General features: G+C 62.0%; 51 protein-coding genes (1 of these 51 only partly in view). 28 read left to right on the top strand and 23 right to left on the bottom strand.

The annotated features are described in order from the left end of the window. Positions 1-79 precede the first annotated feature (79 nt). Positions 80-727 (bottom strand): T9SS type A sorting domain-containing protein, encoded by a 648-nt coding sequence (locus tag O9Z63_RS20770; protein ID WP_270129374.1) that lies wholly within the window; start codon positions 725-727, stop codon positions 80-82. A gap of 105 nt (positions 728-832) precedes the next feature. Between O9Z63_RS20770 and O9Z63_RS20775 the strand changes: the two genes are divergently transcribed. Then, positions 833-1,480, top strand: coding sequence for an SMI1/KNR4 family protein (locus O9Z63_RS20775; RefSeq protein WP_270129376.1), 648 nt, complete (start codon positions 833-835; stop codon positions 1,478-1,480). Positions 1,481-1,601: 121 nt separating this feature from the next. On the opposite strand, the gene O9Z63_RS20780 is transcribed toward O9Z63_RS20775, so the two are convergent. Next, positions 1,602-1,877: a hypothetical protein gene (locus O9Z63_RS20780; protein WP_270129378.1), complete on the bottom strand. Its 276-nt coding sequence runs from the start codon at positions 1,875-1,877 to the stop codon at positions 1,602-1,604. A gap of 211 nt (positions 1,878-2,088) precedes the next feature. On the opposite strand from O9Z63_RS20780, the gene O9Z63_RS20785 reads away from it, so the two are divergent. Continuing rightward, on the top strand, positions 2,089-2,394 hold the full coding sequence (locus tag O9Z63_RS20785; RefSeq protein WP_270129380.1) for a hypothetical protein: 306 nt from the start codon (positions 2,089-2,091) through the stop codon (positions 2,392-2,394). A 56-nt stretch (positions 2,395-2,450) separates the two neighbouring features. Here the strand turns inward: O9Z63_RS20785 and O9Z63_RS20790 are convergent, their stop codons facing one another. Continuing rightward, entirely contained in the window at positions 2,451-3,047 is a 597-nt protein-coding gene (locus O9Z63_RS20790) for an SMI1/KNR4 family protein (protein WP_270129381.1), read from the bottom strand. 802 nt (positions 3,048-3,849) lie between these two features. Between O9Z63_RS20790 and O9Z63_RS20795 the strand changes: the two genes are divergently transcribed. Together O9Z63_RS20795 and O9Z63_RS20800 are read left to right on the top strand one after the other, a co-directional pair. Next, positions 3,850-4,320: a hypothetical protein gene (locus tag O9Z63_RS20795; RefSeq protein WP_270129383.1), complete on the top strand. Its 471-nt coding sequence runs from the start codon at positions 3,850-3,852 to the stop codon at positions 4,318-4,320. 99 nt (positions 4,321-4,419) lie between these two features. Then, positions 4,420-4,710, top strand: a complete 291-nt coding sequence (locus O9Z63_RS20800) for a colicin immunity domain-containing protein (RefSeq protein ID WP_270129385.1) — start codon at positions 4,420-4,422, stop codon at positions 4,708-4,710. A 45-nt stretch (positions 4,711-4,755) separates the two neighbouring features. Here O9Z63_RS20800 and O9Z63_RS20805 read toward each other — a convergent pair whose 3' ends face one another. The 3 genes from O9Z63_RS20805 to O9Z63_RS20815 all read right to left on the bottom strand — a co-directional run bounded on the left by O9Z63_RS20805 (position 4,756) and on the right by O9Z63_RS20815 (position 6,560). Then, complete coding sequence (locus tag O9Z63_RS20805) at positions 4,756-5,367, bottom strand: hypothetical protein (RefSeq protein ID WP_270129386.1); 612 nt, start codon at positions 5,365-5,367, stop codon at positions 4,756-4,758. Positions 5,368-5,501: 134 nt separating this feature from the next. Then, positions 5,502-5,948 (bottom strand): hypothetical protein, encoded by a 447-nt coding sequence (locus tag O9Z63_RS20810; RefSeq protein ID WP_270129388.1) that lies wholly within the window; start codon positions 5,946-5,948, stop codon positions 5,502-5,504. A gap of 123 nt (positions 5,949-6,071) precedes the next feature. After that, complete coding sequence (locus tag O9Z63_RS20815; RefSeq protein WP_270129390.1) at positions 6,072-6,560, bottom strand: hypothetical protein; 489 nt, start codon at positions 6,558-6,560, stop codon at positions 6,072-6,074. Positions 6,561-6,711: 151 nt separating this feature from the next. Between O9Z63_RS20815 and O9Z63_RS20820 the strand changes: the two genes are divergently transcribed. Continuing rightward, positions 6,712-6,939, top strand: coding sequence for a hypothetical protein (locus O9Z63_RS20820; RefSeq protein WP_270129392.1), 228 nt, complete (start codon positions 6,712-6,714; stop codon positions 6,937-6,939). 102 nt (positions 6,940-7,041) lie between these two features. Here the strand turns inward: O9Z63_RS20820 and O9Z63_RS20825 are convergent, their stop codons facing one another. From O9Z63_RS20825 to O9Z63_RS20835, 3 genes are all read right to left on the bottom strand, one after another. Next, positions 7,042-7,671 (bottom strand): hypothetical protein, encoded by a 630-nt coding sequence (locus O9Z63_RS20825; RefSeq protein ID WP_270129393.1) that lies wholly within the window; start codon positions 7,669-7,671, stop codon positions 7,042-7,044. A gap of 159 nt (positions 7,672-7,830) precedes the next feature. Continuing rightward, on the bottom strand, positions 7,831-8,451 hold the full coding sequence (locus O9Z63_RS20830) for a hypothetical protein (protein ID WP_270129395.1): 621 nt from the start codon (positions 8,449-8,451) through the stop codon (positions 7,831-7,833). A 1-nt stretch (position 8,452) separates the two neighbouring features. Next, a complete protein-coding gene (locus tag O9Z63_RS20835) occupies positions 8,453-8,932 on the bottom strand; it encodes an RNA polymerase sigma factor (RefSeq protein ID WP_270129396.1) in 480 nt (159 codons plus the stop codon). Positions 8,933-9,574: 642 nt separating this feature from the next. Here O9Z63_RS20835 and O9Z63_RS20840 point away from each other — a divergent pair. From O9Z63_RS20840 to O9Z63_RS20855, 4 genes are all read left to right on the top strand, one after another. Beyond that, a complete protein-coding gene (locus O9Z63_RS20840; protein ID WP_270129397.1) occupies positions 9,575-10,153 on the top strand; it encodes a class I SAM-dependent methyltransferase in 579 nt (192 codons plus the stop codon). Between the two features lie 87 nt (positions 10,154-10,240). After that, entirely contained in the window at positions 10,241-12,016 is a 1,776-nt protein-coding gene (locus tag O9Z63_RS20845) for a hypothetical protein (protein WP_270129398.1), read from the top strand. A 168-nt stretch (positions 12,017-12,184) separates the two neighbouring features. Next, positions 12,185-12,865: a response regulator transcription factor gene (locus O9Z63_RS20850; RefSeq protein WP_270129399.1), complete on the top strand. Its 681-nt coding sequence runs from the start codon at positions 12,185-12,187 to the stop codon at positions 12,863-12,865. Positions 12,866-12,876: 11 nt separating this feature from the next. Further along, positions 12,877-14,304: a sensor histidine kinase gene (locus O9Z63_RS20855; protein WP_270129400.1), complete on the top strand. Its 1,428-nt coding sequence runs from the start codon at positions 12,877-12,879 to the stop codon at positions 14,302-14,304. Positions 14,305-14,366: 62 nt separating this feature from the next. Here the strand turns inward: O9Z63_RS20855 and O9Z63_RS20860 are convergent, their stop codons facing one another. Next, positions 14,367-16,121 carry a serine hydrolase domain-containing protein gene (locus O9Z63_RS20860; protein WP_270129403.1) on the bottom strand — a complete coding sequence of 585 codons (1,755 nt, stop codon included), beginning with the start codon at positions 16,119-16,121 and terminating at the stop codon, positions 14,367-14,369. Between the two features lie 768 nt (positions 16,122-16,889). Between O9Z63_RS20860 and O9Z63_RS20865 the strand changes: the two genes are divergently transcribed. The 3 genes from O9Z63_RS20865 to O9Z63_RS20875 all read left to right on the top strand — a co-directional run bounded on the left by O9Z63_RS20865 (position 16,890) and on the right by O9Z63_RS20875 (position 20,950). After that, a complete protein-coding gene (locus tag O9Z63_RS20865) occupies positions 16,890-17,999 on the top strand; it encodes a Fic family protein (protein ID WP_270129404.1) in 1,110 nt (369 codons plus the stop codon). A 1,017-nt stretch (positions 18,000-19,016) separates the two neighbouring features. Further along, positions 19,017-19,763 (top strand): hypothetical protein, encoded by a 747-nt coding sequence (locus O9Z63_RS20870; RefSeq protein WP_270129405.1) that lies wholly within the window; start codon positions 19,017-19,019, stop codon positions 19,761-19,763. A gap of 437 nt (positions 19,764-20,200) precedes the next feature. Further along, positions 20,201-20,950, top strand: coding sequence for a porin family protein (locus tag O9Z63_RS20875; RefSeq protein ID WP_270129406.1), 750 nt, complete (start codon positions 20,201-20,203; stop codon positions 20,948-20,950). Between the two features lie 121 nt (positions 20,951-21,071). On the opposite strand, the gene O9Z63_RS20880 is transcribed toward O9Z63_RS20875, so the two are convergent. Next, positions 21,072-21,722, bottom strand: a complete 651-nt coding sequence (locus O9Z63_RS20880) for a hypothetical protein (RefSeq protein WP_270129407.1) — start codon at positions 21,720-21,722, stop codon at positions 21,072-21,074. A 57-nt stretch (positions 21,723-21,779) separates the two neighbouring features. Here O9Z63_RS20880 and O9Z63_RS20885 point away from each other — a divergent pair, with 57 nt between their 5' ends. Then, positions 21,780-22,352: a hypothetical protein gene (locus O9Z63_RS20885; RefSeq protein ID WP_270129409.1), complete on the top strand. Its 573-nt coding sequence runs from the start codon at positions 21,780-21,782 to the stop codon at positions 22,350-22,352. 214 nt (positions 22,353-22,566) lie between these two features. Next, the gene (locus tag O9Z63_RS20890; RefSeq protein ID WP_270129410.1) at positions 22,567-22,881 is read left to right on the top strand and encodes a hypothetical protein; all 315 of its coding nucleotides are present in this window, start codon (positions 22,567-22,569) and stop codon (positions 22,879-22,881) included. 44 nt (positions 22,882-22,925) lie between these two features. On the opposite strand, the gene O9Z63_RS20895 is transcribed toward O9Z63_RS20890, so the two are convergent. The 5 genes from O9Z63_RS20895 to O9Z63_RS20915 all read right to left on the bottom strand — a co-directional run bounded on the left by O9Z63_RS20895 (position 22,926) and on the right by O9Z63_RS20915 (position 32,586). Next, the gene (locus tag O9Z63_RS20895; RefSeq protein ID WP_270129411.1) at positions 22,926-23,438 is read right to left on the bottom strand and encodes a hypothetical protein; all 513 of its coding nucleotides are present in this window, start codon (positions 23,436-23,438) and stop codon (positions 22,926-22,928) included. A 91-nt stretch (positions 23,439-23,529) separates the two neighbouring features. Beyond that, the gene (locus O9Z63_RS20900; RefSeq protein WP_270129412.1) at positions 23,530-24,150 is read right to left on the bottom strand and encodes a hypothetical protein; all 621 of its coding nucleotides are present in this window, start codon (positions 24,148-24,150) and stop codon (positions 23,530-23,532) included. 730 nt (positions 24,151-24,880) lie between these two features. Continuing rightward, positions 24,881-29,530: a LamG-like jellyroll fold domain-containing protein gene (locus O9Z63_RS20905; RefSeq protein ID WP_270129413.1), complete on the bottom strand. Its 4,650-nt coding sequence runs from the start codon at positions 29,528-29,530 to the stop codon at positions 24,881-24,883. A gap of 376 nt (positions 29,531-29,906) precedes the next feature. Then, a complete protein-coding gene (locus O9Z63_RS20910) occupies positions 29,907-30,572 on the bottom strand; it encodes a response regulator (protein ID WP_270129414.1) in 666 nt (221 codons plus the stop codon). Positions 30,573-30,642: 70 nt separating this feature from the next. Next, positions 30,643-32,586 carry a tetratricopeptide repeat protein gene (locus tag O9Z63_RS20915; protein WP_270129415.1) on the bottom strand — a complete coding sequence of 648 codons (1,944 nt, stop codon included), beginning with the start codon at positions 32,584-32,586 and terminating at the stop codon, positions 30,643-30,645. Positions 32,587-33,199: 613 nt separating this feature from the next. Between O9Z63_RS20915 and O9Z63_RS20920 the strand changes: the two genes are divergently transcribed. Together O9Z63_RS20920 and O9Z63_RS20925 are read left to right on the top strand one after the other, a co-directional pair. Next, complete coding sequence (locus O9Z63_RS20920) at positions 33,200-34,201, top strand: S41 family peptidase (protein WP_270129416.1); 1,002 nt, start codon at positions 33,200-33,202, stop codon at positions 34,199-34,201. 297 nt (positions 34,202-34,498) lie between these two features. Continuing rightward, positions 34,499-35,485, top strand: coding sequence for a DUF5694 domain-containing protein (locus tag O9Z63_RS20925; RefSeq protein WP_270129417.1), 987 nt, complete (start codon positions 34,499-34,501; stop codon positions 35,483-35,485). A gap of 316 nt (positions 35,486-35,801) precedes the next feature. Here the strand turns inward: O9Z63_RS20925 and O9Z63_RS20930 are convergent, their stop codons facing one another. Then, positions 35,802-36,002, bottom strand: coding sequence for a hypothetical protein (locus tag O9Z63_RS20930; protein ID WP_270129418.1), 201 nt, complete (start codon positions 36,000-36,002; stop codon positions 35,802-35,804). 403 nt (positions 36,003-36,405) lie between these two features. On the opposite strand from O9Z63_RS20930, the gene O9Z63_RS20935 reads away from it, so the two are divergent. Further along, positions 36,406-36,621: a hypothetical protein gene (locus O9Z63_RS20935; RefSeq protein WP_270129420.1), complete on the top strand. Its 216-nt coding sequence runs from the start codon at positions 36,406-36,408 to the stop codon at positions 36,619-36,621. A 217-nt stretch (positions 36,622-36,838) separates the two neighbouring features. On the opposite strand, the gene O9Z63_RS21230 is transcribed toward O9Z63_RS20935, so the two are convergent. The 5 genes from O9Z63_RS21230 to O9Z63_RS20955 all read right to left on the bottom strand — a co-directional run bounded on the left by O9Z63_RS21230 (position 36,839) and on the right by O9Z63_RS20955 (position 40,737). Continuing rightward, the gene (locus O9Z63_RS21230) at positions 36,839-37,243 is read right to left on the bottom strand and encodes a T9SS type A sorting domain-containing protein (protein WP_408614009.1); all 405 of its coding nucleotides are present in this window, start codon (positions 37,241-37,243) and stop codon (positions 36,839-36,841) included. Next, on the bottom strand, positions 37,153-37,851 hold the full coding sequence (locus O9Z63_RS20940; protein ID WP_270129421.1) for an IPT/TIG domain-containing protein: 699 nt from the start codon (positions 37,849-37,851) through the stop codon (positions 37,153-37,155). Before O9Z63_RS20940 ends, O9Z63_RS21230 begins: the two co-directional genes overlap by 91 nt. 15 nt (positions 37,852-37,866) lie before the next feature. Continuing rightward, positions 37,867-38,151, bottom strand: a complete 285-nt coding sequence (locus tag O9Z63_RS20945) for an IPT/TIG domain-containing protein (protein ID WP_270129422.1) — start codon at positions 38,149-38,151, stop codon at positions 37,867-37,869. A 194-nt stretch (positions 38,152-38,345) separates the two neighbouring features. Next, positions 38,346-39,134, bottom strand: a complete 789-nt coding sequence (locus tag O9Z63_RS20950; protein ID WP_270129423.1) for a response regulator transcription factor — start codon at positions 39,132-39,134, stop codon at positions 38,346-38,348. Next, positions 39,118-40,737, bottom strand: coding sequence for a sensor histidine kinase (locus O9Z63_RS20955; RefSeq protein ID WP_270129424.1), 1,620 nt, complete (start codon positions 40,735-40,737; stop codon positions 39,118-39,120). The genes O9Z63_RS20950 and O9Z63_RS20955 overlap by 17 nt, the downstream gene beginning before the upstream one ends. 433 nt (positions 40,738-41,170) lie before the next feature. On the opposite strand from O9Z63_RS20955, the gene O9Z63_RS20960 reads away from it, so the two are divergent. From O9Z63_RS20960 to O9Z63_RS20975, 4 genes are all read left to right on the top strand, one after another. Then, complete coding sequence (locus O9Z63_RS20960) at positions 41,171-44,854, top strand: hypothetical protein (RefSeq protein ID WP_270129425.1); 3,684 nt, start codon at positions 41,171-41,173, stop codon at positions 44,852-44,854. 301 nt (positions 44,855-45,155) lie between these two features. Beyond that, positions 45,156-45,698 (top strand): phage tail protein, encoded by a 543-nt coding sequence (locus O9Z63_RS20965; RefSeq protein WP_270129426.1) that lies wholly within the window; start codon positions 45,156-45,158, stop codon positions 45,696-45,698. A 330-nt stretch (positions 45,699-46,028) separates the two neighbouring features. Next, positions 46,029-51,158, top strand: a complete 5,130-nt coding sequence (locus tag O9Z63_RS20970; RefSeq protein ID WP_270129427.1) for an Ig-like domain-containing protein — start codon at positions 46,029-46,031, stop codon at positions 51,156-51,158. Positions 51,159-51,275: 117 nt separating this feature from the next. Beyond that, positions 51,276-51,476 carry a PID-CTERM protein-sorting domain-containing protein gene (locus tag O9Z63_RS20975; protein WP_270129428.1) on the top strand — a complete coding sequence of 67 codons (201 nt, stop codon included), beginning with the start codon at positions 51,276-51,278 and terminating at the stop codon, positions 51,474-51,476. 89 nt (positions 51,477-51,565) lie between these two features. On the opposite strand, the gene O9Z63_RS20980 is transcribed toward O9Z63_RS20975, so the two are convergent. Further along, positions 51,566-52,237 carry a TetR/AcrR family transcriptional regulator gene (locus O9Z63_RS20980; protein WP_270129429.1) on the bottom strand — a complete coding sequence of 224 codons (672 nt, stop codon included), beginning with the start codon at positions 52,235-52,237 and terminating at the stop codon, positions 51,566-51,568. Positions 52,238-52,619: 382 nt separating this feature from the next. Between O9Z63_RS20980 and O9Z63_RS20985 the strand changes: the two genes are divergently transcribed. From O9Z63_RS20985 to O9Z63_RS21015, 7 genes are all read left to right on the top strand, one after another. Beyond that, the gene (locus tag O9Z63_RS20985; protein ID WP_270129430.1) at positions 52,620-53,675 is read left to right on the top strand and encodes a prohibitin family protein; all 1,056 of its coding nucleotides are present in this window, start codon (positions 52,620-52,622) and stop codon (positions 53,673-53,675) included. A 3-nt stretch (positions 53,676-53,678) separates the two neighbouring features. Continuing rightward, positions 53,679-54,497, top strand: a complete 819-nt coding sequence (locus O9Z63_RS20990; RefSeq protein ID WP_270129431.1) for a hypothetical protein — start codon at positions 53,679-53,681, stop codon at positions 54,495-54,497. 51 nt (positions 54,498-54,548) lie between these two features. Beyond that, positions 54,549-55,058, top strand: a complete 510-nt coding sequence (locus O9Z63_RS20995) for a hypothetical protein (protein ID WP_270129432.1) — start codon at positions 54,549-54,551, stop codon at positions 55,056-55,058. Between the two features lie 54 nt (positions 55,059-55,112). Beyond that, positions 55,113-55,661: a hypothetical protein gene (locus tag O9Z63_RS21000; protein WP_270129433.1), complete on the top strand. Its 549-nt coding sequence runs from the start codon at positions 55,113-55,115 to the stop codon at positions 55,659-55,661. A gap of 75 nt (positions 55,662-55,736) precedes the next feature. After that, positions 55,737-56,051 (top strand): hypothetical protein, encoded by a 315-nt coding sequence (locus tag O9Z63_RS21005; RefSeq protein WP_270129435.1) that lies wholly within the window; start codon positions 55,737-55,739, stop codon positions 56,049-56,051. 272 nt (positions 56,052-56,323) lie between these two features. Further along, entirely contained in the window at positions 56,324-56,491 is a 168-nt protein-coding gene (locus O9Z63_RS21010; RefSeq protein WP_270129436.1) for a hypothetical protein, read from the top strand. A 133-nt stretch (positions 56,492-56,624) separates the two neighbouring features. Next, positions 56,625-57,671, top strand: partial view of a cation:proton antiporter gene (locus O9Z63_RS21015; RefSeq protein ID WP_270129437.1) — the 5' portion only. The gene runs 225 nt beyond the window's last position; the window shows 1,047 of its 1,272 coding nt (coding positions 1-1,047); its start codon is at positions 56,625-56,627; its stop codon lies off the right edge, out of view.

The raw sequence follows: 57,671 nt of genomic DNA on the forward strand, positions 1-57,671 counted from the left end.
AAAATTAAGACTGGCAAAGCCTACCACGTGTCAGCATGATAGGCTTTGCCATTCTCGTATAACTCTTCGGAGTTAGTGTCTAGCGTGTAACTTGTAAAGTGCGTGTTTCTTTTTGACGACCGTTGCCAGTATGCAAGTGATAGAGGCCTGGAGGCAATTCTCGCAGTGGTAAGCGTACCTTTCCTCGGGCAGCCCGTTTCTCATATATAAGTCTACCCTGGCCGTTATAGAGCACGACATCAAATGCTTCACTTGGTGCCGCTAGATTTTCAACGGTCGTCTCATCTTGAGCGGGATTGGGGTAGACGGCAAAGCGGGTACCGGTTGAGCAGCCGGGCACGTCGATGGTCTGCGAACTGGTGGTTGAGCCACACGCGTTTTGCGTGACCACAGTTACATAGCCTGCGCCTGTCTGAGCCCCAACTTTCACATTAATGGTACCTGTAGAGGCATTGAATCCTCCAAACAGACGCAACGAACCACCGGCACTAACAGAGTAGGTAAACGCTGGATTGAGATTGGTGATTTGAAAGGAACCAGCGAATGTATTGCATCCGTCCAGACCGGAAGGAGCCTGCAGTTCCGCTGCCGGCGGTGCTCCTACGTAGATGGTGCGCGTGACTACAAAATTCCCGCAATTACCGGAAACAGTAGCCCGCAGTGTAACGCTGCCACTGGTATTGGCAGTCGCTTGAAATGTAGGAGAAGAGCCGAAGGAGGTAGTCAACACTCCGAAAGGCTGTGCTACCCACTGCACTGTTGCTCCCACGGGCAGGCCAGTAATGGTATATTCAGCCTATTATTGGCTGCTGGTCTCTTCCGGCACTGTGTTATGGAATACCCCGCCGACCCGCGCGAATTCATGGTGTGGTTCAAAGACCGCAGCGAGCGCCACTTTGCCAACATGTGCTTGGACCTTGATGCCTACGGGACGCAGCACCAACCGGGCACCAAGTGGCGGCCGGGCCTGACCGAATCGGAACTGGCGGCCTTTGAAGCGGCCCTTGGGTTTGCGTTTCCGGAAGAATTACGCGCCTTTTACCGGCTCATGAACGGGACGGACCGCCCGGGGGTGAACGTGTACGGGCAAAGCGGCCTGCCCTATACCTATGCTCCCCTGTACCCTTCCTACCCCGAGCACCTGCCCGACATCCAGCGGCGCATCGCCCAGGTATTGGCTGCCAAGGGACTGACCACCGACCGGATGCGGGAAGCGGCCATTCCGTTCGTTTTTCCCCTTGTCAACTTCTATTTCCTTGTGCTCGACGGGCACACGAACCCGGTGTATCTCCTGTCGCCGCTTCCTCCAGGTCGCGGACGTCCGCATGCCGACATCTACGGCGAACTTTGGACGGACACGCTACAGGGGTGGTTGCTGAAAGACGCCTTCGACCAATGCAACCATGTTAACGACGCAGTGGAGTTTCCAGACCGGCCGCGCCGGCCCAACTACTGGACCAGCCCACAGGACACGCCCTGAGGAGCGAGGGTACCAAGAAACGAGCAAAATACAGGCTTCGTCTTGCCGTAACTACTGTTTATGGGGAAGTTCACTCAAACGGTACTGCCGTAAACGCGCTCCGTTCAATCGAAGGAGCGTTTTATTGCGTTTGATTCGCCGAACGTCTATGCTCGTAAACAAGCAAGCCCGTGATGGCCGCTAGGGTCGCAAATATCAGGGCATTGCAGCCGTTGCTTTGCCGGTGTAATTGCGCTTGCCTCTTTTTCAAAGGGGCGGTGCTCAACCCACGGACTTCCACAACCGTGGTGAGCACGTCCTGGTCCTTTTGCAAGGCCGCCAAGTTGACCCGCATGAATGATGCGAGTAGCAAAAAGGCAATCAAAATGAGTTTGGCTATTGGCAAGAATGCCTTCATAAACGGGTGAAATCCGAGGGGTGTCCGAGTTTGGTTAAACGGTCCCGCCATAAACGCGGCAATTCAGTTTAAGGAGCGTTAAGTTTGATTGTGCTTGAAAAGCCGACTGTAAATGAAGCCCTATCCTGACCCGGAGCCAAGAAGTTTCGCGCAATGGTGCAGTGATATGGGCACAAGCCATGAAGGAAGGGCTTGGCCACCCAACCAGGTTATGACTTACCTGGAATTTTGCTTTCTGCCCGAAACAACACTCAGAAAGACTAGCTCAGGAGCTTTATATGGATTTTGGCGCCAATATGGGGATGTATACGGTGAACCAAGAACCGTTAAAGAGTGGCTGGAAGACATAGGGTGGCATCTTGTTGAGCCGACCGAAGAGGATTTGAGAGACTTGAATTTATTCCTGGCCCATGACGAATTCTGGACATGGAGCGGGGGCAAAATCGAACAAGACCTTAACGATTCGGAAGGAATCAGCCTATTCGAAAAACTTAGAAAGCTCTTTGCCAAGAAGTAGTGATACCAAGGCTGCAGTAGTTCAGGAGAAGGGGGGATTCCAGCAAAACGGGCGTTCTAGTTCAAGTTGATGGTATTCCCGGCGTCTTCCGCTTGCCAGTAGGTGGCGTGTGGGTTGAGCGCCTTGGCTAAGACACCTTCGGCGTCCATATCATAGTCAAAATAGCCGTCGGCATTGTACCAGTAAACGCCTTGCGCAAAGCAGGCCGTCAAGGTGGCCAGCATAGCCTCCAGCGAATCATACATCCGCTCGGGCGTGAGGAGTAGCAGGCTTGGGCACCAGCGGTACAGGCGCCCGTGATGCGGGCTCTGCGGGTCCAGGTTGAGCAACAACGTGTCGTCAAACAGGGGAAAAAAGTGGGGCTCATAGAAGTGCTCTTTTTGGTTCAGGGCATATTCTTCTATGGCCATTTCCAACGGGTAAAAGACCCCGGGTGCGCCGACCCATAACTCTCCCACTAGCCCGCCCTCGTACGACTGGCCGTTTTTCCACGTGTAAAGCGCGAGCAACTCTGGGGTGGGGACAACGCCGGCTGCGGCAAACAGGTCGCGCACCGTGCCCGCTTCCAGGCCGGCGTTCCAGTACTGTGCGACCGGATACCCGGCCACAACGAGTTGGTGTTCAAAGGTGGCGAGCGTGGAACGGAAAGACATGCGGCGCAAGAAAATAATCGGTGGTGGGACACCAGTCGAACAGCGAAGTAAGCACTGCCTACTCTAGCAGTTTACTGAAACGGTCGGAGATCGGAACTAGGCTTGCTTCACTATTAGCTCCCCGGTGGGTCCATTGGGTGATAGGCCAAGAATAGGAATAAGATAGCTGCGCTCAACAATACCAAGCCAAACAGTAAGGCAATTCCAACGCCAACCAGCCCCCATGTAGTCCACTGCTGGGATTGGTGTAGCCGATACCCTAGTAGTACACTCAAGGTTAAGTAGCCGAAGACGGGTGCCACTACATAGAGCAAAAAGGACACTTTTAAGCTCATCTATCTGCCAAATATTCGGTGTTCGCGAAAACGGTAATTCGGCGAAACGAGGCTTAAAACTTGACAACACCCTATACACCCTTGCCAGTATGTTGCAAGAACAGCGCATTAACCGAACCTTACGCAGAACTGCCCTCTTGCTGGCCATACTGCTTGTACTCCTTGCAGGAAGTATATTTTTAACGGACGGATCACCTCACTCCAATACGGAAAGCATACTGAGTTATTATAGTCCGATTCTGATCGCAATTGCCATTGCTTCTTTGCTGTGGATAATTCCCTGGGTTGCTGCCTTTTTTCTATTCCTGTCACTCGTAAAGGGATACTATTTACTTCAAAACCGCAATAATTTAGTATGAATCAAGCAACGACTGGGTACTAACAAGCAAATGCTCCCAACTGTAGCCAAGACGTTCACCCAAACGGTGATTCTAGCAAAACTAGCGATCGGGAGCCTATCTTGGACCATGCACCTGATAAGTGAATCCGTCTTTGCCGCCGCCGTGGAGCAGCTCATCGGCACGACCATTCAAACCACTCACGCGGGTCCCGGGACGGGCTCCATTTTTACCATGAATCTGCGGGCGCCCACCAGGGAGGAGCACCACCTGATGGTGTTTTGCGCTTGGAAGCTGCTGCGGGCCGGGACCATCACCTGCACTTGGCGAGACGCGGAAGAGGACTTGGCGGCGGCCCTAGCCGCCCATCAAAGGGAAACGCTCGCCGGGGCACGGGTAGAATCCGGCGGGGACCTCGTCCTGACGCTGGCCTCCGGGGCCGAACTCAAGCTCTTTGCTGACGGCCGCGTCCCGGACGAGCCGGCTGACCAGGACCAAGCCAGCGATTACTTCCTGCAGCAAGGCCTCACCACCTTCGTCAGCCTACGGGGCGCTTTTTACCAGGAAAACACGCCGCCTAGGGCGAAAAAGAAAGGGTAGCCAACCGGTGATTCGGCGAAACGAGCATAAGTTCAGGCTTAAGCGGACGTCTATTGGTTCCCTACTTTTCCTCCAAACTACTTTACTTGCCCTGCGGCTATGAATGAAGCGGATTACAAACCCATTCTAGCGGACTACCTGAGCAACCGCCTGACGGTGGACGAATACATTTCGGCCTTTATGAAGCAATGGAAGCACGACCGCGACGTAGCGTGGGGTACGCCTTTGCCAGAGCAGGCGCCGAGACAAGAGCAATTTCACAAAATGATGAACCGTCTCTTCACTAGTGGCGATTGCTACGAGGAACACCCCGAATCTTCTTGGGAAATCAGTGAGGAAGAATTGCGCCAGGAAGTCCAGTTGTTTTACCAACGCTTATGGGGAGCGTAACGAAAAGAAGTTCGTTCACGAAAACGGTCCGACGTTAAACGAGCGTTAGTTGTATTCCCTTGTCAGGCTGAATATGCACTTGCTAATCAACTCTTCATTGAGAGGGTGGTACTCGTACACCGAATAGGTTGTGGAGGAAAAGACTTCTGCCCGGTCAACGTAAAATTTCACGAGCGGTATGGGGTGCGTGCCAAGCTGCTTGCCGTGGTAGAAAAAACCAATGTGGCCGTGCGCTTTGTCTACGGGCAGCGAGTCCACCTGCACCGTGGACAGCACACTTGACTGGGTCATGACCTCGTAGGTGTACTGGAGAGTCTGCCCGCCTATGGTAGTGGGCTTGTTATTGCGGCCCCTGAACCATGGCAGGAACAGTTCTTTGTAATTAGTGCGGTAACTGACCGTAACGACGTTGCCCACCCAACTGCGAACCACAAAGGCTTCGTTGTGCATTGTAATTTCTTGCTGATCCCCGCCACTGACAGGAAAGAAGGTGAGCGTGCGAACCCCCTCTCCGTTCGTATTCTTCGCTCGCAAGAGACCGGCCGCCGTCGGGTAGAAGGTAAATGAAGTATCCGGGTGGTCCCAGTTCAATCCATCTTCGGGCGTGCAGGCCGTCAGTAGTCCCCCCAAGGTCCATAAAGCACGATGTCGTTGCATAACCAAAGCTAGGGCCACTCAATGGTAGATGTTAAGAGGTTGTTCAGGAAAACGGTGGTGGCCTAAACGCGCTGTTTGGTTAGAGGAGGAATTGGAGTATGTTCTCCCGACGGGCCAGCCATGTGAACATCCGGTTACATATTGCTCTCTGCTGGTTGAACGGGAGGTCCCTTTTTTATTTCCAGCAGGATGGTATCCGCTTCGTGCATTCCTTTCGCGGCTGCTTTCGTGAGATAATGCCGCAGCAAGGCTTGCGTTTCCTTGTCCAGGTCGTGAAAGCTGCGCGCTCCGTTCATTTCACACTCTTTGTAGATGTCATGGTACACATCCAGGTACGCCGGCGGATAATAGTTTTTGTTGGCCATCATTAGCGCGTCGTAGAGGAATTCAGTGCCGGGGGAGAAATCCAAGGCGATAATTCGCAATCGTTGATAGGCCTCCACGTTGCCATTGTAGGCTGCTTGTTGCAGCTTCGGAATGTCGTCACTCTCATAATTATTCATCGACACTTGCTCGCTGCTAGGTGTTTGACACATGGGGAAAGCCAGCAGCACAAACCACCAGAGCAGACGTTTTTTCATTTGATTGTGGCGTGAAGCAATGTTAGCAGACAGCGTCCACTCGTTCAAGAATGGTCGTGGCCTAAACGCGGCAATTCAGTTTAACGAGCGTCCTGAGGGATATATAACCTAGCAGCGTGTTGGCTAAAAAGCCGAGTAACAAATTTCCTCAACTTGCTGGCCTTGCAAAGTTGACTGGCGCTGACGCACGGTTAGCGTTGATTCGGACAATTCGGTAATATCGTACACGTTGGACTGGCCCGCAGTGAAGGGATGGGGCAAGGCCGCAATTAGCTGCGACTCGTCACTTCCAGGTCTAAAACTCCACGTATACACCCGCTGTTGAGGGTCGCCCGGGGCGCAGGTCGAGGGGCCTTCATCAAGCAAAAGGGTAGTGTTGCGCTCAAACCTGAGAAAGTCATCATGCCAACAGGCGGGCCGAGCATCGAAAACATTGCCTCCAGTGAAGGCTTTTTGATTTGAACCAGAAAGGGTCAGGGTGTGCCCGACTTCTCGCCATGGGCGGCGGGTGAGCAGGTCGGCCTTAGAGGGGGAAGCAACCGGCGTTTCTGCCTCTTTCTTGCAGGAAAAGAGTAGGCCGACTGTAGCCAGAAATAACAGGGACTTTCGCATTGAGGTAGAAATAGGTAAAGGCAAGGAACAAGATAAGGCAACAGCATGGCACACGCGTTTAGAAAAACGGTGATTAGGCGAAACGAGCGTTACTTGAACGCGTTTTCAACGCGTTCGCATCAAGATGGAGGACCTTCAATTTCCTTTGTTTTTGCTCACCTACATCCAGGAACACGATGGCAAGTGGTACTGGTACCAATTGGACCGCGCGGTGAGCACCACGGAAGGCTTGAACGGTCGGTCTTTGCGGCGAGAACTCGACGCGTTACATGCTGCGGGATTGATGGAGAGCCAGGAAGTAGCGGGTCGACTACGTTACTTTATTACCGACAACGGCAGACAGTTTGTGGCGACAGGTGGCAACAGCCAGCAGCTGTAACAAGGGCCCTTTAATGTTTAGTCAAAAGGGTCTGCCTGCAAACGGGCGGCTGTACACACTAGGGTGCACAGCCGCCCGTTTGCAAGCAGACCCTCTGCGGTCTTAGTAAGGGCTCTTCATGGTCTGCGCCTCTGCGGGGAGCACGAAGAATGTGTTGCTCAGCTTCAGCGGGTGTACCCCGGTCGCCACGCTTTCCAGGCTAAACTGAGGGGTTTCGATCACCATCTTCAGCGGCACCGCACCCGCTTGCGAGAGGTAGGCATACCAGTTGCCGTACCGGTGCGCTTTGTACAGGTCTTGCTGCACCGGCAGCCGCGGGCTGAAGTAGTATTTCTGCACCCCGCTGCGGCACACCAGCGTCAACTCGTCGCAGGTATACCCCATGATCGTCGTGGCGCCTGTGCGAAGCGTGGTGCTCAGCACGCTGTCGGGGTTCACGGCACCGTCATTCCAGAGCAGCTTGTTCAAACCGGCGACCTTGCTGTACAGCTTGTTTTCGCTGTTCCGGTACAACTGCCAGGCCACCTGCGTTCCGTTGAGCTCGGACCGGTAATCGCCACCCTTGATGTACCAGTTCTGCACGTCGCCCATCAGAGCGGTGAGCTGTGCATCGGAGAGACCAGGGGTTTTGCTCTGATAGGTGTTGCGGTACACGATTTTGCCCTCGAAGTGCTGGGCATGGGCTACGAGGCAGTTAACTACCAAGGCCAGAGCGAATAGAAGTTGTTTCATGTTGAACGGGGTGGGGGTTGGATACTAGTGATTTGGAAAGAGTATGCTGACAAGTGAAACTATTTTGGTTGGGGTATGGCTGGCTGGGCTTCCGACTGCGCCCCTTGTGGACGCTGCCGGGGAACAGGCTACGCCTCACCCGCTCTCACCCAGCGTGGCTTAGACGCCGGGGGCCTCTTCCAGTTCGCGCAGGTTGGATTCCATGGCCTGTATGCGGCTGAAAAAAACAGCCCGGTAATACCAATACCTAATCAGGAAGGAAAAACCAGTCAGGGCCACGGAAGCCAGGCTACTGGTAGCAAAAGGTAGTCCGAGGCTGGGCAGCTCAAACACCGCGTAAAAGGCCACGGGGGAGACCACCAGAAAGACGGCGTTGGTGAATCGGTAATACTTGTTGAACGCTGTCAGGGTGCGGCGGAGCGCTTCCCTCGAGCTGGCAACCGTATTCTCCGAGAAGATCTCTTCCTGTCGGCGGTAGGTCCACCCGGAGAACAGAGCGAAACCTACTAAGACGGCGACCAAGGGAAGCTTCACGGCCAGGGCGCTCCCTCCCAGGCCCCGGTGGTAGTTCCAAGCTAAGTAACCAACCGTCAGCAGAAGCAGCAGGGCGGCATTCCACCCGCCGATCCGGTTCCAGAAGGCACTCTTTTCCCGCAACTCCCCCAAAGCGCTGGTGTTCCGTTCTATGATCCTCTCCAAGGTCGCACGGGTATGCCTCCCCGGTTCAGCTCCTTCCCTGCGGGGGGCATCCCAGCTTTTTTTGAATTCGTCCAGTTCCATGTTAGGCTAGGCTGATGAGTGTTCGTAGTTGGCTTTTGATTCGGTGGAGTTTGTAGCCCACGTTCGTCTCCGAGATGCCCAGCACCTCGGCCATCTCCCGGTAGCTGCAGTCCTCCAGGTAGAGCAGGGTCAGGGCCTGGTCCACTTGGGAGAGCCGCCGGATGGCCCGGTGCATGGCCGCCATTTCCTCGCTGGGGCCACCCTCCACGGCCGGCACCTGGAAGGCCTCGGGGCCCAGCTCGACGAACCGCTCGGTTCTGGTTTCCTTCCGCAGCCGGGTGAGCGCGGTGTTGAGAGCAACCTGGTACAGCCAGGTAGTGACCTTGGCGCCGCCCCGGAACGTGGGGTAAGAGCGCCAGAGCTGGAGCACAATATCCTGGAAAAGGTCTTCCCGGTCCTGCTGGGAGTTGCCGTACAGGTTGCAGACCTTGTGGAGAAGGCCCTGCTGGGTTTCGATGAGTAGAAGGAACTGCTCTTTCAAGATGCTGGGTATTTCCCCATTAGTCGAGGAAAGCGCGGAATCCTTAGAGAATCCCCAGATTTATTTTTCGCATGAGAAAAATAAAAGGGCGAACCCATTGGGCAACACCTGATTCACACGGGTATATAGCTAGGGGGTGAGGGATTCAATCAAGACCCAAAAAGCCTTGAATCGCCTGCTGTCGTTCAGCAAAACGGTGATCAGGAACGCTGGGGCCTCAGAAAAAACAAGACTTTTCCGGGTCTGGGCCCACTCGCTCCTCCCCTATCGCGGTTGCGTCCCTTCACATAATGTCCGTTATAAGCGCCCTCTTAGAATAGTGGTGGTTTTGATCTCCCAGCGCGACTTGATGCCGGTGTGGTACTTCCCCATGTATTGCCTTGAATATTGATTGTGATTTTTAAGCAAGTGGAAGATGCCTATGGATACATCAGTGGTTTGCTATAACGTAAACTCACCCCACGGTAGTGGCTATATATGGGCTTTGGTTAAAAGTTTGGTATAAAGGTTAAATGCTGGTGACCGTGTGCATGCCAGTCTATCCAATGCCAGCCCGAGCACTTAAGATTTCTTAAGAAGTTTCGGCCCCGGGGCTTAACAAATGGGGCAGAGCTTTGCAGCGAACCAACGGCTACAACCGGCATGCTGCTATCCTTCCTGAAGGAATACCTCCACCACCCCGCCATGACGGGCGCGCTGGCCCCCAGCTCGGCGCATCTGGCCCGGCGCATGGCCGCCCAGATTGATTTTGACCGGGCCCACTGCCTGGTGGAATACGGCCCCGGCACGGGAGTATTCACCGATGTGCTGATTCGGCAGCGGCGGCCGGGCACTGTCGTGGTGGCAATCGAGGCGAATCCGGCCTTCTGCCGGCTGCTGCGGGCCCGCTACAGCGGGGTGCCCCACGTGCACATCATCCACGGCTCGGCGGGCCGGGCGGGGGAATGCCTGCGCCAGCTCGGGCTGCCGGCGGCCGACTACGTCGTTTCGGGGCTGCCCTTTGCCTCGCTGCCGCGGCAGGTGTCACGCCAGATTCTGGGCACCACCCGCCGCCTGCTGCGGCCGGGAGGCAAGCTGGTGCTTTTCCAGTACACCACCCGCAAAAAGAAGCTGTTCGACGAATGCTTCACGCTGTGCCGCCAGTCGCGGGTGCTGCTCAATTTCCCGCCGGCCTTTGTGCTGACCTACGCGGCGCGCCATGAGGCGGAGGCCACCGCCTAATACCCGGCAACGGGATAAGTAATGCTGCCGTGGCAGAAGGATACCTGTCCCCCCTTATTCACCACGCCAATTGTCCAGACCTCTACCATGAAACCCTTTGCTACCACTCTGCGGCAGCTGGCTGCCGTGCTGCTGCTGCTGCTGTTTGCGCGGCCCGCAAACGCCTACCACTACGGGGAGCACCGGCTGATCGGTGACCAGGGCTTTGCCACGTTTATGCGCTGGCTGGTTGCCAGCCGGCAACTGGGCACCCCGGAGCAGACGCGGGCCTGGGCCGCCACGCACGGCGGCGTGGTCTACGACAGCACGGAGCAGGCCTACACGCTGCAGCGCCTGTCGGCGGGGCCAAACCGCGTGAGCTACGGGGCGCTCAACGGGCTGGCCGGTGACCATGCCGAGAACCCGCTGGAGCTGGAAGAGGGCCTGCGCTACGAACAGTCGCGCCTACACCAGATTCTGGCCCTGCACAATCAGGCCCTGCGCACCTTCCAGACCGCCGCCGCCGACAACGACCTGGCCCGCCTCGACAACAACTACCTACGGCTGGCCCTGACCAACTTCTCCCATTTCTTCCACTACGGCCGCGCGTTCGACTGGCACTTCACGGCCTTTGACGCGGCCCGGCTGGAGGCGGCCCTGGACCCGGCCCGGGCGGCGGCGGCCTTTCAGGAGCTGTCCCGCACAAACGTGCTCAATATGTACGTTTCGGGCCACCTGATGGCCTTGCAGCTGGCCGAGCGCGCGGGCCAGCTGCTGGCCACCGACCCGGTTGCCGCCGACCGGTATCTGTCGTACGCGGTGATCTACAACAGCTTTGCCGACCACTTTCTGCAGGACAGCTTTGCTGCCGGCCACATGGTCGTGAACCGCAACGTATTCGCCTCCTTCACCAACAACAAGGCCCTGCACGACCTCTACAACCGCAAGGGCGTGGAAGTAGCCAACCTGCAGGGCGAAACCTGGCGGGCCTACGGCGACGGCTCCTTTAACCAGACCCACGGCAGCTGGCAGCAGGCACCTACCCTGCAGGCTATTGCCTACCCCGACCTCACGCCCGAGTCGGAGCGGGCGGTGCAGGCCGTGAGCCTCTCGCTGCGGGAGGTGTGGCAGGCGTTCCAGGCAGCCCGAGAAGGCCGGCCTCTTGCCTGGCGGGCGCAGCTGCCAACCCAGAAAGAACAGCTGGGGCCCTTTTTTCGCCAGCACTTCCAGGCCCTGGCCCTGATTCCCGTCCCGTTCAATACGCCCATTGCGCGCTACCTGCCGCAGGCCGCCAACCTGCCGGAGCTGCAGCAGCGTACCCAGCTGCTGGACAACCAGCGCTTCGAGCGCAGCCGGGTGGGCAATTCGCTGAGCATCGGCATCGGCAACGTGGTCTTCTCGCAGGACACGTACTACGCCGACACCGAATTCCGCCTCCAGACCTCCCCGTTCGTGTACCGCTACCAGTACAACCCCGTCACGCGCACCCAGCGCTTCGGCAACTACCAGGTGCGGCCCACGCTGGTGTACACCACGGGCCGCATCCAGCGGCCGGAAAGCAGCCCGCGCAAAACCTACACGGTGAAAGGCGGGCTCAGCCTGAACGCCGACTACTGGCTGGCGCCCCGCCGGTTTGCCGGCTTGTATTCCTACCTGCAGGCCGGCGTGTACAAAGAAGAACAGGCCCCGCTCAAGACCCTGCTGGCTCCCAGCGTCGGCCTGCAGCTGGGTTCGTTGGTGGGCATTCGCTACTATGAGCTTCCCATCTGGCTGCGGCTGCCGGCCCAGCTGCTGCTGCCGCTCAAGATCCGGGCCAATACGCAGCTGGTGCCCGGCCAGCGGCCGGTATATTACTTCTCCACCGAGCTGGACCTGTTCTACTAAGTATGTAGACAGAAGTACAGAGTAGTTAGAGCGCCTTTATCGAGTTGTTCGATAGGTATCTGAAAAATCCCAACTACTGATGACGCAGTACGCAAGCAAAGGGCCTTACCAGTGAGTAACCCTGTTTGCCGGCCTGCGTTGCATCCTACCACGCTTATCCCTCTTCCTATGCCCCCCACCGTACTCATTGTGGATGACGAAGCCGAAATCCGCGAGCTGGTTGCCATCTACCTGCAAAGCGACGGCCTGCACACGCTGCAGGCGGCCACGGGCGACGAAGCCCTGCAGCAGCTGAGCGCGCACTCCGTGCAGCTGGTGGTGCTGGATATCATGCTGGATGAAACGGACGGCTTCGACGTGTGCCGCCGCATCCGCGAGCAGTACACCATGCCCGTACTGTTTCTGTCGGCCAGGCAGGCCGAAATCGACAAGATCAAGGCCCTGACGCTGGGCGGCGACGACTTTATCACCAAGCCCTTCGGCTCGCTGGAGCTGCTGGCCCGGGTGAAAGCCCAGCTGCGGCGCTACCTGACCTACAACGCCGCCACCCCGGCGGCCGTGGTCACCATCGGCGAGCTGCGCATCGACACGGACCTGCACCAGGTAACGGTGGCCGGGCAGCCGGTACGGCTCACGCCCAAGGAGTTTGAGATCCTGCTGCTGCTGGCCCGCAACCGCGGGTACGTGTTCAGCATCGAGAAGATCTACGAAACCATCTGGCAGCAGCCCTACCTGGTGGCCGATAACACAGTGATGGTGCACATTGCGCATCTGCGGCAGAAAATCGAGCCGGAGCCGCGCACGCCGCAGTACGTGAAAACGGTCTGGGGCTTCGGCTACAAAATGTAATGCGGCAGCGTATGTGGGCCCGGATGCGCGTGTCGCTGAGTTGGAAGCTGCTGGCGGTGGTGCTGCTGAGCCTGGGCAGTGGCACGCTGGTGTTCGTGCTGCATCTGCCGCTGCTGCACCGGCAGATGCAGGGGCAGCTGCAGCACCTGCGCGACGAGCAGCAAACCTACCGGCGCGTGGCCGGCGCGCTGCAGCAGGTGCCCCCGGCGCGGCAGGCCGACAGGCAAGCCCAGCGCCGGCTGGTTGCCCGCGTGCGGCAGCTGCTACCCGGCACAACCGCCACGGACGTGTACCTGGTGGATTTGTATGGCCGCCAGCTGTACCCGGCCGAACCGGCCCGCCAGCTGGACTTGCAACGGGAGCTGCGCCGTAAGCTGCAGCCCAACAACGTGATTGTGCCCGAGCACGACAGCCTGCTCTTTTTCCCGGTGCAGTTCACCGACGCCGGCGGCTACCTGCTGGTACAGACTCCTTACCCTCAATATTTTCAGCAGTTTCTCGATACCTACCTGTGGCAGGTGTGGGCCGTGGGCGGCCTATCGGCGCTGGTGTTCTGCGGCGTGTTTCTGCTGCTGCAGCGCCCCCGCATCCGCTACCTGCGGCAGCTGGCCCGGCAGGTGCAGGAAATGGCGGACAACCGGTTTGAGGGCCAGGTAACGGAGGCCGGCCACGACGAGCTGGGGGCCGTGGCGCGCAGCATCAACGAAATGGCCCGGCAGCTGGCCCGCCACATGGCCCAGGAGCGCCAGAACGAGCAGGCCCGCTACGAACTCATCACCAGCCTGTCGCACGACCTCAAAAGCCCCCTCACGTCCATTCTGGGCTACCTGGACCTTCTGCAGCACCACCCCGGCCTGCACGGCGACCCAACCCCGCAGCACTACGTGGCCACCGCCCACCGCAAAGCCCTGCTGCTCAATACGCGCATCAACCGCCTGTTCGAGTACAGCCAGCTCAGCACGCTCTCGGAACGGGGGTTGCTGCAGCCGGTGCCCACCAACGTAGCCATGCTGCTGCGGCAGCTGGCCGGCGACTTCACGCCTCTGTTTGAGCGCCGGGGCATCCGGGTCCGGCTGGTCCTGGCCCCCGATACCGTGGTGCTGGCCATCGACCACCATTACTGGGTGCGGGCACTGGAAAACCTGTTTGAAAACGCCGTCCGATATGCCGCCCCCGACTCCGAGTTCCTGCTGCACCTAACCCAGCAGCCAAACCAGGTGCTGCTGGTGCTGGAAAACGAGACCGAGCGCAGCAGCGACACCGATGCCGAACGACTCTTCGACTGGTTCTACCGGGGGGAGGCCGCCCGGCGCAGTGAGGGCAGCGGCCTGGGCCTGGCCATCACCCGGCGCATTCTGGCGCTGCACCACAGCAGCATCAGCGCGCACTGGCAGGGCCGGCGGCTGCAGTTCCGCATTACCATCCCGCAGGTGCTCTAGCGGGCGGCGGGGAACCCGTACGCTAAGCAGTTCCGATTCCCCGCTGCCCGCCGCGCCGTTGTTCAGTTAAGCTTGCGGAAGGGCACCGCCACCAGGCCGCCGTTGCTGAGCGTAAACCCTGTCAGCTGGTTGCGGGAGTCGCGCAGGAAGGAAAGCTTGGCCCCGTAGTGTTCCAGTAGCATCGTGCGGGCGTTGAGCACCTTCAGCGGGAAGCTGCCGCTTCGGAGGCTGCTCGCTACCAGGCGGCCGCTGTGCACCCGCAGCGTGTAGAACAGGTCCAGCTCGGGGCTATGGTAGATGCCCGCGTACGGCTGCAGCTGGCCGGCGGACAGGCTGCCGGCGGTATACTTCACCAGCCGCCGGTCCGTATCACTGGAAAGCATGTGCACAACGGAGTCTTTGCCTTCGGCGGCAAAGACAAACCGGAAGCCGGGGTTGCCCACAATCGTGAACGTGTTCGGGGCCACTTCGCTGAGCGGCAGCTGCTGCCCGCCGAATGCGAGAAACAGCTGGCGGTTCAGGTACGGAAAGCTCATCTGCGCGCCATCGTCGCCCAGGTAACTACCCCGCACCAAGCGGCCTGCTCCCGACGTAGAGGCCACCGGGGCGGCAGACGGGGCCGTCACCGCCGCCGGGGCCGGGCGAGCGGCCGGTCGGTTTTTCAGGAACAGATCAATCAGCTCGTTGGATTTTGCGGCGGGGTCCAGGGTCGCATCGTTGGCCAGGATGATAATGCCCATGTTCAACGCCGGCAGTACGGCAATATTGGTGCGGTAGCTGGCCACCGACCCACCGTGCGTGTACTGCGTGAGGCCCCGGTAGGTGTTGGAGTAGATGCCCTTCGCGTAGGTCAGCTTCTGGCCGGTCAGCAGCTGGCCCAGTTCCACCAGCTGCGCCATGTCCTGCTGGTCGCCGGCTTTGGGGTGGTAGAAGTTGGTGACCCACCGGGCCAGGTCCCGCACGCTGGCGTAGCTGCCCCCGTCCCCCACGGTGTAGACGCTGTTGAACGTGTTTTCGTAGCCGCCCTGGCTGGTTTTGGCGTAGGAAACCGCCCGGTCCCGGATAATCAGGCCCGGCTGCTCAACGTACCGGGCGTGCGTCATTCCCAACGGGCCAAAGATGTTCGCCCGGGCAAAGTCGTTGACGGACTGCCCGCTCACCTGCTTGATGATTTCGGCCAGCAGGATGTAGTTGGTGTTGGAGTACACGTGCTTGGTGCCGGGCGGGAAATTCAGCCCCGTGGCGTTTTTGATGTAGTCGAGGGCCAGCTGCTGGGTAATCAGGCCCTCAAACCCAACGCCACCCAGCAGGACGGCGTTGCCGCCGTCGCGCAACCCGCTGGTGTGGTTGAGCAAGTGTCGGATGGTGATTTTCTGCTTAAAGGCCGGCATCCAGGGCAGGTAGGTGTGGATGTCGTCATCGAGCCGGAGCTTGCCCTGCCTGGCCAGCAGCACGATGCTGTAGCCCGTAAATTGCTTTGACACGGACGCCAGGCAGAAGACGGTTTCGGGGGTGATGGGGGTGCCGGTTTCCAGATTGGCCATGCCGTACCCCTTGGCGTAAATCAGCGAGTCGTTGCGCACGATACCAATGGCACAGCCCGGGCTGCCAGGCGTATTCCAGGCCCGAAACACACTGTCAATCTGCTGCGCGGTGGATGGTGGCAGCGCCTGGGCCACCAACCGGGTGACGCTGAGGGTCAACAGCAACAGCGTTATGCCACTGCGCCGGGCCAGGCGCGTGGCTACGCCGCGTAAAACAACTCTGCGTAGTGGGGTCGTAGATGCGGGTAGCGGCACTTTTTTGAGCTTTTCCATGAGGTGAGATAGTATGCCGGTTGTTGCCAGGGCAACCGCCGGCAGGTGTGTAAGGCAAGGGAGCAGTAAGCAAAACCTGCTCCCTCGTTCCAGAGCTCTGCTTGCTGCCCGTAGCGCTCCGAGCCAAAGCGCCGACGCAGCTATTATGCGGGGCGAATCTCCCGCTGCGAGACAGTAGTCGTGCCGCGCACAGGCCGCAACCAGAGCCCCAAAACTCCCCCTCACTTGTAAGTATTCATCACCGAAAATTCTTAGGAATTCTTAAGCGTCTGGCGAATTACTCCAGCGGCTTGCTACACCGCGTTTCGAGCTGAAACAGTTCTGGACGTGGCCCAACTGGTGCTATAGTGCGCCTTGCACGCGGACGGGATTAACCTGCTGTTTTCTGCTGTTTGTTACTCCTGGTAAAAGGCGCCACATGGGCTGAAGACGGTGGTGAGGCCGTGCTGCAGGATGTAAGCGCTGGCTTGGTCCTGGCCGGACTGGCCGCGGCCCGCCCCCGGGGACGCGTTGGCGGGCGCAAGCCCGGTCTCTCAGAAGAAGCCCAGCGCAAGGCCGCGCTGCCGAATTGCTTTATAAGGCCCGGGCATTGAGCCTCGACGACATGGCCCGCAGCCTGCGCATCTGCAGGGCCACGTTTTACAAGTATTTGCGCCACCACGGTGTGATCCTGCACGCCCGGCCCTTACCCAGCCCCCTCACTGTCCCGAGTCGTTGAGCCAGCCACGCATGGGATGCGGCGAATAAGGGGTATATTCGCCGCAGATTATGCGGAGATTACAACCATATATCCATCAGCTGCCGGGTTGGCCAACCTTTACCTGGGATTCGGCGGCCCTACAAACGTTGCTGGGTACCGTGCGCCACCAACAGGGGCGGCTACTGGGACGGCTCGAGGCGTTGGGCGTCGACCTGCGAACTGAGGCCACGTTGCGCACGCTCACGCTCGACGTGCTCAAGTCCAGCGAAATCGAAGGCGAATTGCTGCCCCCGGCCTCGGTTCGCTCCTCCATTGCCTGGCGCCTGGGGTTGGAGCAGGCCGCCTTGCCCCCCGCAGACCGGCGGGTGGAAGGCGTGGTGGCCATGCTGCTCGACGCCACCCAGCAGGCCGCGGCGCCGCTGACGGCGGCGCGCCTGTTCGGCTGGCACGCCGCCTTGTTTCCCACAGGCTACAGCGGCCTGTATCCGTTGCAGGTGGGCGCGTGGCGCACGGGCCCCATGCAGGTCGTATCCGGGCCGCTGGGCCGTGAGCGTGTGCACTACGACGCGCCCGCCGCGCAGCACCTGGACGAGCAGATGCAGCAGTTCCTGACGTGGTTCAACTCCGACCAGGGCCTGGACCCGGTGCTGAAAGCCGGGCTGGCCCATTTCTGGTTTGTAACAATCCACCCCTTCGACGACGGCAACGGCCGCATCGCGCGTGCCATCGCCGATTTGCAGCTGACCCGTGCCGACGGCACAGGCCAGCGCTGTTACAGCATGTCGGCGCAAATCCAGGCCGAGCGCCAAGCCTATTACGACCTGCTCGAAGCCAGCCAACGCGGCCCGTTAGACGTCACGCCGTGGTTGACGTGGTTTCTCGCGTGCTTGGGCCGAGCCTTGGAGGCCGCCGAGCACACCTTGAGCCAAGTGCTAACCAAAGCACGCTTCTGGGACCTTCACCGGGATATGGCGTTTACCGTACGCCAGCGCCAACTGCTCACGCGCCTGCTCGACGGCTTCGAAGGTAAATTCACCACGGCGAAATGGGCGCGCATGGCCCATTGCTCCCAGGATACGGCCGGCCGCGATATCGCTGACTTGGTGGCCAAGGGCGTATTGATGCACGAAGGTGCCGGCGGGCGCAGCACCAGCTATCGATTGGCCCCAGAAGCGTAGTCCTTTCATTTGGGTTTACACCTTGAGCAAGCTGATTTTAAGAAACCGAGCGTTAACGCTTACGTTGCAGCGTCTTCAGCGAATCTACTGCTTGTTGGTAAGATAGCAGGACGTGCTGGTTCCCTCTGTAATAGTCTATTTCCCACGGTTGTTTGCAGGTGTAGCAGTAGCCGAAATCAATATTAACACCACCACTGCCTTTGAATATGAACAAGTCGCTCTCCCGCTTGATGCCGCTGAGGTAATTTACTTGTACTCTTTTCCGGACGTGGCCCAAGCCGTAAACGTTGTCGCCCCAAAACTGCACTTCTCCAGTTGCGGGACTGTAATGGCTTTGCCAGCCGGGTTCGACTATTGGTATCCCCAACGTCCTTCTGTGGTCGTTGTAGGTGTGTCCATACAGTTTCAGCCGAAGCGTACTTCCACCGATGAGCAGGAGGATAGCGCTTAGCATTAGATAGCTTATCAGTTTTCTCACTCGCTCTTGTAGATGATGATAAGGGCCATGGCTTAAAGGTTGGGGCAAGAACAAGATGAATCGTTCGTGCAAGCATCAAAACCAAAAGGCAGCCCTTAAAAACCCGCAAGTAGGGCTAGCACTGCGTCTACTCAAACGGTGGGATTCCTTAGTGTACTATATTATCCGTTTTCTAAGAGCACTACTTAACGCGGAGAGCATCAAAAAGGGTTGAGTAGTCAGATACGTGGCTACGGGCAAGGGTTGCAGGTATGAGGGTATTCGTCCTGCTTGTGCCTGCAGTGATTGGAGCATGAAGGTGCCCCACCCTTTTTAATGCTCTCTAAAATCAACTACTATATGTGAGCGCCCGGGGCTAGGCTGGTATTAACCTCCATTCGCTGCCGAGCGTAGAGGACAGAAATTCGCCGCTTCGCAATAAGCTACTCACGCTCTTGCCCCTCGACGTAGCCTTTCGCCGCACATCCACACGCTCACTGCGCAAGCATTTGTCAAGCGGTTGGGGCTCAGCCATTATCCACTGTTTTTCTATTATGACCATGAAATGCTCTTCTTTTTTGACAGTTGGAGCACTACTCCTCACTGCTTTGCACCTGCAGGCCCAGCCGTCGCCGGAACTGACCATGGAAATCTACAACAGCAATATCCAGGTCATTACCAGCGGGATTATCAATAAGTCGATGCTGGACAAAGCCATGGAGCGCAACGGCAATGCCATCGGCACCCGGAGCAAGGCTAGTGCCAACACCCGCTCGACGAGCACCACAGGTAGCACCGCTTACACCTCTACACCCAGCCTGCGCCAGCAAACGGTGCAGAGCTACGTCAGCCGCCTGAAAAGCAGCGACCCGGGAGGCGCGCAGGTGGTGAATACGGCCTTCGGTCCCGGTAAGTACGACTATGGGCAGGTATACCGCACCATTCTTGCTGGCACCGGCTTGCGCGACAATGATGCCGCCGACGCGCTAGCGGCGTATATGCTGATGGGCTACGCCATCGTGCATAACATACAGGATGGCAGGGCAATTACGGTGCCGATGGCCCGTAGCGTGCGGGCGCAGGTAGCGCCGCTGCTGGCGGTCAACACCCTAGCCCGCAACCGCGCCGCGCAGGTAGGCGAGGAAATGAAGCTGCAAACCGTCATCGTGCAGGGGGGCTGGCAGTCGGCTCTGAAGCAAGGCAAGCTACCAGCCTACCAGCAAGGCATCGGAAACCTGTTCAAGACGCAATACGGCCTGGATTTACGTGCGCTGAAATTGACCATCCAGGGCTTTGCCCAGCGGTAGCCTCGGCCGGGCTGCTTCTTTACCGAACCACTCAGCCTGACCATCCTGGGACTCTATGGCTATTGGCTGATACTATAAACGGCATGTTCAAAACACCTCATACAAACGCCCCCGAAAAACCGTGTTTTCGGGGGCGTTTGCGTGGGTAGCCTTCCTTGTTCAGAATAGAGTTCTAATCTGAACACCCAGCTTACCTCCCATGAGGGAGGCTGATACGCCCCACGGATTATGCGCTATCACTACTTGACAACATACCTTCTAACTTCATCTGACACTCCTAAAACCCTATTTGCTAACTCTGGCAATACGCCGTAGTTTTAGATGTGCGAAACGCATTTTTAGCGTTTTTTCAACCATGAACAAGGATAAGCGTGTTCTTATAGGTGTCCCCGCACAGCTTTCGCCGACTCGATGTATTCTTCCCTTATTGCCATTCTATGAAAAAACCCTTCCTCCCCATTCTTGTTGCCGGCGCGCTGTGGCTGGCAGCGCCAACTGTCCACGCCCAGTCCACTTTCCGTATCGGCCCTAAAGTGGGCGTTAATCAATCGTTTGGCCGTTTCGAGTATCCCGGTAACGACTATTTGAAGGTTACCAATTCCTCACGCAACGGAGCAGAAGTAGGCGTGGTGGGCCAGCTTGGCTTGGGTACGCACTGGGCCGTACAGCCGGCAGTATTGTACTCCCAGAAAGGCTTCGCCTTCGAGGAAGATGCCTACGACGCGCCGTATAACTACACCTATCACGGAGAGTACAAGTTCCGCTTCAATTACCTGGCCGTGCCCATCAATATGGTCTACAGCCTGCAGCAAGAGGGTCAGGGCCTACAGATATTCGCCGGCCCGTACGTGGGCTTTCTGTTGGGTGGTAAATTCAACTCCTCTCAAAGCGGCCGGTACGGCAGTGGCGCCAGCAGGGGCGGGTCCAATGAGGGAGACGTGGAGGCTGGCGACACGTATAAGAATGGGGCCGATGACCCATATGTTTCCCAAGGGCTTGATGTGGGCCTGCAAGGGGGCCTGGGCTACGGCTTTGCAAGTGGCCTGCAAGTGCAGGTCGGCTACAGCCAGAGTCTACGCGACCTCGGGGCAAAGTATGAGACCGGGCGCACCAGTCGAGAACCGCCCACTTACCGCAACCACGCCTTTCAGTTCTCGCTGGCCTATTTATTTGGGTCCAGGAACTAAGGGGGGTATATGAGCAGCTATGCTCAAAACAGTCGCTAGTCAGACCGTTTGCCTACCCACGATAAAGCCCCCGAAAACGCTGTTTTTCGGGGCTTTATCGTACAATTCCTGAGCACTTGGCTTACCGGATTTCAGCGGCCTTCCGGGTTTGCTCCCGCTCGTCGAGCGTTTGCCCCAGCGGCTGCACCTCCAGGTACACACCCAGCTCCCGCTGCCACTGCTCGACTTCCTGCAGGCGCGAGTCGAGCCGGCCGAGCACCTGCACCAGCAGCTGGTCGGCGCCAGCGCCGGTGGTCGCGGCCACGCTGGCCGGCGCCACGTCGGCCGAGGTGGGCCCGCCGTCGAGGTAGCCGCGCAGCCGCTTCTGCTCCAAAAACTCCTCGATGCGCACCACCTGCGGATCGGCCCGCATCCACTCGGGAATCACGTACTCATTCTCGTACACCACGCCGGCCACCGCATAACCTTCGGCATCGAGCAGCTTGCCGCCTGCTCCGATCTGAAAACCCGACAGCGCCAGCGGCGACTCAGCTGCGGCGGCCGTGCCGGTGGCGCCGCCCTTTCGAAATCCAATGCCCATGATTTTAGCGGCCGCCACGCCGGCGCCCACCGTCGAGGCGATGTTGGCCCCCACGGTGTAGGCCACGCCCAGCGGCACGGTGAACGGCGGGGCCGAGGCCGAGATCTTCGCGCCGGCCTCAGCGTTGGCCGCCCACTGCTTAGGCACGCTCAGGGCAATTTCGGCCAGCGCCAGGCTCTTCTGCAGCGCCATAGCCGCTTTATAAAAGAGGAACTATTTACCTTCCTAGCTACTCCATTGCCTTCGCCTATGAAACTCCTGCTTTGCTTTGTGTGCCTCGCCAGCGTTGCCCGGGGCCAAGCCCCCGTGCCTTTGCCCCTTGACCCGGTTACACACCGCATCCACTACCAGGCCGTCGTGCCGGTCGCCGGCGTCAGCCAACCTGACTTGCTGACTCGCGCGTGCGGGTGGGCCACGGGGGCCGCTTCCCCTACCACGCCGCCGGTCATTACGCACGAGCAAGACACCGATGTGCTCGCCATGTCGGGTACCCTGCCTTTTATCTACACCTATTCTTTGGCAGGTACGGCCAACGGTCTTCCCCGCACCCGGACCAACCGCCTAGTGCTGCACTACACCGTGCGCCTGCACTTGCGAGAGGGGCATTACCTGTACCAGGTAACGGATTTTGCCTTTGCGTGGCCGGCTGCTGCCACGCCGGAGCCGGCCGAAAGCGAATTCTTTGAAATGAGAGCCCTGAACGAAGAAGCAGCCCGAAGTCTCACGGCCGAGCGCACGCGCTTCCAGCAGGCCACCGCGACACTGCTCACCCAACTCCAAGACGCGATGAGCAACCCAAATGGACAGTCGGCGGTCAGGTAGCGCCTTGTGTTGACCCCATTGGTGGTGCTAGTTTCGCTCCTTCTTCTGTCGTTTCTCATGTACGCTTTCACCGGGGCACGCTATGCAGATTAACTCGCTATTTCGGTTGCTGCTGCTCATCAACTTGTAGCTCACCAAGTTTTACGAGCAGTGGTACCCGCAAGACGGGCACTGGAACGCCGCCATGGTAACGCCATTGCTGCTGTTGTGTAACGTGCTTGAGGTCCATCTGCTCGCTGAGGCCTTCTCGGACGAGCCGGCGGGCGGCGGTCTGCTTCCTGGGAATGCCTTGCTTACGCCCCACCAGCAAGCCTGCGCAGTGGCCCTGCCCTCGTTGCTTCTGGTCGGAATGATCAACTACGCCCTGGTGTACCACCGCGGGAAGCACCGAGACTATTTCTTTAACCTTTCCCACGAACGTACCGACGTGCTCCACCGCGACTTTTTCGTGTTTGTGGGGTATTTTGTACTCACCGTCATACCTGTGGGGTACTGGCTCGTCCAGAAAATAGCAACCATGCCGTCATAACTCGTTCACTTTAATGGTGGTTGAGGCAAATCAACGTTCACTTATTACCACTGAGCCGGGTTCGCCGGGCCGGGAATGACGCGAAAGATGAGTGTGGTTTCACTGTCGTCGCTGTTGGATTCTGTTTCGAAGTTGTAGAGTTGGAAGCGCCAGCTGCGGTTCAGGTGCAGTATGGTTGCCAGCTTGGCCAACGGTCCCTCGTGGTAGCGGACATACTGGTATACAAACCATTCTTCGCCCATGATGACGTAGTAGGGCTGCTCAGCGCAGATGACGGATACGTCGGCCAAGAACTGCTCAAACGTAGAGGAGTGTCCATTCCAGGCACTGTTGAACACGTCCTCAATAATACCTTCGGACGATATCTTCAGGGACGGACGGGAGGGACAATTCAAAAACACCACGCGGGTGATGCAGCGGCTCTGTACGAAGGCAGTCAATCCGTCCCCAGCCATTTCCAGCCAATCGACGCGGGGGCTGTAACCGGCCGCTTGTGCCAACACTAGTATGTGCCGCGTCAGGTCCGTGAGGTGGGGTTCCGGCGTGTTGAAGGCCAAGGCGATGTACTGTATAAGGGCTAGCAAGAACGTAAACTTCGTTCAGCGAAAGGGTCGTGGCCTAAATGCGCTTCGTTCAAAATTAGAAGCGTCATTTTAGAATGCCTTTCTCGTAGCAGAGCCGCCGTAGGCTGAGGGGCAGTTTGGCGTGGTGAGCCCGCAGGAACGCCCGTTTGAAGGGGGAATCGGTATGAAACTGCAGCAGCCGGGCTTCACGGCGGTTCATAGGCACCCAATCGCCCTTCTTAGTAACCTTCCGTCCGACGCCCGTAAAGCGCATGTTGTGGATGGTTAAGACGGAGTCAATCAGTTCGTCACGCTGATTGACCCACACCGCCACTAAGGGCTGGAAGCCTCTTCCGGGCGGGCCGTAGCGCATGCAATTTCCCCACAGTCGCAACCGCGAGACCGCTGGCCGCTCGACGAGTTTAAACTCGAAGCGCGTCGAACCGGCCCCGCGTTCGAACGCGACCAAGCGCTGCTCGAGGCTTACCAGACCTTCGAGCGTGCGCCACACCGAGTCCCCAGGGGGCTGCCAAAACACGGTGCTATCCAAGAAACTGGTGGACACGCTCCACAGAGCCGTTTGATAGCGTTGTGCTTCACCCGCCTGCACCACGGCCGGGGGGTAAGAAATGGGCGGGGTGTGCTCAGTACACCCCGCCATGCACAGGCTGGCTCCCACAAATACCAGTAGATTTCGACAGGTCATAAGGGAGCTCATTAGATGACAATGCCGACCAAAATAAAAGGTAGTGAGACGTTCACCCAAACGGTGCTTCTAGCGAAAGGAGCGTTTTAGGCCATGCTTACGAGTTGGTGTGCCTCCCAGGCTTTCCGAATTGGGCCACTGATTGCTGATACTCCGGTGAAGTTTCCCAACGCTGCCGGTCTCGCCGGGCCTCTTCCAGTGCCTCTTTCCGGTAGTCCCACTCGTCGAAGCACCCTTGGTGAAAGCCCGAGTCGAAGAAGTTGTACAAGGGGTGGGCGGTGTCAGCTATGGCGGGTAGCGCTGTCAGGGATTCTCCCTCAAGGAGCAGGCGGCCGCACAGCGGACAGCGGGACTTGCCACGGAGGATTATCGCCATTCGGTTTGGAGGCTAAATAATTGATTGGGGCAGGCCGAAGATACTGTTCAGCCAAAGGGTGTTGAAGTAACTACTCGCAAACCATATCTGCCCCAAATACCGGCGGGCGAACTGGTGGCGGTAGTGTCGACCACTGCCATGAGTTCGCCCGTTAGTGGGCAGTACATCAATTTGCACGGCAGGTTTGACTTCTTCGACGCAGCCCTGATAGACTCGCTCCATTCTGATGTAGATGGCCTTTGGGGCTTACAAAGGCAGTCCTCAGCTAAAGAACGAACTTCCGGCAACATTAACCTTTTACCCAAGGTCAATTTTGCCGGAAGTTCGTTCTTCAGCTCAGATAACGAAGCCGGCTTACTCCAGCACCAGGCGGGCGGCCTGCGCGCCGCAGCGCACCACGTACACGCCCGTGGGCAGCCCGGCCGGCAGCACCAGGCGGGCCGAGCCATCGGCCGCGGTGCGGGCCGTCAGGACCAGTCGCCCGACAGCGTCGTACACCTGCACCGGGGTGCTGGCCGCGGCGCCGTGCAGCGTAGTCGAACCCTGGGTAGGGTTAGGGGCCAGCGTTAGGGTCAGGGTCGGGCGCGACTGGCCGGCGCGCGTGACCACCTGCACGGAAGAGTAGGCAAATGTTCCGTCCAGGTCCACCTGGCGCAGGCGGTAGTAGAGCGGGGTGGCGCCGGCCGGCAGCTGCTGGTCCGGCAGCGAGTAGGTGCGGCGGGAGCTGCTGGTGCCGGCGGCCGGTACCGTGCCAATGGGCTGGAAGGTGCGGCCGTCGAGGCTGCGCTCCACCTCAAACCGGGCGCTGTTGCGCTCCGAGGCCGTGGCCCAGGCCAGGCGCACGGTCTGCGGGTCCCCGGCCGTGGCCGTGAAGGCCGTCAGTTCCACCGGCAGCGGAGTGGCCACCAGGGCCGTGTTGGAGAAGGCACCCTGATCGACGAGCGGGGCGTTCAGGGCCCGCACCCGGTAGTAATACGCCCCACCGTTCCGTACTCCGGTTACCGTGTAGCTGGTAGCCGGGGCCGCTACCGTGAAGGGCGAGCCGGTGACGGGGGCCGTAAAGGCGGCATCGGTGGCCACGTCCAGCACATAGCTGGTGACGGTGCCCACGGCCGGGGCCGTCCAGGTGGCCGTGAAGCTGTTGGGCTGGCGGTTGGTGGCGGCCGTGGCGGTGGGCACTACCAGGGCGTAGCTTTCCACGTAGTTGCTGGTGGTGTTGCCGCTGCTCAGGTCGAAGCCGGTGAGCGTGGCGGGCCGGGCACTCACCAGGTCGTAGATTGTGGTCAGGCCCGCGTTAGGGCCGGCGGGAGCGCCCTGATCGAAGTTGTAGTAGGCCACTACGCCCGCCGGCAGCGGCAAGGCTGGCACGGCACGCATGTCGGCCTGCACGTCGGCGACGCTGCGGGCCACGTTCCACACGCGCACCTCGTCCAGGCGCCCGCGGAACTGATTGTCCGGTGTAGAGTCGACCAAGTTGGTGGAGCCCATGCGCCAGTTCGTGCCGGTGGTGGTGTAGGTGTTGGTCTGCGTGGCGTCGAGCACGCCGTTCACGTACAGCCGCAGGGTAGTGCCGTCGAAGGTGGCAGCCACGTGGCACCAGCGGTCAGTTTCCAGGACGGTAGCGCCGATCAAGTCGTTGTTAAATCCCGCGTAGTAGAGCCGGTTATCCACCAGGCTCAGGCCGGCGCGTTGGTTGGTGGCATTCGTGCCGTAAATGAATAGGCCGCAGTAGGTGTTGGCAGGCTTCACCCACGCCTCCAGGGTGCGGGGGGCGTTGCCTTGCGGGAGTTGCGCGTTCGTGCCACTAACGTAATCATCCACACCATCGAAGGCCAGCGCGTTGCCGGGCGCGGGCATCACCCGGAAGGGGACGGTTGCCGTGCCGCCGTCCGTGGTGATGCTCACCTCGCCGCTGGCCGCGGCCGTTACGGGCACGCGCACCACCAGGCGGGTGCCGGTGTTGCTCACGATGCCGGCCAGCGCGTTGGCCCCGTTGATGGTCAGGGCCGTGGGACTTTCCAGGGCGGTGCCCGTGAGCGTAATCGTCTGGCCCAGCCCGCCGATGGCGGGCGCCACGGCCGTGAGCATGGGCGCTTCGACGGTGACCACTACCTCATTGGAGCGGTAGGAGCAACCGGTGGCCGGGTCGGTGGCAATGGCCGCGTACGTGCCAGCCGTGCTCACGGTGCGGGTGGCCCCGGCCGTGTTGCCGGGAGTAAAGATGAATGTGGCCCCCGCCAGCGCAGTGGCCGCATCGTTGAGCGAGCCGTCGGCGTGGAGGCGCAGCAGTCGGTCCGGTGCGGCGGCATTGCCGTTGTAGGCCGTGAAGTCACCCCCGACCAGCAGCTTGCCGTCGGCCTGTACCGCCACGGTACGCACGGCCCCGCCGCCGAGGCCGCCGCCGAAGCCGGTGCCGCCGAAGTTGAACGAGCTGTCAAGCGAGCCGTCGGGGTTGATACGCAGCAGCCGGTCCGGGGCGGCGGCATTGCCGTTGTAGGCCGTGAATAAGCCCCCGACCAGCAGCTTTCCGTCGGCCTGCACCGATACGACACTCACGGTATTATTGAGGCCGTTGCCGTTGGGGTTGAACGAGCTGTCGAGCGAACCGTCAGCGTGGAGGCGCAGCAACCCGTCCGGGGCGGCGGCATTGCCGTTGTAGGCCGTGAAGGCGCCCCCGACCAGCAGCTTGCCGTCGGCCTGCACCGATACGACACTCACGGTATTGTTGAGGCCGTTGCCGTTGGGGTTGAATGAGCTGTCGAGCGAACCGTCAGCGTGGAGGCGCAGCAACCCGTCCGGGGCGGCCCTGTTGCCGTTGTAGGCCGTGAAGTCGCCCCCAACCAGCAGCTTGCCGTCGGCCTGCACCGCCAAGGCATACACGGAGCTGTTGAAGCCGCGGCCGCCGGAGTTGAACGAGCTGTCGAGCGAGCCGTCGGCGTGGAGGCGCAGAAGCCCATATGGGACAGCGGCGTTGCCGTTGTAGGCCGTGAAGTCGCCCCCGACCAGCAGCTTGCCGTCGGCCTGCACCGACACGGCATACACAGGGCTATCGAAGCCGCGGCCGCCGGGGTTGAACGAGCTGTCGAGCGAGCCGTTGGCGTTGAGACGCAGTAGATTATCCGGGGCGGCGCCGTTGCCGTTGTAGGCCGTGAAGTCACCCCCGACCAGCAGCTTGCCGTCGGCCTGCACCGACACGGTCTGCACGGGGCCATCGAAGCCACGGCCGCCGGGATTGAACGAGCTGTCGAGCGAGCCGTCGGCGTGGAGGCGCAGCAGACAGTATGGTGCGGCGCCGTTGCCGTTGTAGGCCGTGAAGTCGCCCCCGACTAGCAGCTTGCCGTCGGCCTGTACCACGGCATACACGGGGCCGTTGAAGCCGGTGCCGGCCACGTTGAAGCCCGGCACGGTAGCCGTGGCCGTGAGGGTGGCACTGCTGCCCCCGGCCAGCACCAGCGGGCCGGCCGGGCTGACCTGCACCGTAACGGCGGGCGGGGCGTTTACGCGCACTAGGTTGCTGTAACCGGTGCCATTGGAAGTAGTGGTGGCCACCGCCCGGTAGTCGCCCGGCTGGCTTACGGTGATGCTGGCCCCGGTAGCCCCGTTGCTCCACGTATAGGCCAGCCCGGCCGGCGCAGTGGCCGCATCGTTGAGGCTGCCGTCGGCGTTGAGGCGCAGCAGACCATCCGGGGCGGCGGCGTTGCCGTTGTAGGCCGTGAAATAGCCCCCGACCAGTAACTTGCCGTCGGCCTGCACCGCCACGGCATACACAGCGTTGTTAAGGCCTCTGCCGCCAGGGTTGAAGGAGCTGTCGAGCGAGCCGTTGGCATTGAGGCGCAGCAGCCAGTCCGGAGCGGCGTTGTTACCGTTGTAGGCCGTGAAATAGCCCCCGACCAGCATCTTGCCATCGGCCTGCACCGCTACGGTCTGCACGCTGGCGGAAAATCTACTATCAAATCCGCTGCCACCGGGATTGAAGGCTGCATCGAGCGAGCCGTCGGGGTTGAGGCGTAGAAGATGGTTTGGGGTGTCGGTGTTGTTGTAGTATGAGAAGAAGCCCCCAACCACCACCTTGCCGTCGGCCTGCACCGCTAAGGCTTTTACGTCCTCATTGGTAAGGCCGTCACCGCCAGGGTTGAAGGAGCTGTCAAGCGAGCCGTCGGCGTTGAGGCGCAGCAGATTGTCTGGGGCGGCGGCGTTGCCATTGTACTCAAAGAAGTAGCCCCCAACCAGCAGCTTGCCGTCGGCCTGCACTGCCACGGTAGATACTACGCCGTCGAAGTCGAAGCCGCTGCCGCCGGGGTTGAAGGAGCTGTCGAGTGAGCCGTCGGGGTTGAGGCGCAGCAGCTGATCCGAGGCGGCGGCGTTGCCGTTGTAGGCCGTAAAGCCCCCCCCGACCAGCAGCTTGCCGTCGGCCTGCACCGTCACGGCATACACGGAGTTGTTGAGGCCGAAGCCGGTGCCGCCGGGGTTGAAGGAGCTGTCGAGCGAGCCGTCGGGGTTGAGGCGTAGCAGATGATCCGGGGCGGCGGCGTTGCCGTTGTAGGCAGAGAATTCTCCCCCGACTAGCACCTTGCCGTCGGCCTGCACCGCCACGGCCTGCACGTAGGTGTTGAAGCCGTTGCCACTGGGGTTGAACGAGTTGTCGAGCGAGCCGTCGGCGTTGAGGCGGAGCAGATGATCCGGGGCGGCGGCGTTGCCGTTGTAGGCAGAGAATTCCCCCCCGACCAGCAGCTTGCCGTCCGCCTGCACCGCCACGGTAAACACGCCGCCGCCGCTGAAGCCGGTGCCGGCCACGTTGAAGCCCGGCACGGTGGCCGTAGCCGTCAGCGTCTGGCTGGTGCCGGCGCACAGCGTGAGCGGGCCGGCGGGCGACACCGTAACGCTGGGTGCCTGCGCCCGCGCGGCCCAGGGCAGCAGCAGGGCCAGCAGCAGCAGCAGGTAATGTGCCCGCAAGCCGGGGCAGCGGCGGGCCGCGCGGGCGGCCGGATAGTAGGTGTGCGTCATAGAAGCAGCTAAAAGCGGACGGTCAGGCCCAAGAAGACAGAGAAGGCCGGGCGCCCCCGAAAAGGCACCTACCCGAAAAATGAGGGCCTCACTAATCAGTGTGGCCGGGAGTCAGAAGCGAAAGGAAAGTGGAGTCAGCGTAGCCAGTAGCCCCGCTGGCTGGCGCGTAACGCGCGCTGTGGGCCGGCTCCGGCGGCAGGAGTGTTCACCGGAGCCGGCATAGTACACAGCAAGCAATAGGACACGGTAATCATCTTTCTATCAAGCTGCTATAGCGCATAGTAGATTCGGCTAATCCAGTTACAAAGCTCGCCTGTAACGACATGCCGCGCCATGACATAAAGATGCCAGATGCGAGGCCCGCCGGGGCCGGTGGCTAGCCCCGGTGGCGCTGCAGGGCGCGGGCCAGCAGCTCGCCCTTGGAGTTGATGTGCAGCTTGCGGTACACGCTGCGGATGTGGTTGCGCACCGTGTCGAGGCTGATGTTGTGGCGGCTGGCAATGAGCTTGTAGCTGAGCCCGTCCTCGATGCCGCGCACAATGTCCAGCTCGCGGGCCGTAAGCGGCTCGCCCCCCGGTCCGGCAGCCGGGGCGGGCTGCTGGCTCATGCGCTGGAAGGCCTGCACCACGTGCCGGGCCACGCCGGGGCTCATGGGCGAGCCGCCGGCCATCACCTGCAGCAGGTGCTCCTTGAGCTCGCGCAGGGGCGTGTCCTTGAGCAAATAACCCACGGCTCCCGCGCACAGGGCCTGGTACACGCGCTCGGCCTCGGCGTACACGCTCAGCATCACCACCTGGGCCTGGGGCAGGCGGGCCTGCAGCAGCGGGATGCCCTCAATGCCGGAGAGGCCCGGCAGGCCGATGTCGGAGAGAATCAGCTGGGGCGGGCGCGCGGCGGTGGGCAACGCGGCCAGAAACGCCTCCACTGATTCGGCCACCAGCTCGCACTCGAACTCGGGCTGGGCGCACAGGTATTCCTGCAGCATCTCCCGGATGGGGGCCTGGTCTTCAATCAGGGCAAGGGCGTAGGGCGGCTCCGGCATGGCCGTAAAGGTACGCGCCCGCCGGCCGCAGCCACCTGACATAAAGATGCCAGGGCGGGGGGGCGTTGGTTTAGGATGCGGGTAGGCGGGCTTCCACCTGAAACCCGGCCGGGCCGGGCGCTGCGTATAGAGAACCGCCCAGCGTCTCGGCGCGCCGGTGCATATTGCGCAGGCCGTTGCCGCCTCCGGAGCGGGCCGGAGCCGGCTCACCGGCCGCCGTGGCGGGGGCTGGCTGCCCGTTGTCCTGCACGCGCAGGCGCAGCTGGCCCTCGTGCCGGGCCACGCGCACCTGCACGTGGGTGGCGTGGCGGGCGTGCTTGACCACATTGTGCAATGCCTCTTTGTAAATTAGGTACAGGTGCTGCCCCAGCAGCGGCGGCAGGGCCTGCTCCGGTCCGGCGTCGGTTACGTCGAAATCCACGGTCAGCTCGGCGGCGGGCAGCACCTCGTAGGCGTGGTCGCGCAGGCGGGTGAGCAGGGCGGGCAGCGTGAGCAGCGGGGTCTGCAGGCCCCACACCACATCGGTCATCTCGCGCCGGGCCCGGCGGCTGGTTTCGCTCAGGCGGCGCAGCCGGGCCTGGGCCGGAGCGTCCGTGGCCGGGCTGATTTCCTGCAGCAGATCGGCCTGCATGCTTACCTGGGTGAGCAGATTGCCCACGTCGTCGTGCAGGTCGGCCGCCAACCGGGTACGCAGGGCGGCCTCCCGCCGGGCCTGCCGCCGCCGAAACGACCACACCAGCCCCACCACTACCAGAGCCGTCAGCGCCAGCAGGGCCAGCAGCCCGGCCACCTGCTGCTGGTGGCGCAGGCGCTCCAGCTCCTGCTGCTGCCGCAGCACATCCAGCTGCAGCTGAGTGCGTGAGCGCAGGGCCCGGGCCTGGGCCGCTGAAAGCCGGCGGCGGGTATCCTCGCCGCTGAGCGTATCAGCGAAGGCCGCGGCCTGGGCCTGATAGTCATAGGCCCGGCGGAAGTCGCCCAGCTGACCGCTGGCGCGGGCCAGCAGCTGGGCCGCGTCGTGGGCCAGCGGAAGCAGGCGGTGGCCGGCGGCGGCGGTTAGGCTCAGCGCGGCGTAGGTGCGGGCGCTGTCGGGGCGGGTAGTTTGCCAGGAGCGGGCCAGCAGCAGGGCCGCGCCGGCGGTCTGCTCGGGCATCTGGAGGCGGCGGGCCCGGGCCAGCAGCTGCCAGGCCGTGGGGCGCACGGCCGCCTCGTCGGTCAGCCGCGCGCGCATCTCAGCCAGCAGCAGCTCAACGGGCAGCAGGCCCCGCTCGGTGTAGATGGTGCGGTAGGCGCGCAGCGTGCGGGTGTAGGCCCGGTGGGCGGCCTGCCACCGCCCCTGCCGGCGGTCAATGTCGCCCAGCCCCTGGTACACCACGGCCGTGCAGACCGAGTCCCGGACGGTGGGCAGCAGGTCGCGCGCTTCTTCCACGTACTGCCGGGCCAGCGTCAGCTCGCCCAGCCCCAGCTCCACGCGGCCGGCCTGCACCAGCTGCAGCGCCTCCACCTGGGGCCGGTGCAGGGCGCGGGCCAGCGCCAGCCCGTCGAGGCTGGGGCCGAGGGCAGCGGCGTAATCGCCCTGCTCGGTGTAGATTCGGCACAGGTTGTAGTAGGCCCGCGACTGGGTGAGCGGGTTGCGGGTGCGGGTGGCCCAGGCCAGCGCCTGCCGGCTGTGGAATAAGGCCGAATCATAGTGGCTGCGAACCCGGTAGTCGTAGCCGAGGGTGAAATGGGCTTCCATCATTCCGGAAGGGTAGCGCAGCCGCTCGGCCAAAGCTAGGGCCTGCCGGGCCAGGGCCCGCGTCCGGGGCGGGTCGTTGATGCGCAGAGCGAAGCCCAGGGTGTTGAGGCGCTGCACGCGCAGCGTATCGGGCCGCGGCTCACGGGCCAGCAGGTCCGTGAGGCTGTCGCGCACTACCCGCAGGCGCGGCAGCGGCAAGGGGAGGGTTTGGGCCTGTCCATTCCGGGGCCAGCCGAGCAGCCCCAAGCCCAGCACCAGCAGATACCCCAACCGTTTCATGCGCAGTGCCCGATTCAATGAAGCTGCAAGATAGCGGCGGCCCGTGGCGTTTGCCAACTCTTTTCGAAGGCCCCGGTACGCAGACTCTCGCCTGCCCAACCAATACGAGTTGATACAGTCCAGCACCTTCTAGAAGTTGGTGATAGCAGCCTGCAGCGCCTTGAGGCCCGCGAGCTTCAGTACATCCCTTTTATGCAATGAGCCTTCCAGAACGAATGAGGGTAAATAACGCAGTCTGAGGCGTTACAATTTCGGTAATATACGATTATGGGTACGGCACAAATGAAGTGGTAACTAGCTGATTTATAGCACATAAAAGTATAAATTGTTCAGGATTTATACTTTTTTTTACCATTCGCTATTCTTCCACCGGACGCTGTAATGCCCGACGATACTTGTACTAATTTATATACTTTTCAGCTCCCCTTTTTGGAATTACAGCTTATGCTTTCCTTAGCTAGGAAAGCAGTTCCAGTATCCCAGGCCCATACTTAACTACCACAACGGGCGTTCACCGCATAGAGTATGAGAGGGCGCAAGCGGGCCGGTGGTTTACCAAGCGGCGGGGGACTGGATAATGGGCTGTCCGCCGGGCTTGATATAACTTGATCGAATGAAACGGTTACGCTACTTCGGCATTTTGCTTTTCGTCGGTGCCTGCTGCAGGGCTGACGGGGCGGAACACCTACCCCCCTATCCGGCAGTGCGCAGCTACCTGGAGGAGGTAGCCCAAGTACTGCAAGCCAATTTCCTTAACCGGGCGGCCGTGGATTGGGTGGCTTTCAGGCAGCAGCTGCTCACGAAAGCAGCGGGCGCCAACACCCCTGAGCAGGCCTGGCCGGCGGTTACAGCTGCCATCCAGGCCCTGGGCGATAAGCACACGCAGTTTTACTGCGCCCGCCCGACCGAAGGCGCCGCCCCCCTGGCTGCCTGGCAGCCCCCGCTCTTTCCTGACGAGTCGGTGCCGGAAGACATCGGCTACCTCAGAATTCCCTGGGTTGTCGGCAGCCCGCCGCAGCTGGCCGCGTACATCACCCAGCTGCAGGGGCACCTGCGGGAGCGGGACACGCCTGGGCTCAAAGGCTGGATTGTGGATTTGCGGGGGAATATGGGCGGAAATATGTGGCCGATGCTCGTGGCCGCGGGGCCCCTTCTGGGAGAAGATACGCTCGGCTACAGCATTGACGCCAGCAACACCCGAACCGCGTGGCGCTACGAAAAGGGCAAGGCCTTGGCAAACGGCGACATCGAGGCGCAGACCGCCAGCTACTATACCCTGAAAACCACCAACCCGGTAGTGGCCGTGCTCACCGACAGCCTGACGGCCAGCTCGGGCGAGGCCATGACCGTGGCCTTCAAGGGCCGCAAACATACCAGAAGCTTCGGGGCAAGTACGTGCGGCGTTTCTACCGGCAGAAGCCGCTTTTCTCTGTCCGATGGATCCGTTCTGCTGCTGACAACCGCTGTGTTCGCCGACCGCCGCCTGGTTCGGTACGGCCACGCCATTGCCCCCGACGAGCCCCTCCGGCCGGCTGAAACCGTGCCGCGCGCCATCCGCTGGATCAGGGAGGAGTTCACAGCGAAAACCCAGGCAGGCAGGCCGCAGAACCGGTAGCATATCAGCTAGCTTTACGCCGAATTATCTGCTTTAAGGTAGCCGCTTATACCCTATCCCAACATGCCATCTGTTATCCCCTCCCTCCTGCCGGCAGCCGGCAACCCAGGCCGCTACGCATCCGGCGGGCATACTACCATGGGCAGATTGCTCGTGGGGCTACTTTTGACGGTTTCGGCCTGCAAGGCCCCAGAAACGGGGGCCACGGCTGCCCGCCCCCTACCCGCCGGTACTGAACGAACTGTATTCGATCCGGCTGGCGCCAGGCAACGATTAGCGCTGGCGCCAACGCAGGTAATGATCTTCGGGCTCACGCACCTTGATTCCGCGCCGGCTACCTTTCAGGTTGCCTGGCTCGAACCCGTGCTCTGCCGCCTGCGTGCCTACAAGCCGGATATCGTGTTGACCGAGGCTTTGTCGGGCGAGCAGGTGATGGGCCTGGAGGCATATGCCGCCTACCATGGCGACGCGGGCAAGTATGCGGGCCCAACCCTGCAGATGGCTCAGGCGGCCCAGGCGGACCTTCACCTGACGGCAGCTCAGGCCCTGGTGCAGGCCAACGTGTTGTGCCAGAAAGGAAACTTAACGCCCCCTGAACGGCGCCGCCTGGCGGGCTTGTTTGTCGCGGCGGCCGAGCCGTTGTCGGCGGCAGTCCAATGGATGCGGCTGCCGGTGGCCGAGCGCATCGGGGCCGATGGCATCTCCCCCACCCTGGCCAAACAAATCACTCGTTGGGCGAATATGCGCAATGAAATGTCCTCGATGGCGGCGCGGCTGGCGGCAGACCTCGGCCTGGAGCGGGTGTACGGCGCCGGCGACCACCTGAGTGACGTCGTGCAGCCGGACTTTGCGGCGATGCAGGCAGCCGTCGCGGCAACGCCAGGCCAGGTGGAGCTGTTCAACCACGACACGCCCGAGTTCCGGGCAGTGCCCGAAGAAGCCATGAAAATGACCAGCGCTGCTGAGGTTATGCCCATGCTGAAGTGGAAAAATTCGCCCCGCTTCGCTGAGCTGGACGCAGATGCGCAGTGGTTCTCCATGCTCCGCAGCGCTACCATGGGGCGGGTAGGGCGGCAGCGGGTGGCCGCGTGGGAAGCGCAGAACCTGCGCATGGCCGTGGCGGTGCGGGAGGCGATGGCCCCGATTGCCGGGGGCCGGGTGCTGCTCATCGTAGGAGCCGCGCACAAGCCCTTCATCGAAGCGTATCTGCGGGCATTCACCGACTTGGAAATAGTATCGGTACCGGCCCTGCTGGAAACGAAGCCCCCGGGCTGCCCCGAATAGAGGCGCGTGAGTGGGGTTTGCGTTGCTGGCAATTCAGTTTCAAGAGCTGCCTCAAGCGCTGGGAACCCCGTCTTCACTAAGTGCTTCCAGCCCGATGCCTTGCAACAGGATTTGGTAACGTTTCGGCACAGCTGCCGCCACCAGAGTAAGAATACCCCGGCACCGGCCATGTACTGTATGTACTGCATGTTTCGCCCTATGCTGGCCCTGACCATGATGCTGGCGGGAGAGACTGCACGCCTGCTTGAGCCCCCCCTCCCGGATCCGCTAACGGCCTCGTCCGCAGGGGCATTGCCTGTCACCAAAGCTGCAGGCCTCAGGAAGCGAGCGGGGCCTCCAGCACTGGCAGGATGGCCTGCAGGGTGGTTTTGCCCGTCACGTAACGGGCCAGCAGAATCAGGCGGGCCGCGTCCGGGACGGGCGCGCCGCTGAGCTGCAGCGCCAGGCTAATGCTGTACAGCCGACGGGCCGTATCTGCGGAGGCACGGTAAGCGGGAAGCGTAGGAATGGGATACATAGCGCAGGCCTGGTTGCTATGATCAAGATAGGACCGCGGGGCCTGAGCGTCAGCCGATCGGGTGTTATGATTTGATTATTTCCTGGTTTGGCGCTGCCAGCGTCAGGTGCGCCGTTGCCTGCGGGACGCGCAGTGTCAGGCCAGCGTCCGATGGCCCGCGCCGACCTGACATCACCTGCAAACCCAGTGCTTCTATATTCATTGCTTGTATTGTTCAAGCGGCGTACCCCTGCCGCCGATTTGGGCTGCTGGAAGGTTTCGGCCGGCTGCAGGCGCAGGTGTAGACCTTCCCACGAAGCAGGGCAGTGAAAAGCAGTTCAGCAGTGAAAAGCAGTTCACTTACCAGCGGGGGTGGGTGGCGTTCTGGTAAGGGAATCTTACCTGCGGCGTCAGCCGTTATGGGATGGTCACCGTCAACATCACCGAAAAACAGACAATGGCAAAGTCACCCAAAAAGCGTCTGAAGAAGCTGCCCGCCGGCCCGGGCTTGCCCGCTGGTTCGCCCAAACCTTTTCAACACGCCATTTTTGCTTCGGAGGCCGAATATAACCAGTCCGTTGAAAGCGTCATGGCCCGCATCCAAAGCGGACAGGTGAAGGCGCGCACCCCCGATGCGTAGCGAGTAGGCTCTACCTGGATTTCCTACAAGGGTGGCGCAGGGGTGAGGGTAGAAATTATTGTCAGGCGGCTTTGAGCAGGACCAGCAGCAGCTGCACCGCTCGGCCGTGCGGCCGGCACGGGTCTGCCGGACGACCGCACAGCCGAGTACAGCACCAGCGGGCATCAGGCTCGCCTGCCCATTGCTTCTTTGGTATGCTTAGCGGCAGGCATCTGATTTAAAGAACCGAGAGGCGTTTAAATACCTTTCCCTGGCTTGTATGCAGAATGATCATGTAAAAGCCGGCTCGCACGCCGCTTAGCTCCAGCTCCAGCTGCAGCTCATCCGCTTCAGCCAAGCTTGCGGAGCGCTGCAGCACCCGGCGTCCCACCGCATTGATCAGCTCCACTGCGTGCACGCTGAAATCGGCCTGGGTCCACCGGACGGTTACCGGGCCGCGGGTGGGGTTGGGAAAAACGCTGGTAGCCGTTTGGGCCGGTAGTGCCTGCAGTTCGAACTCGGCCGAACTGCAGGCACTACCGGCCCAAACGGCTACGCGCCGGTACGGGTGCCCCGCGGTACCAGCACGCGCAGCTCCGTGGGCGAGGCACTTACCAGACGGGCGGGAACTCCGGCCAGCCAGATGGTATCCGTCTGCCCGTCGACCTGAAAGTGCCGGCCTGTCAGGGTTACGGGAGTACCCACACTGCCCTGGGTTGGCTGGTAAGCCGTAATAACCGGAGCGGGCAGGAAGATGAAGCCGGCCGCGCTGGCTGCTCCTCCGGGCGTTTCCAGTCGAACCGGCCCGGATTCGGCGTCGCGGGGCACGCGCACCTGCACGCGGCCGCTGCTGGCCTGCAGCACGGTGGCCCGGGCGGCACCGAAAAATACACTGTTGCGACTGCCGTCTTCGGCCAGCGCGCTGCCTGTTACCGTCACCACGGCGTTGGCCGCAGCCTTGGCCGGGCTGAAGCCCGTGATCAGCGGCGGATACCAGATCCGGAATGACTGGGTTCTTTCCACCATACCGCCCAGCGTGCTCAGGTGGACGCGGCCCGTGCCAGCCCCGACGGGCACGTCCACCTGCAGACTCGTGGCAGTTGCTTGCAGCACGCGCGCGGCCACGCCGTTAAACCACACGCTATCCAGGGCCGCCACCGGCGAGAAGTGGGTACTGGTGAGCTGTACCACAGCGCCCGGCCGGGTTTCGGCCGGAGTCAGGGCCGTCAGCGTGGGCGGCTGGTAAACCACAAAGTTTGTCGCGCTCTACCCGGCGCCGTCCGCAGTTACCACTTTCACCCGGCCCGTGGTAGCCCCGCCCGGCACCCGCACCACGAGACCTGCGGGGATAGCGCTGACCAGTGGGGCCAGTACCCCGTTGAAGTAGATGGCGGGAGCGGCCGGCAGCAAGGCCAGGCGGCGATCGGCAATCGTGACCAGCGTGCCGCCCCGGCCCTGCGCCGGACTCAGCGCCAATACCGCCGGGGAGGCCAATACCGCCGGGTAGCTCAAGGCGACACTTGTATGGCCTTGGTTAAAAGTTTGGTACAAAGGTTAAACGGCCATCTACCCTTCCTGCCTGGAGGAAGCATCCATAACTGCCGTTCCACTTGAACTACCTTGACGCGGTAGAGCGCCTATCCTTGCATTGGCCATGCAGTGGTCTTTGCCGCTTCGGCCACATTGCCACCCGGCCCAGTACAGGACATGAAAGCCCGCTGGTGATAGGCACTCCCCACTTAGGGCTACCGCTGGCGCAAGGCAGCCTGCACCAGCGCCTGGCCGGTGGGCGTATTCTCGTAGCGATGGTCGCCGCAATAGAGGTACTCCTGATCGAAGCCGGTTAAGTAAGCCACGTTGAGGCACATGCTACGGCTGACGCGTAAAAACTGTGGGCGCAGAGCTGCGGGCACTAGCTGCTCCAGCACGTAAGTGAGTGAGCCCCGGATCGGATAGCCGGATTTGTAGGCCGCCGTGCGCAGGGTTACATAGTTCTTTCCCGCTTCCAGGGCCGACACCTCGGCCCACAATAAGCGGTGGGTCCGGTCGCCCAGTTTGACGAAGAAGAAATCGGGCGGCCCGCCGGTGGCAGTTTCCTTGGCCGTCACCTCGGCCGGGCCGGGCGGCAGGGCCTGCTGGTGGCGCTGGTGGTTTTCCAAGGCGGTCTGGATAGCGGCAAACAGGGTGGCGTTGTTGACCGGCTTGATCAGGTAGCCGCTGGGCCGCAGGCGGGTGGCCTCCCGAATGGTATCCAGGTCGGAGTAGGCCGTCAAAAACAGGAAGGGCGGACCCTGCCGCTCCTGCAGCAGCTGGCCCAGGGCCAGGCCGCTGCGGGCCGGGTCGGCGCTGCTCAGGTTGATGTCGAGCAGCACCAGGTCGGCCGGCAGCGTGGGCGCGGTTAGTGCCCGCTCAGCCTCGGCAAACGTGTAGCAGATGGTGGACACGTGGTAGCCCAGATCCTCCAGGCTCAGACGCAGGTTTTCGGCAATCAGCGCTTCGTCTTCTACCACCAATAGGTTAATTTTCGGTTCCATGCGGGATGAGTAGCTCGTAGTGATAGGGATGCGTCGGCAAGGTACGGAGCGTGGCCCCCAGCTGGCGGCTCAGCAAACCGATAATCTGGCTGCCCAGGCCCGGCTCCGGGGCGTTGGTCGGCGTGGGCGGCTGGCCATTATCAGCGTACTCGATGCGGACCTGGTCGGGCTGGTTGCGCACGCGTACCGTGAGTTCGAGCCGCTCGCCCACCGGCCGGGCGTACTTGATGGAGTTGGTTACCCACTCGTTGAGAATCAGCGAGAGGGCCACGTAGCCGTTAGCGGGCAGGCGTACGTCGTCGGTGAGCAGGTGCGTGACCACGTGCTGCTCGTTGGCTAAGCAGTTGACCACGGCCGAAATCAGCTCTTTCAGAAACGCACTCAGGTCCAGCGGTCTGTCGGGCCGGCCGGCCAGCAACTGGTTGTGCAGGGCCGCGATGCTTTCCACCCGCAGGCGGGCGGCCTGCAGCTGCTCGAGCACTTCTTCATTGTCCGTGCGGCGCTCCTGCATCTGCAGCAGGCTGAACACCATGTGCAGGTTGTTTTTCACCCGGTGCTGGATTTCCTTGTTGAGCAGCTCCACCTGGGCCACTTTCTCGTCCAGGGCCTGGTTGGCCTGCGCCAGGGCCACGGCCCGTTCGCTGGCCAGGCGGCGCTGGCGTGAGAGGTAAAAGCTCAGTAGCGAGATAATAACCAGGGCCAGGCTCAGGCCCAGCAGCGTACGGCTGCGGATAAGGTCCGCGGCGTGGCGCTCCCGGCCGGCCCGGTCTTCGGCGCGCAGCAGGGCCTGGCGCATCTCGGCCGCACCCGGTCCGGCCGTCAGGCTGTCGCTCAGCCGTTTCGTGCGGGCCATATAGGCGTAAGCCTCGGGGTAGCGGCCCGCCTGCGCGTAGAGCGTGGCCAGGTTCTGGCCGTAATACTCCCGATCAAAGGGGTTGCGGCCCGCGCGGTAGACGCGGCGCAGTGAGTCCAGATACGGGGAGGCGGGGCGGCGGCGGTGCAGCACGTCCAGGCGGGCCTGCACCAGGTAGTAGTGGTCGAGGTAATCGTAGGTTTCCGGGTCGTTGCGCACCCAGTCCCGGCGCGTGAGCTGGCGCAGCAGGCTGTCGGCCAGTGGGTAGTTGCGCACCTCGGTGGCCGTGAGGGCCATCTCGACGGTACTGGGCACCTGGCGCAAGCGGGCCGCCGGCTCCCGGAGCAGTTCGGTGCGTAGATGGCGCAGGGTCTGCACGGCGTGCAGGCTGTCGGGCACTTTGTCGTAGGCGTGGGCCACCAGGAAGCGGGCATAGTAGTAGCGGCGCCACTGAGCGGGCAGGCGGGCAAACAGGGCAGCCGCCTGCTCAAAGTACGCCACGGTTTTGTGAGGCTGCCGGTTCCAGGCGTCGTAGATGCGGCCCTGGGCAAAGGCGGCCTCCGCCAGCAGCAGCGTGTCCTGGGAGCGGCGCGCCAGCGTCTGGGCACTGTCGTAGTAGCGCTGGGCCTGGGCAAAGCTCTGGTAGCCCTGTTTTTGGGCATACACCGAGTCACCGGCGCGCAATAGGGCAAAAAAGCGCGGGGCCAGCGTAGGGGAGCCGGCGGGCCGGGTAGCCGGTTGACACGCCACTGTCAGCAGCAGGCTGAGCAGCCCCGTGCTGCGGCATATCCACCATCGCCGGCCAGAAGAAGTGAGGGGAGTAGACACGGGAGCAAAAGTACGGCTCGCCCTTTCCGGTCGTCGCCGGCTTCGACCTCAAAAAAGCAGGCTTCAGCCTCAAATATTCCGGCTGGAAAGCCGGTCGCAGGGCTTCGACCTCAAAAATCCCGGCTTCGTGCTCAAATATCGGCAGCCTTGATACGGCCGCGCTTATTTGCGGTACTCAATGCCTGGGTCCGCGCCAGAAGTAGGCATTGAGTACCGCTTTTACCATTTCTACAACCTTAACCTCCCATCCGGTATGCGCCCCACATCTACTAGTGAAACGGCGGCCCCCACCCCGGGGACTCTCCCGCTTCGCACCTCCTTCGATCCTTATTGGCCGAATGCCAGCTCCCGCGACTTGTGGGTAACGCTACGCAACATCATGCTGGCGGCGCTGCGCTACGATACCGGCCGACAGCAGTCGGAGGCCAATAGCCACACCTTGGTTGCCCACTTGCAACTACTGGCCCTGGATGAATCCATTCTGGGCCACCTGTCAGGAACCCCAGCCCACGCCGCCTTCGTGGCCGCCGACGACGAGGCGCAGCGTCACCTGCTGTTCTCCAATAGCTACCTGCAGGATGTAGACGGCGTGAAGTCCGGCATCGTGGCCACTGAGGGCCTAAATACGTTGCTTAAGCAACAGGCCGTGGCCGTGGCCGCCGATACGCAGGCCGCCGAATTATTCTGGCAGAAATGCAACGTGCTGCGCGTTCTGCACGAGCAGCCGGCCCTACCGCCAGGGCTCAAACTTGCCCTGCAGGACATTTTGCCCGCCTTGGATAAGCGGCAGGATGCGCGCATCTGGTTGCGCTACTATGCCTGGCGCAAAGTACAATACCTGAACCGTCTGGAAGAAGTATGGCTGCTGGAAGATCCCGCGTTTAACGAGCGGGCGCTCAACGAGCAGCTGCTGCAGAATTCTGACCTGGGTCTGTTGGATCTCACGCCCTTCCTGCGGCTGGTGGTGCGGGCCGACGCGCCATTCAAGCCGGGCAATACGACGGCGGACGAGTACACCGCCTACCAGAAGCAATTGCAGGTCGTATCGGACCAGCTGCGCAAGGAGGCAGCCAACATCACAACGTCGTCCGATAAAACTGCCCGGGCTGGGTACGAAAAAAAATACCAGGAGCTCAGCCAGCAACAGGCGGCCTATGCCTATCTGCTAGATCAGAAAAAGAAGGAACTCTCCACCTTGCAGTCGTGGAAGCAGTCGGCCCTGGACTTTGTAAAAGAGAACCGGGCCGACACTGGCTTCGTGCTCAAGGAAACGGGCAAAGCCCTGTGGGCCAGCGCGGGGGTAACCCTGGCCGAAGCGGCCGTGAACTGGTACAAGGGCAAGCCGGTAGACCAAAAACTGGGCGAAAAAGTACTGGCCGGCGTCGCTATTGCAGCCGGGACGGCGCTAGTAAGCTACTTCCTGGGGCCGCTGGGTCCGATGGCGGCTGGCCTGGCGCAGAACCACTTCTTTCCGCAACCCGACCCGTTGCAAGCCGGATTCACGGCCCTTAATAATAAGATTGATGCCGGCTTCGCAAGAATTGAAGCGCAACTAGCTAAGCTGCAGACTGAGGTGCAGGCCGGCTTTGCCAAGGTAGACGCTCGCCTGAGCAAGTTGAGTGACTTCGTAGTGGGCAGTACCAGCCTGCAACTGGAGCTGCAAAGCTTCAAGAACAACATTGGGGCTGCTGATGCCGTGCTCGATAGCATCGAAGGGGAATACAGTGCTTTGTTTGAGCAGAAGAACCATGTGGTACTGGAACACAAGCTGCTGGAGTGGCACCAGGCGTTTGGGGCACAGCTTGGGGCCCTGGTGAAACAGTTCTATCACCGTGACTATGATCTGAGCCGGGCCCAATTGGGAAAAACGACGCCAGCCGGCGCCTTGCCCACCATCGTGGAGTTGCTCATTACGTTTTACCAGCGCCCTGACCCGTTTTATCAGCCGTTTCACCTTACCTGTCAGGACATCCTGGCCCTGGCTAACCGTCTGCGCCTGCTGGTGCTGCGCTACAACGTGGTGCGCAAGAAGCTACAGGATACGCTGTCGGCAACGGTCGTATTTTTAGCTTCGCCTGACAAACAGCTACTGCTGAACAAGCTGCGCGACCTGCACCTGGGCGAGGCCGATGAGCGGGCAGCGCATTTTGCCGGCGTGCTGCTACTGGACCGCCTGGTGCTCGGGCCCCGCAACCATACCCTGTACCACAACCTGCTTGACTACCTCCACGAACCCGCCAAGTTCAACATGACGAAGGGTTTCGGGCTGCTCGCACCCACCGCGGCCGGGCAGCAGTGGATACCCGCCGCCGGCCCGAAAGGCGAACGGGCCACCTGGCTGAAGCTGGCAGCGGTGGCACAGAACTCTCCTGCCCGTTACTACCTGATGCCGTGTGTTTCGCCCCGGGTTGCTACTAGCCAAGGAGCTCCGGATTTTGAACTGCTCACGTTTTACCGCAGCAGCGAAGTGCCTGACCGGCTGCCGGTCAATCTAGCGTTGGGGCTGCGCGATGAACTGGTGTTTTTCAGGCCAAGCTTCGAGGACAGGCTGGCGGCGCAGGCCCCGCCCCTGGCCGATGCGGTCTTTGCCAATTCCGTTGAGCAGTTGTTGCTCGGCCAGACCCGGCTGGACGTAAGGCAGTTGGATAACCACCGCATCCGGCTTAGCCTGCCCCGGCGCGAAAACATGCTCGAATTTGAATCCTACACGCCTATAGACCGGTCAGGTAGCCCCACCGGCCCTGCGCAGTACTCGTTGCGCGTACTGATGCCCAGTGGGTCTTTGTCCCTGCCGATGTCGGCAGAGCAACCCAATGCAAGCCTGCACCACGTGCTGCCCCTGCTCACGCCCGACGAGGCAGGCCTTGAAATAGCCTTCGAGCACCTGTTACCTTCCGGCCGGTCTGAACTGGTTCGGAGCACCACGAGCCTAGTGGGGTACCATGATTTTGCGAACGATCCCCACCACTTCAGCAAGCGCATAGGCTGGACAACTCACCAGGCGCTGGGCACCTACCGACCGGCACAACCCGGGGCAGCCAGTACCGGCACTACCCACAGGGCTTTCTGCCACGTGCTGGCTCCCGACGAGCAACTGGAATCGTTGCGCTCGGCCAACGGCCGCTACTGGTTGCAGCTCGAGCCGCTACCTGGTCAGCGTGAACCCATTTTGCAGTACTTCGACAACGGCCAGCCCATGGGCTGCGTGTTCGACTACTACCATTTCAAAGACGGCAACCACCAAGTACACGCCGAGCTGCAGGCCGATGGCAATTTCGTACTCATCGACAGCAAAGGCCACATCGTGGCGGCCACCCACACCAGCGGGCAGGCAAACTGCAGCCTGCATCTGGGTGATGACGGCCAGCTCCGGCTGCTCAATCCACAGGGCTTTACGGTGCATACCTTCGCACGCCACGCACTCCGCCTTAGCCGCGACGAGAAGACTAGCTACTGGCACTCCGGCCTGAAAAAGCAATTTCAGGAACTGGTATCGCCGGACGGGGCCTATCGGGTGAAGCTCGATTTCTTTCGCGGCAGAACAGAACGGGCAGGTTACTGGCGCGAAGTTGCTCACCCGATTCATGGCAACACCACTGTTTTTGATGTCTGTGAGTTGGGCTTGAGGCTCATTCGCTACCATGACCAGAACGGCAGTCATGAGGTCACCTTCTACCAGAGGATGGTGCCACCAGTCACGCACGCCGATGATGACGCGAGCAGCAACGAAGCGAGGCATTATTGGGATAAGTGCTCGGATGACTGGGTGAATCGGCTGAAAGAAGACGTGGAGAGTAAGGAAATACGCGTGTACCTGGATTTCCGGGCCAATGGGGAGGTCGTTGGCCTTATCGGGTCGAAGCAAATTGTGACTTTCTTCACCTATTACGGCCTGAAGACCGTGACCACGCTGAACAGACCTGATGCCACACTAAGCCAGGGGGTATTCCTGGACTTGAGCAACGATGGTGGCCTGCGCCTGCGCGATGCCGCTACGAGCAAGGTGCTGAGAGAACTCATGGCACCACCCAAGGCCTGAGGCCGGGCTTTGAATAAGCTCCTGCCTTCGATGAGGAAATGGGGACGTGTAGGCAGTAGCTGGCTCCGGCATCACCCCCTTTGCTGAAGCGTGGGCGCAGCTGCATTCAGTCCCTACGAAACCTTCGACCTCAAAAAAGGGCCGTTCGTGCTCATTTTTTTGCACGGCTCGGCTATAGGGGAGTGCTTTGCATGGTCTTGTGAGGCGAGTGCAACACACACCAAGCTGGCATTTCAGGCACTTACCCCTGCTGCATAAAGGAATTTCTGTTTCACCACATCAAGTTTACTCTTTTTAGACCATGGACGAATACCTCGGCATTATCAAACTCTTCGCCGGCAACTTTGCCCCGCGCGGCTGGGCCCTCTGCAATGGCCAGCTTCTTTCCATCACCCAGAACACCGCCCTGTTCAGCATTCTGGGCACTGTTTACGGTGGAGATGGTCAGACGACTTTCGCGCTACCCAACCTGCAAAGCCGGGTGCCGGTAGGAGCCGGGCAGGGCGCAGGCCTCTCTTTTTATTCGCAGGGAGAGCTAGGTGGCACGGAAACAGTGACGCTGACCTTGGGCCAGATGCCGGCCCACAGCCACGGGCTCAACGCCAGTACCGCCGCCGGCACCACCGACGTGCCGACCGGTAACGTGCTGGCGCAGCCCGCCGGCGCCACGGGCAGTGGCGACTCCGTTACCGTCACCAGCTATGCTACCGGAACGGCCACTACCGCCCTGAATCCAACTTCTGTCAGCGCTTCCGGTAGTTCGCAGCCGCATGAAAACCGTCCCCCTTTCCTGGCTATGAACTATATCATCTGCACGGAAGGGTTATTCCCGTCGCGCAGCTAAGCAGCCAGGACGCCAAGACTCTTTCGCGCGGGTGGCCTAACGTCACCGCATCACGAGCGCACCATCCGGCGGCATTTCCCGGATGGTGCGCCTTCGCGTTTGCGGCAACGGGCTGCCAACAAACGGCGGCAACGGCGCCATCCTGCTGTTTCGATGATCTGTCTGATCATCCTTCGGTACAAAGGAAGGCTGTCACGGCATTTTGTCAATTCAACCTCTTTTTTTCACTTTATGCACTACGCTTACCTTTTGAGCAGCGCCTTTCGCCGGGTTGCCGCGCGAAGTCTCTCCCCGCGGTGGGGGGCTTCATTTGTCGGACTGCTGCTGCTTATGGGCAATCTGCCCAGTTCGGCCCAGACTAAACTCTATTGGACCCAAAGCAGCGGTACGGCCGCCGATGACCGGCTCAGCTCGGCCAACCTCGATGGTACGGGCCGCTTGGACCTGGCCAGCGGCAACGGCAGCTTCGATAACCCCCAGGCCCTGGCCGTGGACGTGGCCAACAACCGGGTGTACGTGGGCGACGGCGGCAACGCGGGCAATACCGGCATCCGGCGCTACAACCTGGCTACCGGAGCCCTGGTAGACCAGCTTGTGGCGGGCACAACCGGCATCAGCATCAACGCTCTGCAGGTAGTCGGCAACAAGCTCTACTGGGTGCAGAGCAGCGGCACGGCCGCTAGCGACCAATTGTGCTCAGCCAACCTCGACGGCTCGGGCCTTAGCGTGCTGGCCTCGGGCAACTCGGCCACCACGTTTCTGAACCCCCAAAGCCTGTGGGTAGATGCCGAGAACGGCTTCATCTACGTGGGTGACGGGGCCGGGGCCAGCAGCACGGGCCTCTCCCGCTTTACCCTGGCGGGCAGTTTTTCGGCTACCCTCGTGGCGGGCTCAGCCGCGGTCAGCTATAACGGCGTGCAGAAGGCCGGCAGCAAGCTGTACTGGGTGCAGAGCAGCGGCACGGCCGCCGACGACCGGCTCAGCTCGGCCAACCTCGACGGCTCGGGCCGCACGGATCTGGCTTCGGGCAACTCCGCTACTACGTTCATCAATCCGCAGGCCCTGTGGGTAGATGCCGTCAACAGCCAGATTTACGTGGGCGACGGGGCCGGCACCGGCAGCACGGGCATCTCACGCTTCACGCTGACGGGTACCTACGTTTCCAACGTCGTGGCCGGCTCCACGGCCAGCATCAACGCTATCGGCAGCAACCAGCAGTCGGCCACGGCCCCCGCTGTGACGACGGCTACCCCAACCAGCATCACCACTACCGGCGCGACGCTGGGCGGTAACGTGACGGCCGACGGCGGCGCGACCGTAACGGAGCGCGGCGTAGTGTACGTAGCCGGCACCGGCACCCCTACTACCAGTAATACCAAGCTCACCAGCGCCGGCACCACCGGCAGCTTCACGGTAAATGCCACGGGCCTGACGGCCGGCACCCAGTACACGGTGCGGGCCTACGCCATCAACTCGGCCGGCACCAGCTACGGCGCCAGCCAGACGTTTACGAGTGCCAGCCCGGCGGCCGTAACGGCCATTACCCGTACCGGCAACGCCCTGACCAACACGGCCAGCGTAAGCTACACGGTTACCTTCTCGGCCAGCGTGAGCGGGCTGACTACCGCCAACTTTGCCGCGCTAACCACCGGCTCTGTGAGTGGGGCCAGCGTGAGCAGCCTATCGGGTTCGGGCAGCACGTACACGGTGAGCGTGAATACGGGCACAGGCGACGGCACGGTGCAGTTGCAACTGTCCAACGCCACCGGCCTGACGCCCGGGGTTAGTAACGTACCCTTCGCGGGTGATGTCATCACCATTGATAAGACGGCTCCGACAGTGGTTTCCATCAGCCGCCAGGTACCCCTGACGAGCCTGACCAACGCCACCAGTTACACTTTCCGCGTAACGTTTAGCGAGGACGTGACCAATGTACGGTCAGGACTGTTCTCCACTACTTATACCGGACTTACGCTGAGTGGATTCTTTATTAACGTTGTGCCGGTTTCAGGCAGTGTGTATGATGTAACGGCCGGTGACTACGCCGGAGAAGGCACCATTAAGCTCTTTGCCAGCAATGGGACGGGGCCTAACAGAGCGTATGATTTGGCTGGCAACGAGTATACGTTGCCCTTCGGCGGCAGCGAAAGTTATGTTGTCGACAATGTGCGCCCCACTACTACGACAGTCAGCGTTCCAGCCAATGGTACCTATGGCGCGGGTCAGCAGCTGAACTTTGCGGCGACCTTCCGTGAGAACGTATTCGTTGGCACGAGTGGGAGCGCACCTTCGCTACCGCTCACGATCGGGACTACGGCGCGGCAGGCCGCTTACGTATCGGGTTCGGGTACCAGTGCGCTCGTATTTCGCTACATCATACAAGCCGGCGAACAGGATGCTGACGGCGTAACCCTGGGTGCTGCTCTAAACCTCAACAGTAGTACGATCCGCGACGTGGCCACCAACGATGCCGTGCTCACGCTTACCAACGTGGGTAGCACGGCCGGCGTACTGGTGGATGCCGAAGCCCCTACGGTCGTTATTACCAGTCCGGCCAGCAGCCCCACGAGCACTTCGCCGATTCCAGTAACGGTAACTTTCTCGGAGAGCGTGACGGGCTTTGTGCTCGCCGATGTGAGCGTGAGCAACGGCACCCCCTCGGGCTTTGCGGGCTCGGGCATCAGCTACTCGTTCTCGGTGACGCCCACGGCGGCCGGGGCCGTGACGGTGAGCATCCCCGCCAACGCCGCCCAGGACGCATCCGGTAACAACAACAGCGCCTCGACGCCCTATACCATTACTTTTGCCCCCGTGGCGACGCTCTCGGCCGGCATCAGCGCCCAGACCAACGTGAGCTGCAACGGCGGCGCCACCGGCGCGGCCACCGTGACGGCCACCGGCGGCACCGCGCCCTACACCTACCAGTGGAGCAACGGCGCTACCACGGCCACCACCACGGGCCTGACGGCCGGCACCTATAACGTGGTAGTGACCGACGCGGCCAACCGCACGGCCTCGGCCTCGGCTACCATCACCGAGCCCGCGGCCCTGACCAGCACCGTGGCCGTGACCAACGTGGCCTGCTTCGGCGGCAGCACCGGCGCCATCAACCTGACGCCCGGCGGCGGCACCGCCCCCTACACCTTCAACTGGGGCGGCGGCATTGCCAGCGAGGACCGCACCAGCCTGGCGGCCGGCACCTACTCGGTGACCATCACTGACGCCAACGGCTGCACCCGCACCCAGTCGGCCACCATCAGCCAGCCGGCCACGGCCCTGAACGTGAGCCTGAGCAAGACCGACGCCACCGCCAACGGCGCCGCCGACGGCACGGCCACGGCCACCCCGGCCGGCGGCACGCCCGGCTACACCTATCTGTGGAGCAACGGCCAGACCACGGCCACGGCCACGAGCCTGCCCGCCGGCACCTACTCGGTGACCGTAACAGACGCCAACAACTGCCAGGTCACCAGCGGCTCGGTGGTGGTGAGTCAGCCCACCCCCGCCCCGCAGAACCTGACCATTAGCACCGGCACCCCGGCCGCTCCTGTAGCCATTGCGGCCGGCACCTACAACAACATCACCATCACGGGCACGGGCGTGGCTCAGCTCAGCGGAGCCGTGACGGTGAACGGCACATTCTCCGTAGCGGGCAGCTTGGACACCAACTGCCAGAGCCTGACGGGCCCCGGCAGCTTTACGCTGGCCGACCAGGCCACGCTGCTGATTTGCGACTTGAATGGCATTGCGGCCAGCGGCAGCTCCGGCGCCGTGCAGCTAACGGGAACTCGCTCGTTCTCGCCTGGGGCCAGCTACGTGTACAATAACCTCACCCCGAATACACCACAGATTACGGGGAGCGGGCTGCCCAGCCAGGTGCGCAACCTAACAACAACGAGCGCAAGCAATACGTCTTCGTTCAGTATATCTCGGCCGGTGGCCATCCGGGAGGTATACGATGTGGCGGGCAATGTTGGCGGTGTTTTTTCGAGCGGCATCACACTGCTTTCTGATGCTTCTGGTACCGCCTTGGTCAACATGGGAAGCACGCGACCTGCTGACACATACACGGTCCAGCGCTACATCGACCCCACCACCAATGCGGGCGTGGGCTACCGCCACATTGCCATGCTGCCCAGCTCGGCTACCGTGGCCAGCTACCTGGGTTCGGGCGGGACTACGCCCGTATTCAATACAGCGTACAACACCTCGGCCACGCCGCTGAGCACTACGCCCTTCCCCACCGTGTTCGGCTACGACCAAGCCCGCCTGGCCACTTCGCCGGCCACCGGCCTGAGCCCCTTCGATAAGGGCTGGTTCTCGCCGGCCGGCACGGAAACTGTCGTTGGCCGCTCTCCGCGCCCCACGGCCTACACCGTGCAGCTGCCGGGTGCCTCCACGCTCTCGTTCTTGACCAATGACCGCACGTCCTTTACCTACTCGCTGGCGCGCAACAGCGGCGCCACCGCCGCCGACGCGGGCTGGAACTTTGTGGCCAACCCCTTCCTGGCCCCGCTGGACTGGAGCACCGTACCGGCCAGCCAGCGTACCAACGTGGATGCGGCCATGTACGTGTTTGAGAGCACCAGCCAGTACGGCGGGCAGTACCGCAGCTATGCCAACGGCATCGGCGCCTCGCCGCTCATCGGGCTGGCCCAGGGCTTCTGGGTGCGCGTGAGCGAGGGGCAGACCAGCGGCTCGCTGAACCTGCTCACCGCCAACCGCGTGACCACCTACAACCAGCAGGCTCCCGTGCGCCGAGGCGCGGCCGACTCCCGCCCCCAGTTGCAGCTGCAGCTGGCCGGTGCCACCGGCCCGGCCGATGACCTGTTCGTGTACGCCCAGGCCGGGGCCACTGCCGGCCTTGATGCGGAGTTTGACGCGGCCAAGCTGCCCAACTCCTCGGGTCTGAACCTGGCCTCGCTCACGGCCGCCGGCGAGCTGCTGGCCATTGATGGCCGCCCGGCCTTCGGGTCGGCCGCTGCGACGAGCATTCCGCTGAGCGTGGCCGTGCCCCAGGCCGGCACCTACACCTTCACGGCCGCCGCCCTGCACAACCTGCCGGTCGGCACCCGCGCCGAGCTGGTGGATAAACTCACCGGTACGCGCACCGTGCTGGCCGCCGGCACCCGCTACGCCTTCAGCCTGAGCACGACGACGGCCCCCGGCCGCTTCTCGTTGAATCTGGCCCCAGCCGGCGTGCTCTCGTCGGGCGCGGCCGCGCTGGCCGCCCAAGTGAGCGTGTTCCCCAACCCCAGCACGGGCCTCGTCACGGTGCTGCGCCCGGCCACGGGCACGGCCTCGGCCGAGGTGCTCAACGCCCTGGGCCAGGTGGTGCGCCGCGTGGCCCTGCCCACGGCCGAAACCCGTCTGGATCTGCGGGAGCTGCCCACCGGCATCTACACCCTGCGCCTGACCACGCCGCAAGGCACGGTCAGCAAGCGTCTCGTGCGCGAGTAGGCCGCGCCGGCCTGACAGCTGCCCTAACCGGCGGTTTCCCACTACGGGGAGCCGCCGGTCGGGTGAGCGGCTGGGCTGCTGGTTGGTTTTTCTTCTTCTTCTCTGACTCCTTTACTGATGATCCGCTTTTTCTCTCCACTGACTTTCCTGCTGGCGCTGGCCGCCGGCGCGGCCATGGCCCAGGGCCCCGGCTCAGGCGGCCCGGTCCCCGGTCCGGCCCCCGAGCCGACGGCTGTGCCTATCGACGGCGGGGTTTCGCTGCTGGCTGCCGGGGCCGTGGCTTACGGCCTCAAGCACCTGCGCCGCCGCCGCGCCTAGCGCCACGGCTCCGTTTAACAAGCGCCGCCGCGCCTGGGCCCCACTGGGGCGCCGGGCGCGGCGGTTGCTGTTTGGGGGGAGGGGCTATCTTATGCCAGCGCAGCAAACACCATCTGGTGCAAAAAGGCATAGATGGTGTTCTCGCTGTCGGACTTGGACACGTCTGTGAGCGAGGGCAGGTGCTGGGCAAAGAACAGCTGCTTGCGCGCCGACTCCAGCAGCGTGCTCACCAGCGCGTGCGGGTAGGCGTAGGTAGGGTTTATTTCCTGTACCACCTCCACAATACTCGCGGCCAGCCGCTTATACTCCCGGAACAGACCCGCCTGGTTGTCCTCGTCCACGTCCTTGGTCAGGTACGACTTGGATGCCTCGCTGACCACGATGCGGTAGAGGGCGGCTTCGTTGAGCTCCTGGGTGGCCGGGTCGTCGTGGTGGGCGCGGGTGAGGATGCTCAGCGTCAGGCGCAGCCGCTCGCGGGCGTCGGGCACGTTGTGGGTGTGGAAGCGGATCTGGTAGCGCAGCCAGGCCCAGTGCCAGCTCACCAGGTATACCAGCAGCTTGTGCTTGTTTTCGAAGTAGCGGTAGAGCGAGGCCTCCGTGGACTCAATGCGCTGGGCCAGCTTCTTGAACGTGAACTGCTCGAAGCCGATTTCGTCGATGAGCAGGATGCTCTCTGCTATCAGCCGGCGCCCCAGGTCCGTGGCCTGAGGGTCGCGCAGGTACAGGTTTTCATTGAGCTCAATTCGAAGCGTGGGGTGCATACGGCGGGGGGGGGTACTAGGGCGCGTGACGGGAAAAATTCCCCAAAAGAACGGATCTGCGCGGAGTTTGTCTGCACCGGCGCGGCGGCCAGGGCAAAAACCCTGTCGGCCGGACGGAATAGCGGCGGGCTTTCCGGCGCGCGCGGCCACTGGCCGCCCGGCACTACGCTGGCGGCCGTGAGGCGCTGCGGACGTCAGCGTAGAGCCAAGCGGCTTTCGGCGCCTGTTTTAATAGCAATACAATTTAAATATATAGCTACACTATCACTTGTAAAAGTTTTTTCTGAAAAAGCAGCCTAATAGTGCAACCTTCCTATATGTATTGTTGTAGATGATAGTAAGACTATCAATAATGGTAGTCAAACTAAAAAATCTGTTCGCCATGACACAGCTGCCGGTTTTTCGACCCCGTCTGCGCCGGTTCCGGGTTGCCATCCTCTCGCCGACGCTGCCCCGCCCCACGCTGGCGGCCCACAAGGTGCTGGGCGCCGCTAACGTGCGCGTGCTGCTGGAAACGTTTGCTTCCTACAGCCTGCACCGCTCCCTGCTGCTGCTGCGCCGCCCGCTAACGGTGCTGCTGCTGGCCGGAGCCGCCGCCCTCGGCAGCTGCACCACCGTGCGCCAAGGCGAGGTGGGCGTCAAGCGCACCCTGGGCCGGCTCGATGAGCGGGTGGTGCTCTCGGGCCCCAAGGCCTTCAACCCCTTCCTGAGCACCATCATCAAGGTGCCGGTCACCACCCAGAACCTGGAGATTCGCTCCAGTCTGCCGTCGCGGGAGGGCCTGTCGGTGGCCTCGGATATCTCCATTCTCTACCGGGTGAAGGCCGACCAGGTGCCGGGCATCCTGCAAACCACCGGCCTGGGCTACGAGAACATCCTGATTCTGCCCGTGTTCCGCTCGGCCGCCGCCGACGTATGTGCCCGCTACTTTGCCAAGGACATGCATAGCGCCGAGCGGGCCGTGATTGAGAAGGCCATTCTGGTCCAGATGAACGAGGTGCTCACGGCCCGCGGCTTCGAGATTGAGAACGTGCTGCTCAAGAACATTGCCCTGCCCGCGGGCCTGGCCAAGGCCATCGAGGACAAGCTCGAATCAGAGCAGGAGGCCCTGCGCATGGAGTTTCTCAAGCAGCGCGAAACCCGCGACGCCGAGCGCCGCGTGATTGAGGCCGAGGGCCAGAAGCGCATTGCCGTGGTGCGGGCCCAGGGCGAGCAGGAAGCCAACATCATCCAGGCCCGGGGCAAGGCCGAAGCCATGCGCATCGAGGCTGAGGCCGTGCGCCTGACCAACCAGCTCCTCAACCGCGACCTGACACCGGCCGTGCTCCAGTACAAGTCCATCGAGGCGTTCCGGGAGCTGTCGAAATCCCCGAACTCGAAAACCATCATCACCGGGGGCGGCAGCGGCACGCCCATCCTCAACACCCTTACCCAGTAAGCTTTGACACGTTCCCTTCTGGCGCGGCGCGTCTTCGCCCGGCGCACCGGCCTGGCCTGGCTCCTGCTTCTGCTCCTGCTTTCGCTGCTGTTGCTGCTGCTCACCACCCCGGTGGCGCAGGCCCAGCAGAACCTGTTCAACATCCCGGCCGGCGACCTGACGCCCCAGGGCAAATTCTTCTACCAGCACCAGACCAACGTGTACGGCCCGCGCGACCTGGAATCGAAAAACCACCTGGTGTACGGGCTGGGCCGTGGCTGGGAAGCCGGCCTGAACGTGGTGAATATCAAGATGGACTTCCGGCGCCGCGGCGACGTGTTCGGGGTGAACCGCCACGACCGCGGCCGCCCGCTCAAGCCGCTGGTACAGCTCACGGGCCAGAAGTTCTTCGCGCTCAGCCCGACGCTCAGCACCAGCCTGGGCACGCAGGTGGGCACCAACCCGCTGCGCTTCGGCGGGGCCCGCCGCCGGCTCACGCACTTCAGCTACAACACGTGGGTGTGGAGCCCGCGCCACCACGTGAAGGTGGTGGCCGGCCCCTACCTCTCCGACCGGGGCACACTCGGGGCCGGCAACCGGGCCGGGCTGTTGCTGGGGGCCGAGTATCCGGTATCGAAGAAAGTGCTGCTGATGGGCGACTTCATCTCGGGCCGCAACGCCACCAGCGTGTCGGTGCTGGGCCTTAACTACCTGGCCACCCAGCGCCTGCAGCTGTGTCTGGGCGCGCTGCTGCCCAACCCCGGCAGCGGCAACCGGGCCGGGGTGGTATTCGAGCTGAACTTGCTGGGTTACGACGCCGACCCGGCCGGCGACGACCACTAAGCGCGGCGGCAGCGCCCGTACTGCTTTTCCTTCCTCTTTTCTGTTTCTGCCATGTACCGCCTGTTGATGCCCCTTGGGCTGCTCGTTGCCACCTTGCTGACCGGCCCGCGCGCCGTGGCCCAGCCCACGGAGCCGGTGCTGAACCGCTCCTACCAGTTCCGGTATGCCGTGCCGCCGCACTGGGCCGTGTGCCACCAGCGCACTGACTCGGTGAACGTGCTCGGCTACCACAATCCCGCCGACGATGCCCGCCTGTGGGTGGGCCAGCTGCGGGGCCGGCACGCCACGCTGCCGCCGGCCCGGGCCCTGCAACGGGTGCTGCGCCACCTGGGCGCCACCCGCCACGAGCAGCACCACGCCGCCGTGCACTTGCCCGATGCCCTGGAAAGCAGCGGCACCTACCACCTGCGGGGCCGTGAGGTGCGCTACGATGCCCGCGTGAGCCGCCACCCGGGCCAGGTGCTGCTGGTGCACCTCTACGCCACGCCGGCCGCCTTCGGCACCCAGGCTCCCCTGCTGCACCACGTGCTCGACGGCCTCGCGCCGCTGCGGGGCCGCTAGCGGCCCCACCCCTGCCTCTTGGTTTTGCTTTACCCACTGCCTTTTCCCACCACCATGAAACCCCTGGTAAAATCCCTGCTGAACTCCCTGTTTGCCTTACTGACGCTGCTGCTGCCGCTGGGCGTGCAAGCCCAGTCGGAGCCTGAAATCCACTACGAAACCGTGCGCAGCCCCCAGTACCAGCTGCAGTACCAGGTGCCGGCCGGCTGGGACCAGGTGCGCCAGACCAACGACACCACCGTGGCCCTGCTGCACGTGAGCCCCGACCGCAACCTGATGCTCTACATCGGGCAGCTGCGCGGGGCGGCCGCCCACATGACGCCCGACCAGGCGCTCTACCATCTGGCCGAGCAGTTCGGGGTGCCGGTCAACAAGCAGTTCTCCACCACTTACAACGGTATTCAGTTTCTGGAAACCACCGGCACGGGCACCCGCGACGGCCAGCTGCTGCGCTACGACGCGCTGGCGGCCCGCCACCAGGGCCACGTGCTGCTGATCTGCGCCTCGGGCACGCCCGATGCCTTCCGCAACCACGAGCCGCTGCTGCACCACATCCTGCACAGCCTGAGCCCCTACAAAGTACGGCGTGCCACCGCCCGCTAAAAGCCGCCGGGCCACCGCCTGGCCCGCCTGATCCTGTCTTTTCCGCTGTCGCTGCCTCCCCGTTCCGCTCCCCCTATGATCCTGTTCAACCTGCTCACGCTGAGCGCCGACCACGCCCGCCAGGCCACCCGGCTGGTGCTGACCGAGCATCTGGCCACCGACGTGTTCGTTGACGAGGCCATCGACAACCACTGCCTGCTGCCCGACGGCACCATCGGCACCCAGCCGCTGTACCGGGTACTGTTTCTGACCAAGGCCCTGCTCTGCCGCCGCATCGAGCAGCGGCTGCAGGCCGAGTTTCGCGGAAACGACTTCCGAATCTATGCCACGCCCGTCACCCACGTCAATGAGGCTGAAGCCGAGCGTGTGCGCCGGCTGCAGGTCGTCTGAGGCCGGCCGGAATCCGGGCCGGCAGCAGCCCTTCCGTTAAGCTTCTGCTCATAAATCGGTTATAGTGTTTTCGCTTCTTTCCGGCGAGCGGGCCGGGGGAGCTGAAGTGAGCTACCGAAAGGCTTATCCCAGTGGGTTGCGCCCGCCCACTTAGCCGATGTCTTTCAAAACGGGAATTAGCATCATGGGGCGGGCGGACTCGTGTGGGCACCGCCGCCGGCTATGGTACTACCGTGGGACGAGCGCCGCGGGTGCTGCAAGTCGTACGCGGCGTGAACACCTTCCTGACCGAGGGCCTAACCATCCCGAAAGGCCACATCGTGAATTCCGATACCGACATCACGAACCAGATCCGGAAGCTGCCCAACCAGCACATTCGCCCCGACGGCGCTTTACTGCAGGTGCACACCTGCGTCGGACGCCGCTCCAATAAGCCCTGATTGGCCAGCCGGGCCGGGTTGCCGGCTCGCGCCACCCAGAGCAAGCTGTAGCGGGCAAGGAACTGGAGCGCGGGCGCCAACCCTGCGGCCGGCGGGCACGTCTACGGTAGCTCATCTGCTCCCCGCTTTCCATATGGAAATCTACAACACCCTGTCGCTGCTCATTGTGGTGGCTGCCGTCTTCGGCTACCTCAACTACCGTTTCGTGAAGCTGCCGGGCGTCATCGGCCTGATGATGCTGGCCCTGGTTTCGTCGCTGGCTGCCATCGGACTGGGCAAGCTGGGCGTGGGCTGGGTGCTGCACGCCGGCGAGCTGGTGCGCGGCCTCGACTTCCATACCATCCTCATGGACGTAATGCTGAGCTTCCTGCTGTTTGCCGGGGCACTGCACGTGGATGTGGGCGCCCTGGGCCGGCAGGGCGTGGCCATCGGCACCATGGCCACGGTGGGCATCCTGCTGTCCACGTTCCTGATCGGCACGGCCTTCTACTACCTGCTGCCGCTGTTCGGGCAGCCCATCGACTATATCTACTGCCTGCTGTTCGGGGTGCTCATCTCCCCCACCGACCCCATTGCCGTGCTGGGCATTCTCAAGGAGGCCCGCATCGACAAGTCGCTGGAAATCCGCATCGTGGGCGAGTCGCTGTTCAACGACGGTATTGCCGTGGTGGTGTTTCTGAGCTTGTTTCAGATTGCCCAGTTCGGGCCCGAGCGCGCCACCGCGGCCGTTATCGGGCAGCTGTTTCTTGTGGAGGCCGTGGGCGGCATTGCCCTGGGCGCGGTGCTGGGTTACGCCGCCTACTGGGCCCTGCGCACCATTGACAACTACCAGGTGGAGGTGATGATTACGCTGGCCCTGGTAATGGGCGGCACGGCCCTGGCCAAGGCCCTGCACACCTCCGGGCCGCTGGCCATCGTGGTGGCGGGCTTGCTGGTGGGCAGCAAGGGCCGCAGCCTAGGCATGTCCGACATCACCCGCGAGTACCTCGACAAGTTCTGGGAAATCCTCGACGAGATTCTCAACGCCGTACTGTTCGTGCTCATCGGCCTGGAAATGCTCATTCTCGACATCAGCCGCACCACCCTGCTGGTCGGAGTGGTGTCCATTGGGCTGGTGCTGCTGGCGCGCTGGGTGTCGGTGGGAGTGCCGCTGGCGCTGCTCAAGCGCTTCTACCCCTTC

It is taken from the genome of Hymenobacter yonginensis (assembly GCF_027625995.1).
Classification (GTDB): domain Bacteria; phylum Bacteroidota; class Bacteroidia; order Cytophagales; family Hymenobacteraceae; genus Hymenobacter; species Hymenobacter yonginensis.

Coding starts and splice junctions, on each gene's coding strand:
- O9Z63_RS20965 (WP_270129426.1), top strand. CDS start 45,156: ATGGACGAATACCTCGGCATTATCAAACTCTTCGCCGGCAACTTTGCC.
- O9Z63_RS20850 (WP_270129399.1), top strand. CDS start 12,185: ATGCCCCCCACCGTACTCATTGTGGATGACGAAGCCGAAATCCGCGAG.
- O9Z63_RS20785 (WP_270129380.1), top strand. CDS start 2,089: ATGACTTACCTGGAATTTTGCTTTCTGCCCGAAACAACACTCAGAAAG.
- O9Z63_RS20925 (WP_270129417.1), top strand. CDS start 34,499: ATGATCTTCGGGCTCACGCACCTTGATTCCGCGCCGGCTACCTTTCAG.
- O9Z63_RS20830 (WP_270129395.1), bottom strand. CDS start 8,451: ATGGAACTGGACGAATTCAAAAAAAGCTGGGATGCCCCCCGCAGGGAA.
- O9Z63_RS20975 (WP_270129428.1), top strand. CDS start 51,276: ATGATCCGCTTTTTCTCTCCACTGACTTTCCTGCTGGCGCTGGCCGCC.
- O9Z63_RS21005 (WP_270129435.1), top strand. CDS start 55,737: ATGATCCTGTTCAACCTGCTCACGCTGAGCGCCGACCACGCCCGCCAG.
- O9Z63_RS20865 (WP_270129404.1), top strand. CDS start 16,890: ATGCGGAGATTACAACCATATATCCATCAGCTGCCGGGTTGGCCAACC.
- O9Z63_RS20775 (WP_270129376.1), top strand. CDS start 833: ATGGAATACCCCGCCGACCCGCGCGAATTCATGGTGTGGTTCAAAGAC.
- O9Z63_RS20880 (WP_270129407.1), bottom strand. CDS start 21,722: ATGGCGCTGCAGAAGAGCCTGGCGCTGGCCGAAATTGCCCTGAGCGTG.
- O9Z63_RS20860 (WP_270129403.1), bottom strand. CDS start 16,121: ATGGAAAAGCTCAAAAAAGTGCCGCTACCCGCATCTACGACCCCACTA.
- O9Z63_RS20870 (WP_270129405.1), top strand. CDS start 19,017: ATGAAATGCTCTTCTTTTTTGACAGTTGGAGCACTACTCCTCACTGCT.
- O9Z63_RS20985 (WP_270129430.1), top strand. CDS start 52,620: ATGACACAGCTGCCGGTTTTTCGACCCCGTCTGCGCCGGTTCCGGGTT.
- O9Z63_RS20995 (WP_270129432.1), top strand. CDS start 54,549: ATGTACCGCCTGTTGATGCCCCTTGGGCTGCTCGTTGCCACCTTGCTG.
- O9Z63_RS20810 (WP_270129388.1), bottom strand. CDS start 5,948: ATGAAAAAACGTCTGCTCTGGTGGTTTGTGCTGCTGGCTTTCCCCATG.
- O9Z63_RS20845 (WP_270129398.1), top strand. CDS start 10,241: ATGAAACCCTTTGCTACCACTCTGCGGCAGCTGGCTGCCGTGCTGCTG.
- O9Z63_RS20790 (WP_270129381.1), bottom strand. CDS start 3,047: ATGTCTTTCCGTTCCACGCTCGCCACCTTTGAACACCAACTCGTTGTG.
- O9Z63_RS20935 (WP_270129420.1), top strand. CDS start 36,406: ATGGTCACCGTCAACATCACCGAAAAACAGACAATGGCAAAGTCACCC.
- O9Z63_RS20795 (WP_270129383.1), top strand. CDS start 3,850: ATGCACCTGATAAGTGAATCCGTCTTTGCCGCCGCCGTGGAGCAGCTC.
- O9Z63_RS20875 (WP_270129406.1), top strand. CDS start 20,201: ATGAAAAAACCCTTCCTCCCCATTCTTGTTGCCGGCGCGCTGTGGCTG.
- O9Z63_RS20805 (WP_270129386.1), bottom strand. CDS start 5,367: ATGCAACGACATCGTGCTTTATGGACCTTGGGGGGACTACTGACGGCC.
- O9Z63_RS20980 (WP_270129429.1), bottom strand. CDS start 52,237: ATGCACCCCACGCTTCGAATTGAGCTCAATGAAAACCTGTACCTGCGC.
- O9Z63_RS20910 (WP_270129414.1), bottom strand. CDS start 30,572: ATGCCGGAGCCGCCCTACGCCCTTGCCCTGATTGAAGACCAGGCCCCC.
- O9Z63_RS21000 (WP_270129433.1), top strand. CDS start 55,113: ATGAAACCCCTGGTAAAATCCCTGCTGAACTCCCTGTTTGCCTTACTG.
- O9Z63_RS20915 (WP_270129415.1), bottom strand. CDS start 32,586: ATGAAACGGTTGGGGTATCTGCTGGTGCTGGGCTTGGGGCTGCTCGGC.
- O9Z63_RS20815 (WP_270129390.1), bottom strand. CDS start 6,560: ATGCGAAAGTCCCTGTTATTTCTGGCTACAGTCGGCCTACTCTTTTCC.
- O9Z63_RS20920 (WP_270129416.1), top strand. CDS start 33,200: ATGAAACGGTTACGCTACTTCGGCATTTTGCTTTTCGTCGGTGCCTGC.
- O9Z63_RS20950 (WP_270129423.1), bottom strand. CDS start 39,134: ATGGAACCGAAAATTAACCTATTGGTGGTAGAAGACGAAGCGCTGATT.
- O9Z63_RS20855 (WP_270129400.1), top strand. CDS start 12,877: ATGTGGGCCCGGATGCGCGTGTCGCTGAGTTGGAAGCTGCTGGCGGTG.
- O9Z63_RS20905 (WP_270129413.1), bottom strand. CDS start 29,530: ATGACGCACACCTACTATCCGGCCGCCCGCGCGGCCCGCCGCTGCCCC.
- O9Z63_RS20780 (WP_270129378.1), bottom strand. CDS start 1,877: ATGAAGGCATTCTTGCCAATAGCCAAACTCATTTTGATTGCCTTTTTG.
- O9Z63_RS20930 (WP_270129418.1), bottom strand. CDS start 36,002: ATGTATCCCATTCCTACGCTTCCCGCTTACCGTGCCTCCGCAGATACG.
- O9Z63_RS20840 (WP_270129397.1), top strand. CDS start 9,575: ATGCTGCTATCCTTCCTGAAGGAATACCTCCACCACCCCGCCATGACG.
- O9Z63_RS20885 (WP_270129409.1), top strand. CDS start 21,780: ATGAAACTCCTGCTTTGCTTTGTGTGCCTCGCCAGCGTTGCCCGGGGC.
- O9Z63_RS20825 (WP_270129393.1), bottom strand. CDS start 7,671: ATGAAACAACTTCTATTCGCTCTGGCCTTGGTAGTTAACTGCCTCGTA.
- O9Z63_RS20800 (WP_270129385.1), top strand. CDS start 4,420: ATGAATGAAGCGGATTACAAACCCATTCTAGCGGACTACCTGAGCAAC.
- O9Z63_RS20970 (WP_270129427.1), top strand. CDS start 46,029: ATGGGCAATCTGCCCAGTTCGGCCCAGACTAAACTCTATTGGACCCAA.
- O9Z63_RS20900 (WP_270129412.1), bottom strand. CDS start 24,150: ATGACCTGTCGAAATCTACTGGTATTTGTGGGAGCCAGCCTGTGCATG.